This is a genomic window from Vibrio sp. R10-SG3-ISO10, assembly GCF_059834185.1.
The window spans coordinates 1-57,591 of the sequence record NZ_JCBDHG010000027.1 but is presented as its reverse complement, the minus strand read 5'-3'; the positions used below and the strand labels follow the sequence as shown (position 1 = coordinate 57,591).

Sequence of the window (57,591 nt, the reverse complement as noted above, 5' to 3'; positions counted from 1 at the left end):
TACTGAACATTACATAAAGTAATGTTTGAATTGACTGTGCTCTTATTGGTTTTCACTTTTGAAAAAGTGAAACAAAACAGCTCAAGGCTGCTTCCCAATTCGAATGGTCACTTCGTTTCATTGAAACCTAAATTGATACCGAAGTATCTATTTGGATTATCATCAACGAGTGCCCACACAGATTGATAGGTCTATATTTTTAAAGAGCTTTTTCTAACTTCCGTTGCGCTCAGCGCCACGTCGTTAGGGGTGCGTATCTTACGCTTCCCGTTTTGAGAGTCAAGCATTTTTTCAAACTTTCTTTTCTCTCTTTCCAACTCGGTGTGTGATGTTTGTCTCACTCCGTGTCGGTGAGGCGGCATTATAGGGAGGTCTGAGAGGAAGACAAGTGTTTTTTTGAAATTAATTTCTGTTTGGTTAAAAACAAATCAAAACCCTGAAAATAGAATAAAATTTCAACATTTGAGTCATGTCACACCAATACGTTGGAAAAACTACAACCATATACGTAAGATCCATGTGTCTATTTTGTTAACGGTAGACCTATTTTTTCTTAAACCTAAAAGTTGTATTCCAATATGAGTTCAAACAAATCGACCTTAATGATTGTCGCCTTAGCTGTTTTGGGCGGAATCATCTTTTCGCAGGTAGCAATCTCTCCTGCTTTAAGTTTTGTTCTGGGTGTTTTTGCTTCCGCTTTTATTCTTAAACTTTCCAACACCAATATTGAGCAAGACCCATCAAACGATCCATCAACTAAAACACTTTATGTAGGTAACTTGCCTTATAAGGCCAATGAATCTCACGTGAAAGAGCTGTTTGCCAAACACGGTGAAGTTTTTGCTGTTCGCTTAATGAAAGATAAACGAACAGGTAAAAGAAGAGGCTTTGGTTTTGTTGTGATGGCCGCTGCGGACGCGCAACCTGCAATAGAGGCACTTAATGAAAAGGATTATATGCAGCGCACATTGAAAGTTCGTATCGCTAACGATCCTAAATCTCAATCGGATAATATTGAACAGGGCTAAAACCAAGTTCATGTAATGCGATATTCAGCGCTCCCTCTTCCCAAGGGGGAGCACTTGAGAAAATCTCTCTTGTTCCGCTCCCATCTAACCCTGCACTCACTTTATCTTTCAGCAAGTCCATCACTCGACGAGCAATCGCCTCTCCTGAATCCACCAGCGCCACATTGCCAGACAGCACCTGCTGTATTTCTTGTTTAATCAGGGGGAAATGGGTACAGCCTAATACAGCGACATCAACCTTGTTGTCGATCGGAGTAAGAATTTGCTTTAATTCCACGATATCGATCGGTTTGCCACGCAGCTTTTCTTCAGCCATATCCACCAAACGAGTAGAACCTAGTAGCTCTACAGGTTTGCTTTGCGAGAAATCACGGATCAAGTCATGGGTATAAGGACGAGTTATCGTCGCCGGAGTGGCAATCAGTCCAACGGCTTTGTTAGCAAGACTCGATGCAGGCTTAATAGCAGGAACCACTCCAACAACGGGAACGGATAGCTTGGCACGCAGCGTGGGTAGAACAATGGTACTGGCAGTATTGCAGGCAATTACAACCAAATCGATTTGATGCTGCTCAACTAAAGAGGAAACCAACGTATTAACACGAGCAATAAGCGTCTCATGCTCTAGCTCACCATAAGGATAAGCGGCATTGTCAAAGATATAGAGGTAATCAAGCTGAGGTAATTTTGCCTGTATCTCTTTATAGACAGACAGACCACCGACACCAGAATCAAAGATTAAGATTTTTGCTTGTTGCTGGGACACTTGATTTGCTCATTACTTTACGACTTGGCAATGATACTCGCTGTGGCTATTTTGGCAAACATTGCGCTTGATAACGTTGATGAGTAAAACGCTCTCCTCGCTCCTGATGAGTTAGCTTTAGCTCAATCCTACCTTTATAGCTGCGAGTCTCTGTTACTAGGGTATGAAACTCTCCATCTTCTCCACAAAGGTCAACACCATTTGGTAAGCTATCTAGGAAGGATTGGCTATACCACTGGCCACAGTAGTCAGGCGTTAGTGCGTTGCCATCTGTTGTCACAACCAAGGTTTTGATCCCTCGTTGGAGAATCTCTTGAGCTAAGTCTTCGCTTCGCTGCCCTAGTAGAGGAAACACACACTCCCATCCGGCAGGCTCGATAAAGCTACGACGATAGGCTTCAATGCCATTACAGAACATATCTCCAAACGCGACACCATCAATCGCAAGGCCGCTCTCTTTTAGTGCCCTGATAATCGTCGATTGATAAACTTCGTTGGGGGGGAAAGCTTGCGGCATTTCTATCTTAATTAACGGTAACCCTAACAGCTCCGCCTGCATATCGAGCACAGGAACAGGGGTCGCTTGAAAAGGGACTTCATCTTTGACATAGGTCGTGTATAGACCCACCACTTGATACTCTTCGCTTTCAATCAACCTTTCTAAGGTCAAAGTCGAATCTTTGCCGCTCGACCAACTAATAATGACGTTCTTTTTCATAGTTTGCTTATATAAATAAAAACCGCCCGAAGGCGGTTTTTAGAGTTTTCGTTAGAATTGGTAAGTACCTGTTAGCATTACTTTGCGACCATCCCCTGGGTAGTAAGATCCCCAGCTGTTAGCATTTGCAGGGTATTTTTCATCCAGCGCATTATCAATTCGAAGGCTCGCTGACCAAACATCTTGAGTAAAATTAACTGCGATATTCCCCAGCCAGTAAGCTGGAAGTTTATCCGAGCTATTCGCTTTGTCACCATCTTTATACCGAGTGCCAGTGTATACCCCTTCCACAAATAGCTGCCAATTATAGTTAATATCATACGTAGCGAATGCTCGACCAGTATTACGTGCAACCCATGGTAACTTCTTACCCTTATATTCACCTTCGGTGAATTTCGCATCAATTAGGCTGTACTCTAAACCTAGCAGAACATTTTCTGTGACATAAACGTCACCACTTACACTCATACCATTACGTTCAGATTCTTCAGCATTCACATTGGCACCATCAAAAAGCCCACCTATAGGTTTAGGAGCACTGCCATCATAAACGATCTCATCTTCTAAACGCAGGTTGAACACATCAACCTTCACGCTGTAACCATTTTGCGAAAGGCTCCATCCTGCTTCCAATGATTTACCCGTTTGCGGTTTTAACCCCATGACACCTGGTGAGGTGTATGCCTGTTCATCAATTTTAGCAAATCTAAAGTTAGTTTCTCCGCGCAAGTACACACGCTGAAATTCATTTATTTTGTAATTTAGTCCAAGCTCATAGGCATCTTGAGACTCTGACAATTTTTCCTTGTTTGGGTACACGGAGCCATCGTACAGCAAGTCTTCTACTGCACTGTATCTACCGCCAGCTGTTAATGCCAGGTTGTCAATCAATGGGTAATTTAACTGTCCAAAAACGCTATAAGTTTTTTGCTCATTTGCCCTGTCGATAGACGACGATTTGTATGAATGATCGCGATCAGCCCCCTCTAAACCGATTAGGGCATTACCGTTCCCAGATTCTGTGGCAAATTGATTTTCAATATTTATCGAACCAAATAGTTGCGTACTTTTTTTGCTTGTAGGGCTTGTCGAAGTCGCCCCAGAACCCGACGTATTATCGTAAATAGCGTCGGTTCTTAAGACCCACCCATTATTTAAACTACGCTTATAACCTGTACGTACAGCTTTAGTAATTTCATGAGAGTAGCCTAAACTAGACCCCGCTTGAGTCGGATCTTGTTCATACTTTTCTTCACTTAAGCTTCCAGCATATTCTCTATTATTATCGTAGTAGCTAGCCTCAGCAAAAAACTCTGTTCCATTTTGTTCAAAGCTCAACCGCCCAAGAAGCGAACCTGTCTCACGCTTATTGTGCTCGCGGTAATTATCACTATTGTCTTGGTTAGCACTAATGAACATGCTCCAAGTATCATTTAACTTTTTTGACACATCGACGCTACCGGCCACAGAGTCGAAACTACCAACAGCTACTGATGCACTCCCACCTTCTTGGCTACCACCTTTAGTAATGATGTTAATCACACCACCTACCGCCTGATCACCATAAAGTACACCAGCACTACCAGAAAGAACTTCAACTCGTTCTATTTGTGAAATCAGAATTGAACTAATTTGAGGCGAAGACAGGTCTTGTTTGTTTAAGCGACGACCATCAACAAGAATCAGTGTGTTGCTTGATGCTTGTCCACCGCTGAATCCACGCATAGCAAATGCAGGCCCACTATTGGTATCAGAAATCTGAATTCCCGCTCTGGCACGTAACAAAGTATCTAGGCTCTTCGCACCGCTGGCAGCTATATCATCTGAAGTAATAACAGTAACGTTAGCTGGAATGTCTTCAATTGAATTATTGAAATCGCTCTTAGCTAAAACCACCATAGTTTCATCATAAGATGCTTCTTGGGCGTAAGAAAGGGAGGCGTGCGGAAGTAGCGATGCCACAGCAATCGCTAGAATAGATCGGTTCATTTTTATAATCCTAAATCGCGTAAGTCCTACCGAGCATGGAGCGCTTGCTTCCAGTACCACTGCTCAGCTGCTGGCAGGTCTTCGGACTTAAGAGCTCGGCATTGCCACCTACTCACTCGACTTCCCACATAGTCCTCTATGCAGTGTCATTTGAGTTTTCGTTCTCTTTTACCGCTGCGCGTCAGTTCTGGATTTACACCAGATTCCCTTTTCAGCCATCTATACATCTAGAAAGCACCAGCTAGGCGCAGATGTTATTAAGCTATGGATTATTTGTCCAGAGCATAATTGGGATTTATATCTATATGATATAGCGAGTTGCACCGCCAAAGTGCGATTTACACACTATCTTTAAGGCATTGGTAGGACAAGACTGGACATAGCGCTGAGATTGAATAAAATCTGCGCTCTTAAATTAAATACAACCTCGACAGGTACCAACCTAAGGCAATAATCATGGCGACTCTTGATGTAAACCCGCAACGCTACCAAGAACAACTGGCTGAGAAGATCGACCGTCTCAATGAGATGTTCGCGCCTTACCAAGTACCTGAGTTGGAAGTATTTGAATCTCCTGAGCAACACTACCGTATGCGTGCAGAATTTCGCGTTTGGCATGAAGGTGAAGACCTTTATTACATCATGTTCAATCAAGAGACTCGCGAGAAGTACCGTGTCGATCAGTTCCCTGCGGCAAGCCGTTTAATTAATGACTTAATGCCATTGCTTGTTGATGCAATGAAAGACAATGACTCATTGCGCCGTAAGCTTTTTCAAGTTGATTTTCTTTCGACGCTAAGCGGAGAAATCTTAGTTTCGCTGCTTTACCATCGTCAGCTTGATGAGGAATGGACTGACAATGCGAAAGCGTTAAAACAACGTTTGAATGATGAAGGCTTTAATCTCAACATCATCGGTCGCGCACGCAAGATGAAGATTGTTCTCGATCGCGACTACGTGATTGAAAAGCTCGATGTAAACGGGAAGCCATACATTTACCAGCAAGTAGAAAATAGCTTTACCCAACCAAATGGCAAGGTTGCAGAGAAGATGCTGGAGTGGGCAGTAGACTGTACTCAAGACAGTACGGGTGATCTGCTTGAGCTTTATTGTGGTAACGGAAACTTCTCGCTGGCTCTGGCACAAAACTTTGATCGCGTACTCGCAACAGAGCTGGCTAAGCCTTCTGTTGTATCAGCGCAATACAATATCGCAGCCAACAAGATTGATAACGTACAGATCCTACGTCTTTCAGCAGAAGAGTTTACTGAAGCAATTGAAGGCAAGCGCGAGTTCCGTCGCCTGCAGGATGCGGGTGTCGACCTTAAGAGCTACAACTGCAATACCATTTTCGTTGACCCACCACGTGCAGGTATGGATATCGATACCTGTAAGATGGTGCAAGGCTACGAGCGTATTATGTACATTTCGTGCAACCCAGAGACACTGAAAGAAAACTTAGATGTGCTGTGCGAGACTCACAAAGTGACGCGCTTTGCTCTATTCGATCAGTTCCCATACACCCACCATATGGAAGCAGGCGTACTCCTGGAACGCAAAGCTTAACCATTTAGAACAAATAAAAAAACGAGCCATTGGGCTCGTTTTTTGTATCAATCTACTAAGCTGAAATTACGACTCAGCTTTTGGTTTCGCTGGCGCTGTTAAGAAGCCGAGCTTTTTCGCTACCCAAAGCAGCAAACCAAGCGTAATAAAGATTGCTAGCATGTTAGAGCCCGAGTCTGGGTACTGAGCTTTAACAAATGCTGAGTGACCAAATGCACCGACGAAGAAACACGCCAGACCCACTAACGGGATATCTTCAGATACAGGGTTACTTAAGTACTCTCGGTAAAGTGCTTGCACTGACAGCACAAGCGCAATCAGTGGAAAAATTGAGAAAGGCACATCACTCATGGTTAGCCATGACAACATAGCATCACCACACATACCCGCAATTAGAGCCAGTACCAGTGTTTTCTTCTCAGAACCATGATTAACTTGGTTTGTTTCATTCGACATTAATCTATCCCACCTTTTAATCGGTTACGTTCACGTTCTTTGCGATACCAGAAAGCCCCTTTGGCTATCATTCGCAATTGCATAATTAGACGTTCGGCAAGTTCATCGCGTTCACGTCGATTTAAATCTAAAGCTTCTGCGCCAGAGCTGAATACCAATGTGACCGACGCCTCTGCTTGCGTGAAAGCTTCATCTCGGGCCATACCAGTACTGATCAGGTATTCTGTCATCTCGGCGACAAAGTGTTGCATCTCACGAGCAACGGCTGTACGAAATTCAAATGAGGTTCCCGAACGTTCACGTAATAATAGTCGGAAAACGTTGGGGCTACTTTCGATAAACTCCATAAAGGTCTCTACCGAAGTACGGATCACACTGCCCTCTTTGACGATGCGTTGGCGAGCTTGACGCATTAGCTGACGCAGCAACAAGCCCCCTTCATCAACCATGGTCAAACCTAGCTCATCCATATCTTTAAAGTGACGATAGAATGAAGTTGGAGCGATACCCGCCTCTCGTGCGACTTCACGCAAGCTCAGGTTGGAAAAGCTTCGGTCAGCACTTAACTGACTGAATGCAGCGTCAATCAAAGAGCGACGCGTTTTCTCTTTCTGCTGAGCACGGATTCCCATGGATTTCATAGTTATTTTTCTATTTTTCTAACTTCGATAGCCATTAATATACAACGATTGCCTTAAGGAGATAAGCCATAATCTTGTGCTTTGCTGACCGAGTGGCAATTAAACCGAGTTGAGTTGAGAATTCAATCTTTTCCACCCTAATAAGAGACATACGACATACCCTTTAATCTATTTGCTTGATTCTCCGTGATCTCGCCGACTGTCTAGTATGCTTTAGGTGTACGCCATAACGGAATCAGTTAAAATCTCGCTAAAGCAATGTTAAGAATCTATAACAAGGAAGAAACTATGGCCCAGAGCAACCACTTTGATGTAATCGTTATTGGTAGTGGCCCCGGAGGCGAAGGGGCAGCGATGGGATTAACCAAAGCGGGCTTAAATGTTGCCATTGTAGAAAAGGAAAGTAGTGTCGGTGGTGGCTGTACTCACTGGGGTACCATCCCTTCAAAGGCTTTACGTCATGCAGTAAGCCGAATCATTGAGTTCAATAACAACCCTCTGTTTTGTCACAACAACACTAGCCTACATTCGACGTTTTCCAACATTCTCGGTCATGCCAAATCGGTGATCGATAAGCAGACACGACTTCGTCAGGGCTTCTATGATCGTAACCAGTGCTCGTTGATTTTTGGTACGGCTCGCTTTATCGATAAATATACCATTGCCGTGATGCAAAGCGATGGCACAGAAGAGACCTACAGCGCCGACCGTTTTGTTATCGCGACAGGATCTCGCCCATACCAACCTGACAATGTCGATTTTATGCACGAGCGTATTTATGACAGTGACTCGATACTGAGTCTTAAGCACGACCCTCGTCATATCATCATTTACGGTGCAGGTGTTATCGGCTGTGAGTATGCATCGATTTTCCGTGGTTTAGGTGTCAAAACAGACCTAATCAATACCCGAGATCGCCTACTTGCCTTCTTAGATAATGAAGTTTCAGATGCTTTGTCTTACCACTTCTGGAACAGTGGCGTTGTGATTCGCAACGATGAAACGTTTGAGAAGATTGAAGGGACTGAAGATGGTGTCATTGTTCATCTTGAATCCGGTAAGAAAATGCGCGCCGACTGTATCCTTTACGCCAATGGCCGTACAGGTAACACAGACAAGCTTAACCTCACTGCAGTTGGGTTAGAGGCTGACTCTCGCGGACAATTAAAAGTCGATGGTAACTATCAAACCGAAGTTGAACATGTTTATGCTGTCGGTGACGTAATTGGCTACCCAAGCCTAGCAAGTGCCGCTTATGACCAAGGACGCTTTGTTGCTCAGGCGATCACCAAAGGCAAAGCAGACGGCAACCTTATTGAAGATATTCCAACGGGTATCTACACCATTCCAGAGATCAGTTCTGTGGGTAAAACAGAGCAAGAGCTAACTGCGGCAAAAGTGCCGTATGAAGTTGGGCGCTCTTCTTTCAAACACTTAGCTCGCGCTCAAATCGCGGGGAAAGATATTGGTAGTTTGAAGATTCTCTTCCACCGCGAAACGAAAGAGATCCTTGGTATTCATTGTTTTGGTGAGCGCGCAGCGGAAATCATCCACATAGGCCAAGCCATTATGGAGCAGAAAGGGGAAGCGAATACCATCGAATATTTCGTCAACACCACTTTCAACTACCCAACTATGGCCGAGGCTTATCGCGTAGCAGCACTTAATGGTCTTAACCGTTTGTTTTAAATAAGCCACCAGCTAAATATAGAAAAGCCGCAACTCAATTAAGTTGCGGCTTTTTAGTTTCATCAATTATTGATTCAGGTAAGTGGCATGAAACTCAAGATGCTGTTCAATAAAGCTCGAAATGAAATAGTAGCTGTGGTCATAACCTGACTGCATTCTCACTTCAACGTCAGAATCATGGGTTTGCGCTGCGGCAATCAATGCTTGTGGCTTTAGTTGCTCAACCAGAAAGTTATCCGCATCTCCTTGGTCGACTAAAATCGGCAGCTTTGCTTGCGCCTGCTTTAATAACTCACTGGCGTCATACTCTCGCCAAGCCTCAAAGTCATTACCTAGGTAGGCATTAAACGCTTTTTGCCCCCAAGGACACTGCATAGGATTAGTGATCGGACTAAAGGCAGAAATCGAACGATACTGCTGCGAATTTTTCAGCCCTATAGTCAACGCGCCGTGTCCACCCATACTATGCCCAGCAATCGACTTAATCGACGAAACTGGGAAGTTAGCTTCAATCAAAGATGGCAGCTCTTGGGTGACATAGTCATACATATGATAGTGACGAGACCAAGGCTCTTGAGTTGCATTAAGATAAAAACCGGCACCCTGTCCTAGATCGTAACCTTCATCATCTGCGACCTCTTCACCTCTAGGGCTAGTATCTGGTGCTACGATGGCAATCCCCAATTCAGCAGCCCGTCGAAACGCCCCTGCCTTTTGCATAAAGTTTTCGTCGGTGCAAGTTAGGCCAGATAACCAGTAAAGCACAGGAACGGGTTTGGATTTGGTCGCATTAGGTGGCAAAAAGATTGCGAAACGCATGTTGCAGTTTAGAACGTTAGAATCATGCGTGTACTGTTTGTGCCAACCACCAAATACTTTGGCTTGGCTTACGTTTTCAATGGTCATAACCACCCCAGATTAAAAATTCAGAAGACAACAACGCCCTTGTATCAGGGCGTTGTGTTTATCTATTTAGCTCAGTTACTTATCCATATGAAGAACAGTACGGATTGATTCACCTTTGTGCATCAACTCAAACGCTTCATTTACGTCTTGCAGACCCATGGTATGAGTAATGAATTCTTGTAGACCGAACTCACCTGCCATGTAGCGATTTACGATTTCTGGAAGCTCAGAACGACCTTTAACACCACCGAAAGCGCTACCACGCCATACACGACCAGTTACGAGTTGGAATGGACGGGTTGAGATCTCTTGGCCTGCGCCGGCAACACCAATAATCACTGATTCACCCCAACCTTTATGACAACACTCAAGTGCTTGACGCATCACATTAACGTTACCGATACACTCAAATGAGTAATCTACGCCGCCGTCTGTCATTTCAACGATAACCTCTTGGATTGGCTTATCGAATTTCTGTGGGTTAATAACATCTGTAGCACCCAGTTGTTTGGCTAGGTCAAATTTACTCTCGTTGATATCAATACCGATGATACGGCTTGCACCCGCCATACGCGCACCAATAATGGCAGATAAGCCGATACCACCTAGACCAAATACCGCAACGGTGTCGCCTTGTTCTACTTTTGCCGTGTTAAGCACTGCGCCCATGCCTGTTGTCACACCACAACCTAGAAGACAAACTTCTTCAAGCGGAGCTTCTTTATTTACTTTAGCTAGTGAGATCTCTGGAAGAACCGTGTACTCAGAGAAAGTAGAACAGCCCATGTAGTGGAAAATGGTCTCACCGTTAATAGAAAAGCGGCTTGTGCCGTCTGGCATTAGACCTTTACCTTGGGTTTCGCGAACGGCCTGACATAGGTTAGTTTTACCCGACTTACAGAACTTACATTCGCCACATTCTGCCGTATAAAGTGGGATCACGTGATCGCCAACTTCAACGCTAGTGACACCTTCGCCAACCATTTCAACGATACCGCCACCTTCATGACCCAGAATTGAAGGGAAGATACCTTCTGGGTCATCGCCAGATAGGGTGAATGCGTCAGTGTGACAAACACCAGTAGCTACGATGCGTACTAGCACTTCTCCTGCTTTAGGAAGTTGTACATCAACTTCTTCCATTTTCAGCGGTTCACCAGCAGCCCACGCCACCATTGCTTTTGATTTAATGTGAGTTTGACCAGGATTGATTTCAAGCGCCATTGGATGCTTCCTTTATATTTTATGTATATAGGGACGTCATAAGCGTAGTTGAGGAACTCACACTACGCTGCGTCGTTTTGTTGCTGAGTATTTTAGGCACTAATAGAGATTTGATAATCCCATCATTTTGAAAATCATTTTTACGCATGCGTAATAATGTTAATAAAGATAGAAAAAAGCCGAGTACGGAGACTCGGCTGGTATCTTTTACTTAGGCGAGAAAAGTGTTTCTCCGCCACTGGAGGGTTAAGATTATCGCTAGGGTTAACCCGCGCATGGCCATGAAACTCAACATTGCTAGCCACAGAGCGTGATTACCTAAATCCATCGATAAATAGAAAATCGCAAAAAAGCCACAAGTTGATAAGAACATGCTGTTGCGCATCTCTTTACCTTTTGTTGCACCAACAAAGATGCCATCAAATAGAAAGCACCACATCGACACTAGCGGCATGGCAATCAACCAAGGCAAATACTCCATCGCCAATGCATGAACGGCTGAAATATCAGTGATCAATCCGATCAGATTCGATCCCATCAGACCAAATGCTAAAGTCAGTAATCCACAGATGACCAAGCTCCAGAAAAAAGTACCAATCAGCGATTGATTGAGCTGCTCTCGGTCTTTCGCACCAATAGCTTTACCGACCATGGCTTCCATCGCATAAGCGAATCCATCCATGCCGTAAGAAATCATCATCAAAAAACTCATCAACACGGCATTCGCAGCAACGATTTCGTCGCCGAAACTCGCTCCTTGAAAGGTCATAAAGGTAAACGTGGCTTGCAAGCAGAGTGAACGTAAAAAGATATCTCGATTGAGCTTAACAAAGCGGCTTAATCCATTGGTGGTGTCTTTAATCAAGTTCAACACTGGCGGTAGGCTGTCCCGGGTCCATTTACGCCATACGCAAATCAGACCAAAACTCATTCCGGTGTAATCAGCAATCACAGAAGCCAATGCCGCGCCCTCGACTTTCCAACCTAATCCAATCACAAATAGTATGTCGAGAACGATGTTGGTCACATTAGCGATGATCACCATCCACATCGGTGCTTTGGCATTTTGCGTACCTAACAACCAACCGAGCAAGACGAAGTTAGCCAAGGCGGCAGGCGCACTCCAAGCTCGGATCGCGAAGTACTGCGCGCCATAATGCTTTACCTGCTCACTGGCATCACTAAAGCTAAATACCCATTGCGCAATAGATTGATGGAAGAGAAGAAAAACGGCAGCAAAACCAAGAGCCATTGTCATGCCTTGGGTGAAGACCAGCCCAAGTTGATGTTTGCTCTCTGCGCCATAAGATTGGGCGGCAAGCCCCGTGGTCGACATACGCAAAAAGCCTAGCAGCCAAAATGTTACGCTGATCATAGTACTGCCCAACGCAACACCGCCGAGATACCACGCATGTTCGAGGTGACCGATGACTGCTGCATCCACCAGTCCAAGTAATGGCACTGTGATGTTGGAAAGCACCATAGGAATAGCAAGCAACAAGACTTGCTTATGCACAGTGCGGTTAGAAAGGGTTTGAAGAATTTGCACGTTGTCACTCTGACTAGAATTGAGTGACAAGTGTAACGAGATTACCAGCGAAGCTGAACCAATACCGGTGTTAATCTTTGCTTTAAAAAGTTCATCTTAGTCAGCCAGCGTTGCCATAGTTTCCAGCGACCACAATCGCGATCAAGCGGAGAATAGGTTTTCGCCCAGCGTGCCCAAGGTAAATAGCCTAACATAGCATCGCCCGGTGCGCTGTACCCGTGAGCATATTGCCCCGCGCCCATTTTCTGCCCTAGCTTGGAATGGCTGAGATCGCCAGCTAATACAACGCAAGCTCGTGCTGAGTCAAAGTGGCAACCTAGCGCTTGAATGAATTTGGCCACTTGCTGCTGACTACAATCAAGCAAAGCGTGTTCACACACTATCATCACAGGCGTTTTTTCTGGAATAGGTAACTGCTCTAACCAACTGACATCATCAACGCTACCGCAAACATGGTGATAACGCTCACTACTGTGAAACAGTTTCTGACGCCAGAGCAAATTTTCTGTCACATCGAGTTCTAACCAGTTGCATCGGCCGTTATCAACACGATAAAAACGCGTATCCAACCCTGCACCAACATTGACGATCCAACCATCTGGATTACGTTTGATAAAAGCAGAAACCTGCTGATCGCACAGCTGAGTAAGCGTAACGTGAAGGAGTTGTTTTTGGTCAATATCACCAGAAAGACATTCTGGTGCTAAATGGCAGCGCTGACAGGCACGCGCTGCAATCGGGTCGTAGACTAATCCATTATCAACTAAACTTTCTCGGCTACGAAGCCATAATGGTTGCAATAAATTAGCAGGGATTTGATAGCGATGTTTAGCTGATGTGTGATCGACGGCCATTATCATCTTCCTTCCGTAGCCAGAGTAAAGATGATAATGAATATCAGTTACAAAATCAACAAGTGAGAATGAATCTCAAACAGAGTCGGTTACATCCAATCTGTGTTGCGAATAATGCCTACCGCTAGACCTTCAATCGCTAGGTGCTGACTAGTCAGATCCACTTTAATTGGCTCAAACTCTTCGTTCTCAGCATGAAGCAGTACTGTCGAACCTTTACGCTCTAGACGTTTAACCGTTACGTCATCGTCAACACGTGCAACGACAACCTGACCATCACGTACATCTTGAGTTTTATGCACTGCAAGCAAGTCGCCATCCATAATACCGATGTCTTTCATACTTTCGCCATTTACACGCAGTAAGAAGTCAGCTTGAGGCTTGAACATACCCGGGTCAACTTGGTAATGAGTCTCGACATGCTCCTGAGCAAGGATTGGCTCACCCGCCGCAACTTGGCCGATAAGAGGCAGTCCTTCATCATCATTGGCAGCATCTTCAAGTAGAATACGGATTCCACGAGAGGCACCAGGAATAATTTCAATCGCTTGCTTACGTGCAAGGGCTTTAAGGTGTTCTTCAGCAGCATTTGCTGAACGGAAGCCAAGTTCGCGTGCAATTTCAGCACGTGTTGGTGGCATACCAGTATCTTCGATTTTGCTTTTGATCAGATCAAAAACTTGTTGTTGGCGGGGCGTTAACGGCTTCATAAGTCACCTGTCTTTTTATACAGTTAACTGTGAGTATATCCAGTAATTGTTCAAATGAAAAGCCAATTGCTTGTTTTTTAGCGAGTTAGCAATTTACCCGTCGATCGCGTTAAAAAAACAGGATCTCTAGCCAGACATAACCGGTTAATAGCATGGTCACCATTACAGCAGCCGAGCCAATATCTTTCGCTCGTCCGGCAAGCTCGTGGTGCTCCGTTCCAACTCGGTCAACGACCGCTTCAATCGCACTATTAAACAATTCAGCGATCAATACCAACACTACTGTCGCGATCAGCAATATTCTCTCCCACTGACTGTCACCAATAAATAAAGCCGCCGGAATCATGAGCGCGGCTAACACGACTTCTTCTTGAAAGGCCGGCTCGTGTTTAAATGCAGCCTTGAGACCTTGGTAGGAGTACTGCGTTGCGTTTTTAATCCGTTTAAATCCATGTAGTGTTTTGTCTGGCAAGTTAATTTCTCTTTATTAATTATCTCGATAGCTTGATGACTTAAAAATTGACGTTTTCCTAATCAATAATAAGTAAAAGGTTCGACCAGTTTCTGTTATCCTTGCCCGCTATAAAAATACACGCTTGGGCGCATTCCCAGTTCTATAGTTAGAGAAATGGAAATGTGCTTATGCAAACCATCTATTTTTGAGGCTAAGAACCTTATGTCTTCTGGACGAATGTTATCGCGCACCTTACTAAAACTGCCTATGTCAGTGTTAGTTAAAGGGACCACAATTCCTTCAAATCCTATTGAAGATCATAGCATTGATATAAACAAGCCCATTATTTACGCTCTGCCATATCGCTCAGCTGTTGATCTCCTCGCGCTGCAAAAACAAGTCATTGCACTTGGTTTACCCGACCCGCTAGAGCCAGTCGAAATCAACGGCAAAGCATTTAACCGCTACGTCTTTACCTCCGCTCGCCAAACCGTAATGGACAGCGATCAAGATGTGCCAAGCACATCAGTGACGCTTTTCTCTGATCTGCTCGAACTACACAAGTTTGATTCAGAACTCGATGTGCAAATGATACCTGCAACAGTACTTTGGGGACGTAAACCAGGTAAAGAATCGCAGCAAAAACCTTACCTACAGTCTTTAAACGGTCCACAAAAAGCCAAAGCTGTTTTGCTCTCTGGTCGTGACTGTTTAGTGCGTATTAGCCCTGTGGTTTCTCTGCGTTACATGGCGGATTCACATGGCACAGACGCTTCGATTGCTCATAAGTTAGCACGCGTGGCACGTATCCACTTCTCTCGTCAGAAGCTCGCCGCTTCAGGGCCAAATTTGCCGAGTCGACAAGCGCTATTTAATCGACTGATGAAATCGAAAGCGATTGAAAAAGTCATCATGGATGAGGCCAATTCGAAAGATGTGCCAATAGAGAAAGTACGCAAAGAAGCCCATGCCATCATGGATGAGATTGCCGCAAACTTCTCTTACTCCTTGATAAAAAATGGCGAACGCCTACTCGGCTGGTTGTGGAATCGTATTTACCAAGGCTTGAACATTACCAATGCCGCTACGGTACGTAAACTGGCGCAAGATGGTCACGAGATCGTCTACGTGCCTTGTCACCGTAGCCATATGGACTACTTGCTGCTTTCTTACGTGCTTTACCGAGAAGGCATGGTTCCTCCACACATTGCGGCAGGTATTAACCTAAACTTCTTCCCTGCGGGACCTATCTTCCGCCGTGGTGGCGCGTTCTTTATTCGCCGTAGCTTTAAAGGCAATAAACTGTACTCGACTATCTTCCGTGAGTACTTAGCGGAGCTGTTTGCTAAAGGATACTCAGTAGAGTACTTCAGTGAAGGCGGACGTTCGCGCACTGGCCGATTGCTACAAGCGAAAACCGGTATGCTGGCCATGACAGTCCAAGCTATGCTGCGTGGTCTAAATCGCCCAGTAACACTGGTTCCGGTTTACATCGGCTATGAGCATGTTATGGAGGTGGGGACTTACGCCAAAGAGCTACGTGGTAAGCGCAAAGAAAAAGAAAATGCCGGCTTAGTGCTGCGCACGATTCGCAAGCTACGCAACTTCGGCCAAGGGTACGTTAACTTCGGTGAGCCTATTCCACTGAACCAATATCTGAACGAGCATGCACCTGAGTGGACTAAAGATATCGATCCTATGGGTGCAACTAAACCACAGTGGCTCAACCCAGTAGTCAATGGCTTAGCCACCAAGATGATGACACACATTAACGATGCGGCTGCGACTAACGCACTCACATTATGTGCAACCGCCCTGCTCGCTTCACGCCAACGTGCATTGTCCCGCGATAGCTTAGTCAATCAGATCGATTGTTATTTATCGATCCTTAAGAATGTGCCTTACTCTTCAACCTACACGGTGCCTGAAGATGATGCACAAGCGTTGGTCAAACATGCCGAGACATTGGATAAGTTCCTTATCGAAACAGACAGCATGGGTGAAATTGTCTCTCTGGATCGAAATCAATCGATTCTAATGACTTACTACCGCAACAATATCATCCATTTATTGGCGCTGCCGTCGTTAATCGCTCAAATGTTGGTTCGCCATCAGCAGTTGTCATTAGAGCAGATCAAGCAAAATGTGGCTCTCGTTTATCCATTCTTAAAACAAGAGCTGTTCTTAAGTATTGAGGAAGAGAAGCTCGGTGAACTGACTGAGGCATACATCGAAGAGATCGCTCACCAAGGCTTAGTGACCATCGATAGCGAGCAAAATGTGGCAATTAATCAAGCGAACAACCAAGTCTTGGTTCTGCTTGGTCGCACCATTACCGAAACACTGCAACGCTATGCAATTGCACTTAACCTGTTAGTGGCAAACCCAGAGCTGGGTAAAGCCGACTTAGAGCTTAAAAGCCAAGATATCGCGCAACGCTTAGGTCGTTTACATGGTATTAATGCCCCAGAGTTCTTTGATAAGGGCGTTTTCTCTGCACTGTTTACGACATTGAAACAACAAGCTTACCTCGACAATGACGGTAACTGCGATAGTGATAAGAGCAAAGACTTAGCCAACCTGCTTTACTCTATGCTCTACCCAGAAGTTCGCCTAACCATCAAAGAAAGTATCTGTCAGGCGACAGGGACTAAATAAAACCAACTAAGTATGAAAAAGGGCATCCAGTGGATGCCCTTTTTGTTTACCAGAAAGCAATAAACAAGCCTATGGTGACAATCATGCCGACGTAGTTGTTATTGAGAAATGCCTTGAAGCACAAGTCTCGCTCTCGATGTCGGATAAGATGCTGCTGAAACACAAATAAAGCGCCAGCAATCAGCAAGCTCCAGTAGTAGCTTGCACCAAGCTCAAACCAAATCCCGACGTACATCAACATGGCAAGAGTGGCGAGCTGCAACACACCAATCACCATTTTATCTAACCGACCAAACAAGATTGCCGTCGATTTAATGCCAATTTTCAGGTCATCATCCCTATCTACCATGGCATATTGGGTGTCGTAGGCGATAGTCCATAGGGCATTAATAGTAAAGATAAACCATGTCATCATGGTGACTTCGTTCGCCTCGGCAGCCCAAGCCATAGGAATTGACCAACTAAAAGCTAGACCAAGAAACAGCTGTGGCAGATGAGTATAGCGCTTCATAAATGGGTAAATGAACGCGAGGAAGATGCCAACAAATGAGAGCTGAATGGTTAACGCATTCATACTCAGCACAAGTAGGAACGAACTGATCGCTAAGACTAAAAACAGCCCGATAGCTTCTTTAGAGGTCACTCTTCCTGATGGTAACGGGCGTAGCTTAGTGCGCTTTACATGACCATCAACTTTACGGTCGGCAAAATCATTGATTACGCATCCAGCCGCTCGCATAAAGATAACGCCAAGAACAAAAACAAATAAAACTTTTAAACTCGGTACACCCTCAGCTGCAATAATCAACGCCCATAATGTCGGCCAAAGCAATAATAAGGTCCCAATCGGCTTATCCATGCGCATTAACTGCCAGTAAGCGACTGCTTTATCTGCCGTCATTTTAAACGCTCTCCTTTGCATAAATTGGCGCGGTCGGCAGAAAAAGCTCTGCCACTAACATAGGTTTACGATTCATCCATAGTCGCGAACGACGCGCAAGCAGCTGCTTGCCATCCAACTCAACCAAACCAACTTGCAAAGCATCGCGTTTAACATCATTGGCACTGAACACCGTCAAGCCTAACGGTATTTCACCTTGGCGAGCTAAATCATACTCTTGGCCTTGCATTGAAGAATGCGGAATTAAGGTTCGACCCAATACCCACGGCTCTCCATCTCCTTTCAGCACCACCTTTCTCAACAAGCATTCTTCTAGTGCCAGCAGTTCTATTTCCTGCGTATTTAGCTTTTCAGCTCGAATCACTTTATTATGCAGAAGGTCGACACTTAACGTTTGGCAATAAGACTCTAATAAACGTGACAACGAGCCCTGTTCTAGCAGCCATTTTTTTGCACTTTGCGTAGGAAAGCTAAAATGCTCTGGTTGTTGCCATTCAACTTGGCGAAGAGCAGATAAATAAAGCGCAGTTGGTTGATTCATACTAATATTCAATAAGTAGCCTTATCAGCGTACAATAAAGCTTCAATCTCAAAAGTTAACCACTACAATGAGTGCTTAACGCATTTTTATTACAAATAGATGCTCTATTGTAACAAGACTCAGGCGATTCGAGTATCGTGATTGGAAGAAAGAAAAGTTATAAATATGATTAAACGTTACCTAGCCCAAATATTTATCGCTTTGGGTTTACTTATCAGCCTACCTGTTTTAGCCGAAGAAGAAGGTGCTCCGAAACTTGCCTACTTTACGCTAGAACCAGATCTCACCACCAACTTCTATACCAAAGGCAAGAAACTTGGCTATATCCAAGTTCGAATCGATATTATGGTTGCTAATGAAGCGGACCTTGGCGTGATCGAACTGCACCAGCCATTAATTCGCGACGCTGTGATTGAACTGCTTGGTAAACAGTCAGAAGATACCATTACCTCCCTGGCGGGGCGTGAAGATTTACGTAAGACCTTAGTTGAGCAGCTCAACGCGACGCTGTTACCCGAAACAGGCAAAACCATTATCGCTGACTTACTGTTTACCAAATACTTGTATCAGTAATGTATACTAGCTAATCAAACGGCGCTTATCGCGCCGTTTTTTTATTGCTACTTTTTCGCTCGGCTTGCATCGAACAAACCCAGAGCCACACCAGATAACAGACCAACTAAATGGGCTGTATTGGCAATCGCCATATACGGCTGAACAAAACCAAGCACCAACCACACCAGCATAAAACCTATCATAGGTTTAGGCATACTGAGTCCAAGTTGTGGCGCTTTGTAGCCCAACATCCATAAGTAGCCAACCAGTGCATAAACCACACCAGATAAGCCGCCAAAGTTAGCGCCTTCAACCCAGTATTGCCCCGCCCCTGAGAGCGCAGCAGAAACTACAAACAACTGCAGTAATTTGCCCGAGCCGAGCCTTTGCTCAATATCACCACCAAGCTGCCACCACCAGAGTAAGTTAAAGGCGATATGCATGACAGAAAAGTGAAGAACGGCATGGCTTACCCAGCGCCAAAGTTGCCATTCTTGTCCTGCAAATGCTGGGAAGTGCAAAGCGGCAAACACCCCTTCACCAGAGCCAAGTTGCTGCATGGTAAAAATAACCAAACAGATCACCATAACAGATAATGTTATCGGCCCGGCTTTGGCCTTAATCATGGCTAACATACTTGGCGATTGATAGGTAAAGTGATTCTTGCGGCTTTCGGCCATATCCCATGACGCCGCTTGATATTTGTTGGCATTAGGATCGGATAAAAACTGCTTCAGCTCTGACTCCGCCTCTATTTGATGCTGGCTATCGGTCAACCACAATGCAAACTGCCCTTCCCCCTCCGGCATCATCTGAATATCTATCTGGCGCGAGGCCATATAGTCGATAAATGCTTGTGCCATACGTGGATTATTGAGGGAGATGAGTCGATACATAAAGCTATCCTAAGTTGGATTCTGTCGGAAGTTCGGCTCTTTGCCATGCTTCAAAGCCGCCATCAACACTATACACCTGCTCAAAGCCTTGGTTAACCAAATACTGTGCAGCACCTTGGCTGCTAATGCCGTGATAACACATCACCAACACAGGTTGTTCAAACTCCACGTCGTCCATAAAGGTGACGATCGTATCGTTGGTCAAATGGAAGGCATCTTTGGCGTGAGACACAGCAAAGGATTGAGGATCGCGAATATCCACCATTCGTGCTTCTCCTTGCTCAAGAAGACTTTGCGCACTACTCACATCAATATGCTTAAACTGATCCATGAACTTTCTCTTTTATATCGTAATTATCTAACGCCATTGTAACCTATCCAGTGGTCAACAAGTACACGAGGGTAGTAAGGTTATCCACCAGCGATCATAAATCCATCAACTGTGGATAAATCTGTGGATTGCGTTGATAAAGTATCTCGATAATTTTTGATCCACTATATGTAGTGATGATCATTATTTTATTGTGTGTAAAAGCAAAACTATCCCCACGGGATAATGGGTCGAGATGCCTTTATCTACCCCGCTTTCTGACAGATAGCAAAGAAATTTACCACAGAGTTACCCACAGGCAAGGTGAGACAAACTCGATCTATAATCATCCAAATAACTCAATAAATGATCAGCAATAAAAAAGCCGAGATCATATGATCTCGGCTTAGTAGATTCTTTTGAAAAGTCAGAGGTTAGAACTCACCAACCGCCGCTTTCAATTTCTTCATCGCGTTCTTTTCTAGCTGACGAATTCGCTCTGCAGATACGCTATAGGTTTCTGCCAGTTCTTGCAGCGTCGACTTGTTATCATCTAACCAACGTGAACGAACAATGTGCTGGCTACGCTCATCTAAGCTCTTTAGTGCTAAGCTCAAACGGTTGTTAGTGTGCGCTTCCCAGTTTGCAGCTTCAACATTATCGGCAACATCAGAAGATTTATCTTCTAGGTACACCATAGGTGCAGTGTAAGAAGCATTTGAGTCATCATCATCGGTTGGCATTTCAAATGTCGCATCTTGCGCAGCCAAACGAGATTCCATTTCACGAACTTCTGAAGGCTCTACACCTAATTCGCGTGCAACGGTTTCAACTTCACCGTTGTTAAACCAACCTAGGCGCTTCTTCGACTTACGCAAATTGAAGAACAATTTACGTTGCGCTTTAGTTGTCGCGATTTTCACAATACGCCAGTTACGCAGAACGTACTCATGAATCTCAGCTTTAATCCAGTGCACCGCGAATGAAACCAAGCGAACACCGACTTCAGGGTTAAAGCGTTTTACTGCCTTCATTAAGCCAATGTTACCTTCTTGAACAAGGTCAGCCATTGGTAGACCGTAACCTGAATAACCACGAGCCACGTGCACAACGAAGCGCAGGTGCGAAAGGATTAAGCCTTTTGCAGCCTCAATTTCACCGTCGTAATGCAGACGCTCTGCAAGTCCACGCTCCTCTTCAGGAGTTAGCATTGGATAGCTGTTCACTGAACGAATATAGCTGTCTAAGCTATCTTGTGTCACTACAGCCATTGGGTATGCTTGGTTAGTCATTCAAGTCCTCATCAATCTCTGATCTGGAGTATGTTTTAGCCCACCAATCTTGAACCTAAAATGAACAGGTTTCAAGCAGGGGAAGGTTATTATGCATAAACAATTCGTCTATACAAGAGGAAAAGTATACGGTAGCGTCTACTTTTTTCAATAGTATGACAACAACAAAATAATCCGGTTCAATTAAACGGGTTCAATTTCTTTGAGATGACGCTGCGCTGAAACCTTTGCCGCTAAACAGCCAAGGAAGGTTCCTAACATCACCAGCAGTAAAGACTCATCCCAACTTAGACCCACCAATCTGAAGTGGCTATCATACAGAAGCGCCAACTTTTCTACGCTGCTATTAAGTAGAACTGTAATTACCGCTGTTAAAACCCAGGCTGTAATCGCACCTAGCAGACCAAACCACATACCAGAGTACAAATATGGGCGAAGAATGTAGCTATTGGTCGCCCCTATCAGCTTCATAGTTTGGATCTCTTCTTTATTGGCTAACACGTTAAAGCGTAATGTGTTACCAACAATTAAGAACACTGAACCTAGCATCAATACTGATAAGGTAATCACGATGCCACTGACCAGGTTTTTGATCGCGTCGAGTCGCGTTAACCAATCTTCATCCAAGCGAACATCGGTAATCCCTTCTTCACTAGCGACGCGCTCAGCGAGACGTTTAATGGCTTGTTTATCATCTTTGCTCGGTGTAATCACCAATACGCCAGGCAGTGCGTAATCATCTAGTAAGCTCAGAGCCTGTTCAAAGCCGGAGTATTGGCTGAGGTCATCGAGACCTTGCTGCGGGGAGATGTATTCAACTTTAGCCACATCAAGCGATGTTTCTAGTTCATCTTTGAGGACCATGATCCGTGCTTCAGGTGTGCGCTCTTCTATGTAAGCACTTACTTGCGACGGACTGGTGACATTGGTTGAAGCAGCAGAAATATTCTTACCCAATAGGTACAAAGCAGAAGGCATGGCTAATGCCATCGAGATAACCGCTAAAGTAAGAATATTACCCAGTGGCCGCTGCCAAAATTCAGCGAGAGAAAGTCTAGCTTGCTTGAAATGAACCGTGAAAAAGCTGTCTTTCTTGACGCGATTTTTAGCACGAGAGGCGTTGGCGTTTTTGTTACGCTTATTAGTGCCCATAATCTTCCACCTCACTCAAAAAACCTTGGTTTAGCTCTAGATGGCGGTATTGTGGGCGAGTGTTCACTAACCCAATATCGTGCGTTGCTAATAGGATGGTGACACCAGCACGGTTAAACTCTTCAAATAGCTTCAGTACCCGGCTAGAGAGTTCTGGGTCTAAATTACCGGTAGGCTCATCCGCTAATAGTAAAGTTGGTCTATTAACCACAGCACGCGCGATACCGACACGCTGCTGTTCACCACCAGACAGTTGGCTTGGCAAGCATTTCGCCTTGTCTAACAGCCCAGTTTTATCCAGAGCCGCAGATACACGACGCTTAATTTCGTTCTCAGAGATTGACTCAATCCGCATCGGCAAAGCGACGTTATCAAACACGCTTCGGTCCATCAGCAAACGATGATCCTGAAACACAATGCCGATATTGCGACGTAGGAAGGGAATATCCTTGTTAGGAATTCGAGTGATATCGTGGTCGTTAAAGCTGATTTTGCCATCCGTAGGTCGCTCAATGGCACAGATTAACTTTAGCAGGGTACTTTTCCCGGCACCTGAATGTCCGCCAAGAAAAGCCATTTCACCACGACGAAGATGAAAATCGACCTTCTGTAAGGCTTGTCGTCCACCACGATAAGCCTTACTCACTTGCTGAAATTTTATCACCCGAAATCCCTCTTATGAACTTCTCTATAATATTTATCCCCTAAATAGTTGGAGTTGCAGCTAGTCGACAAATCCATTCAGCCCTATGAGCATAGGTGCTCTATTTGATTAGGGCGGAATTGATGCCGTCAACAACGCTGCAGCTTCAAATATGACGGGGATTAGTCTTCGCGGCTAAACAGCGCATCAATAAACTCTTGAGTTTCAAATGGGCGTAGATCATCAATCCCTTCACCAACACCAATGTAACGAATTGGAATTTGGAACTGATCGGCAAGTGCGAAGATCACGCCACCTTTCGCGGTGCCGTCTAACTTAGTGAGGGTAATACCCGTTAGCGGCGCGACATCACTAAACAGTTTTGCTTGGCTGATAGCGTTTTGACCGGTACCCGCATCCAAAGTCAGCATAATTTCATGCGGTGCAGAACCATCGACCTTCTGCATTACACGAACGATCTTACGCAGCTCTTCCATCAGGTTCGCTTTGTTCTGCAGACGGCCCGCGGTATCAGCGATGACCACATCAACGCCTTTCGCTTTCGCTGATTCAATTGCATCATAGATAACAGAAGCACTATCTGCGCCGGTATGCTGCGCGACAACAGGGACATTGTTTCGCTCACCCCAAACTTGTAGCTGTTCAACCGCAGCGGCACGGAAAGTATCACCCGCTGCAAGCATGACTTTTTTGCCTTCAGCTTGGAACTGTTTCGCTAGCTTACCAATGGTTGTCGTTTTACCAACCCCGTTAACACCGACCATAAGAATCACGTAAGGGGTTTTAGAGGTGTCGACTTCCAGTGGCTTCTCAACATTGGATAGGATCTCTGCCATCTCTTCTTTGAGCAAGCCGTAAAGAGCTTCACCATCTTTAAGATCTTGGCGAGACGCTTTCTCGGTCAGGTTGTCGATGATCTTAAGTGTGGTATCCATACCCACATCGGCGATAAGTAGCTGCTCTTCTAGCTCTTCAAATAACTCATCGTCTATTTGTTTGTCTTTAAACAAGCCAAAGAACCCGGCACCAATATTGGCTTTGGTGCGAGCTAAGCTACGCTTCAAGCGAGCAAAGAAGCTCTCTGTCGGTTTTTCTTGTTCAGCAACACGTGGCTCAACAGGCTGTTCTATAACTTCAACAACCTCTTCTGCTTCTGCTTCTGCTTCTGCTTCTGCTTCTGCTTCTGCTAGTTCAGTTTTAGGTTGCTCAACTTGCTCGTCAACAACTGGTGTCTCTTCGACAGCATCTTCAATGGTATTTTGTTGTTCTTCAGCGGGTAGCTTGGTTTGCTCTTCATCGCCGAAACCAAGCCAAGAAAGTAATCCGCGCTTCTTTTTTTCCGTCATCTGGGGCTATCCTAGATCGTCTTATTTTAACTCAGACTCTTTTCCGCCCGGATTATCCACGCGCAGAAAAGAAAAATGACAACACAGTGAAAAGTTTTTAACTACCTATGGGATGGTATACACTTTGTCATCAACAAATTTGGGCTGTATGTTAGCGCTCACAGCAGAGCGACTGGCTATAGTATCACTTTATTAGCGGTCAAAAAATCTATGGTAAGACGTCGCCAGCAAAACACATCACAAAAAAAGCCTTCAACTGGCTTTGTTCGTATTATTAGCGGTTTATGGAGGGGACGTAAACTCCCTGTGCATGATGCTGAAGGATTAAGACCGACAACCGATCGCGTAAAAGAGACGCTATTTAACTGGCTGGCACAGGACGTTCCTCGTGCAAAATGCCTAGATTTGTTTGCCGGTTCAGGTGGGCTGGGCTTTGAAGCGGCCTCTCGCCAAGCTGAAATGGTTACTATGGTCGAGCTCAATGCTAATGCGTTCAATCAGATTAAAAAGAACATCGCGGCATTGAAAGCGACTAACCTTCAGGCCCACAACACTGATGCGCTAAGCTATTTAAAGCAACCTGGAACCCCGCATCATGTCGTGTTTATTGATCCCCCCTTTCGTAAAGGGTTACTTAACGAAACAATTTCCCTACTTGAGAAAAATGGCTGGTTAGCCGAAGATGCGATGATCTATGTTGAAACAGAGAAAGAGCTGAGCCTTGACGGAATCCCTGCCCACTGGCATTTACACAGAGAAAAGAACGCAGGTCAGGTCAGTTTCAGACTGTTTGAAAGACAACAAAGCGAATAAGGAACGTTTATTAATGAAAGCACTGATTATGTTAGCTAAAGCCGCGATTGGGTTCGTTTGGTTTATTCTTATTCTTAATTTTTTCATGCCTTTTCCAGGTAAAGCAGCCATTGCACTCTACATCATGACTGCATTCCTATTTATTATGCACGGACTACAAATGGCGATTTTCATTGGTGCCTTTGGCGACAAGATTAAGATGAGTAGATGGGAAAAGTGGTCAATTCTGATCTTTGGTATTTTTGCCTTACTCGATATCCGTCGTAAGTACATGACTTAAGAACACAAAAAATGCCGCTGTTTAAAGCGGCATTTTTTTCTCTGTCTATTCTAGCCTAGGTAGCCTTTAACGCCATCTAGGAACATCTGAGTCGAGATCATAATCAGTAGTAATCCCATCAAACGTTCTACCGCTTTTAAGCCCCTCTCTCCCAAAATACGGTGGAAGAAGTTATAGAACATTAAGATAAAGAAGGTTACCCCCCACGCCAGTAAAACCGCCGCTGATAACTCAATTAGATTATCTGGGTGTTGGCTAGAAAGCAGTAATAATGCAGCAATCACAGACGGACCAGCAATCATTGGAATTGCCATAGGCACAATAAACGGCTCTTCACCTGCTGCAAGGCCTGTTATGCTGCCACCGCTTGGGAAAATCATCTTAATGGCGATGATAAACAGGATAATACCACCCGAGATGCTTAGCGTTTCTGGCTGCACATGTAAGAAGTTGAGAATGCTCTTACCGGCAAATAGGAATAACAGCAAAATACCAAGCGCAAAGAATAACTCACGAACGAGGACTTTACGTCTACGTTTAGGATCTAAGTGTTTCAGGATAGATAGGACAATAGGAAGATTGCCTAGCGGATCCATGATTAAGAACAACATGGTCGCAGCGGAAAGTATGTCCATAAAAAGCCTCCAGAAAACGGGATAAATCTAAGCGCACAAAAAGTCGGCGAAGTATAGCAATCTCGTTCAAGGATTTGGAGGCATTAAAGCAATTTATCTTGCCAATAAAAGAGTATCGGCTTTAGCGATTTACAAGACAATCTAATGGCTACATACCCGCTCGGCATTAATCATCCAAATCCCATCCTCGACGATCACTTTTTCACGCTCAATGAAGAACTCGAGTAAGGTATCAAGATTGAAGCCATTGCACTTACAAGTACGAAAACGAGCTTGCTCACCAAATGCCTCACTCACTGCTAGCTCTAGCTCTGACTTCGACATTGGGCGTTCTCTTAGCAAGTTTAGAACGTTATGGGCATGAATTTCAGTCGACATTGGCCATCCTCAATAATGAATTTGCTTTGAGGATACCTTCAATCAAGAAAGTTTCTTTGATTTTAGATAATCAGTGACGCAGTAATTAAAGAGTGCGCGAGTAGATAGCTACCAGAGATCAGATAGCGGCCTTTCATAATTGAATGTTTGTAGTCATGGATGGCTAACAAAGCGGCTGAAAGCATTAAGGTAATGGAACCAATAAATCCAACTGCGCTAGCGAGACCACCATTGATTAACCATACTTCCCCTGCAGCCCAGTTCAATTGCAGTAAAACAATGCCCATCATTACTACCGGAAAAATCAAACGATCTATTTTAGGTAGTAGCAAGAAAAAACTCACCACGCCTATACCAAGCAACATCGCGGGCAACCACCAGACTATCTCACCAGAAAGCTTGAACCAAAACGATGCGCTATAGCAAAGCTGCGCAGCAATAAAGCCAGCAAAGCAAAGCTTGAGGTGTTTCTTGTAGATGTAAAGCCCATCGGCAAGCATAGAAATGATAAGACCGAGTGATACCCACCAAGCAGCCGCTCCTACAAGCCCTTGTTGGCTCCAGAGCATCACGAGCAGCATCAGTAGCGACATTGTTTTAAACATCACCGCTTGTCTTATGTGATTGCTTTCATTAGCGGAAATACTGATATACCCAGAAAGGGCCACAGATAGCCAGCTCCACATTCGAACACCTCAATAAAAATGAGCTGCTAGTGTAGGCAGAGAGTCATCGATGTCTACCGCCAAAAGGCAAAACTTGGATCTCGATAATAATAATACCTCTCTAGAGCTAACCCTAAAAAATTCTAGCCGGGCACCAACTTGAGCCATCCAGCTCATAATGACTTAGTGTTTAGAACCTAGCTCATATCTAACTAACTAAACTGGCAAAAAAGCAAAGATTCCAATCAACACCAACAAGAAAAGAGTAATTTCCAAAATAAAACAGACACTTAATACAAGCAAAAAGGTAAACAAAATCCTGTTTTGTATTTTTAATGTTAATCCAAAGACACTAAGGCCACATTATTTATGCCTCGTTATTTAAAACAACGCCAGAATTAAGTCATAAGACTGTAAACTGACACCCAGCCAACCTAAGAAGATCCAAGCACTCAAAACTTACAAGATTAGTGCAGTAACAAGTTTGAAACACAAACAAAAGCCAACAAAAACAACAAATTAAAAACATTCCCGAGTGACTAGTGTCTAGTTTTTACACAGAAACTCAATCATTAAAAATCAAAATAGTGACGACAAATAGCCTCAAATAAAGTAAGAAAAGTTACTTTTTTAAGGCTTATCCATTAAATGACTTGATCTAACCATCAAAAACCTGCTATTCTTTAAAATATATCGTAAAACATCAAATTTAAGGAGCAGTGCTATGATTTCTTCTTCACAAAAACAAGGACTTGTAATGATCGCAGTAGTCGTTGGCCTAATGACACTGCCGATGATGTACTAAGAGAAATAGACAAAAACAAAAAGGGACGCGATTGCGTCCCTTTTTACTTTCTGGTGACTTGGCACTCATTTATCTATCAAAAGTTAGTCAACTGGTTAAAAAAATGGCACTTATGAAAAGTGCCATTTTTAAAGCTTAAGCTATAAATGCTTCGATAGAATATCCCAATGCGCATAATAAAAGAGTAATGCCGCCAAAGTTATTAGCGTCATCAAGGTAATTGCTGCTCTCCAAATAAATCGACTGCTTCTTGGTGTAAGCTCTTTTTCACATTCATCACACACAGTGAGAAAGTCTCGACGACTATCGAGCTTAAAATCCTCTTCGTGAACCACTTTGTTACGAATTGTCGCGATATATCTCAGCTTATCAATCACATCATGAGGCAAGCGCTCTTCACAACTAGTAATAAGCTGGTGCATTCCCTTACCGTCAGCATGATATTGCGTTCGGAGGAGCTTCTCGAGTCTACGTGTTCGAGTGACCACTTTTTCAATATCAGACATAGTTTCCCTCCATCGCTATTAAGTTTAGGGGGTGTTTGATCTTTCTTCTATCTACTGTCCCACTTTTTGTGCAAGTTTCAAGTAAATTTGTGTAAAAGAATCAATAGCTAAACAGAAACACGCGCTCATACAACTTATTGGCATGTGATATGCGTCGAAGATTCTTATGCTATTGATCACTTTGTTCATACAGCAAGAGCCGTGCCCAACACAATCTATAGAATGTCGATAAACTATAAAGGAGATGAGAGAAAGAGAGCCCCCACCATGTCGCTACCATTATTGTTTGCTTTTATCGTGATCTTCGCTTTGGCGAGTGGCTGGGCGTTTGTTCATTTCTATCGCAAACATATTCAAGGTGAAAACGCACCAGAACAAACCGCTGAAGTCACCGTTCTCGACAAGCAGTCAATTGCGGTCGAAGATGCCGAGCCAGGCCAAGATGACCAAGAGTATTGGATTTATGTCCAGAAAGGTCGCATTGGGCCAAAGCGCGAGTTTCAGGTAGGCATCCACTATTTCCACGCTCTAAACCCAGGCGATCAAGGCACGCTAACCTACCAAGGCGACAAGTTTCTTCATTTCGCCATGAAGCGTTAAGGCAACAACCAGCGCGTACGAGAAGATTGAGAAAGCAACCAACTTAAAGCCAATGCCCCTGCACCGCTTAACACTATCCATAGTGGAATAACCCAAGCAGGATGACCTTGATGCCAACCAAACTCTTTCATTGGCCAGAGAAAAATCGGATGCAGAATATAGATACCTAGGCTGTTTTTGCTGATAAATCCAATCACTTGATTAGACTTTTGTGAAGGTCCTTCGCCAAAATAACGACAAAGCATAAAAATCATACTCGCAGCAAGAACGACATTAAGAGTCTTATACGAAAGCCATCGACCGACTGTGTACTCCTGCGCGGCGACGCTGTCAGTAATCACCATGTAAGCGGTGGTAAACAGTGCAACGCTTCCAAGCAAAGCGAATATCGCAACGTAGCCTTTAGTCAACGGCACTCGTCGATACAACAAATACCCTAACGGTAAATAACCACTGTATAGCCACAGTTCATTACTCCAAACTCCATCAATGTCGAACAAGAACAATAAAGTGGTCGCTAACCAAATTAAGACAAAGGCGTATAAGGAACTGTCACCATATTGCCTCACTACAAACTGGAAAAATGGAATAACAAAATAGAGTGGAATGAAATAGTAGAAAAACCCTAGGTGATAGTATGTAGCATCCGTCGCGCTATCAGCGAGTACCTGTTTAGCCTCTAAAGCATCAAAGCCATTGATGCTCCAACCTGACAGATAAGCATAGAACAATGACCAAACTAAGAATGGAACAAGAACTTTACCCAAGCGCCTTTTGACATAATATTTAGCATCAAAGGGACGCTTGTCGCTCAGCATCAATGCACCCGTGATCAAGATAAAAACGGGAACAGCCCACCGGCTGACACTATTTACCCCGACCGCAGTCGCCCACTCTCCAAAAGGGATTTGACCAAGTTCATCTCGATACGGGGCAAGAACATGAATCGCAATCACCGCAACCGCAGCAACGCATCGCAGTAAGTCAAAAAACAGAACTCTTTCTCTCATGCCACTACCCTTCTGCTAATAACCTATTGAATATAGCAATAAAAAAGCTGACCAAAGTATTACCTTGGTCAGCTTTTAGTCATGAAACGGTGGGTAACTTTTATACTGTCGCGATTTGTTTCATCTTAGGTAGCTTAATCGAAATCATCGTAGTCAAAGCGAGGAAGGCAAAAGAGACCCACAAACACGCGGCTAAACCGGCCATCTGAAACACAAACCCTGAAAGGATAGTACCAATCAAACGTCCCATCGCATTTGCCATATAATAGAAGCCAACATCAAGTGAAACACCATCGCCTTTTGCATAGCTGACAATCAAATAAGAATGCAGCGAAGAGTTGATGGCAAAAATAGCACCGAAGATCATTAAGCCCCCAACAATCACTAGTTGTGGTTGCCAACCAACTTGTACAGCATAGGCGATACCCGCCGTGACGATAGCAAGCCCACCCGCCCACAACATAGCGGTATGGCCATCCGGCACTTTACCCTGTGCCTTCCCCGTGATCTTAGGGGCGATACCTTGGACAAAACCATAGGCAATCGTCCAAACAGCAAGAAAACCACCAACCCATGAGTGATCCCAACCAAATACACTGCCAAGGTAGATTGGCAGAGCAATCACAAACCACACATCACGCGCACCAAATAGGAACATTCGAGCAGCGGAAAGGATATTGATCGACTCCGATTTGGAGAATATCTGCTTAAACTTAGGTTTGCTTTTCGCCTTACCTAAGTCAGCCTCTAAGCTCAACACGCTGCCGATAAACACTAGCGTCAGCACGCCAGCCATAGTCAACACTGCATATTTGAATCCAATGGTGGAAAGCAGAAAACCACCGACAAAGAAGCCTGCACCTTTAAGGGCATTCTTAGAACCCGTTAAGATCGCTATCCATTTGTACAACGCTCCCTGTTGTTGATCTGGAACTAAGGTTTTGATTGAGCTCTTAGCACTCATCTTGTTGAGATCTTTGGCGATACCAGACAAAGCTTGAGCAGCCATGACCCAAGGTATAGTCAGCCAAACATGTGGCACCGCTAACATCGCCAACGCCACAATCTGCAACCCCAAACCGAGATTCATGGTCTTATTGAGACCTAACCTCGCGCCAAGCCAGCCACCAACCAAATTGGTCACAACGCCAAAGAATTCATAGAAAAGGAATAGTGAGGCGATCTCTAGCGAGCTATAACCTAAGTCATAGAAATACAGCACCACCAGCATACGCAGAGCACCGTCAGTAATGGTGAAGTTCCAGTAGTTGAACGTCACCAGCATATACTGACGAACACTTTTGCTGAGATTAGAGAACATAGATGAAATCCTCGACAATTTACAGCGGATAGAGCTTTGGGACACCTATGATCCAAAAGCTCTCAACCTAGCTATCTAGCCGCTACTGCGGTGATGTACTCAACTTGTACTGGTTTAGTAAAGGCACCTGGGCGCAACGCTTGAACTTCACGTACAATATCTTCCAGTTTCCACTGCTTCTCTAGCAGTAGATGAGCCGCAAAAAGCCCTGTACGGCCTGAACCGCCCATACAGTGCATCGCTACTTTACCGCCGTTATCAACGATTTTGTGTAGCTCTGGGCTAGCGGCTTGCCACTTAGCGGCAAACTCGGCACCTGGAGCGCAATCATCTTCAATCTCAATTTGGAACCACTGCATACCCAGTTGCTGCGCTTTAGCACCTAGCTCAGAGACATCTTTACTTGCAAGCTCTGCATCGTCTAATGCAGTCACAATCGCTTCTACGCCTTGCTCTTTTAACTGCGCAAGAGAAGCCTCTAGTTCAACGCCCTTAGTGCCAGGACAAGGAGTAAGTACTAACGCACCATTTTCTACATCGAGTTGCCACGTTGGATGTGTCATCGTCATCAATCTCTTAAAATTTTTTATAGAACCAATATTCAAAATAACTGGAGTTACCGCTTCAGTATGAGGAATATTATGCCAAGCCAACTTTACGGACTAACTCAGCCGTGCGGGTCGCATAACCCATCTCGTTGTCGTACCAAGCATAGATTTTCACCATACGCTTACCAACCAACATGGTAGATAATGCGTCTACAATCGTAGAGCGTTGGTCACCTTTGTAGTCAATCGACACCAGCGGACGCTCTTCAAAGCCCAGAATGCCCTTCAGTTCACCTTGTGAAGCATCTTTAAGTAACGCGTTCACCTCTTCCGCGGTGGTATCTTGCTTCACTTCAAAGATGATGTCGGTAAGAGAAGCGTTCGCCAGAGGTACACGTACAGCATGGCCGTTAATGCGATTTTCGAGTTCAGGGAAAATCTCAACAATCGCTTTCGCGCTGCCCGTCGTGGTTGGAATTAAGCTCATACCGCAAGCACGCGCACGACGCAGATCTTTATGCGGCGCATCAAGGATGGTTTGTGTGTTAGTTAAATCATGAATGGTAGTGAACGAAGCGTTCTCAATACCTAGCTTCTCATTGATGACTTTAACTACCGGAGCGATACAGTTGGTGGTACAAGAGGCAGCAGTTACAATCTGGTGTACCGCCGGGTCGAATATCTCGTCATTTACGCCAACGACAATGTTCGCGATGCCTTGTTCTTTTACGGGTGCCGACACAACAACACGCTTAACGCCTTGAGCTAGGTACTTGTTTAGGAATGAAGTTTTACGATGCACACCTGTCGCTTCAATCACTACGTCACAGCCAGACCAGTCAATCGTATCGATATCTTTCTCTTGCGTAGTATTGATAACCTGACCATTGATTAAGATTTGGTTGCCTTCGGCTTTCACTTCATGGTGCCAGCGGCCTTGTACTGAGTCGAACTCTAACAGGTGCGCGAGCGTCGCAGCATCACCCGCTACGTCATTAATCTGGACAAACTCTAGCTCTTGCCAATCAAAAGCCGCGCGAAGCGCTAAACGTCCGATGCGACCGAAACCGTTAATACCTACTTTAATTGCCATAACTCTATCTCTTTTATTTCTTAATTACTGACAGCAAACAGGTCGAGCCTGAATTGCATGAAGTCGTTCAATATCTTGTTGGTACTCTGTTTTAAGGCAGTTAGAAGCAACAAGATCATCTATCAATTTTTTCATCCATCCCGGTAAATCAGCAGCTAAACGGTAGAACACCCACTGCCCCTGACGGACATCAACCAAAATGCCATTTGAGCGTAGCTGAGCCAGATGACGAGAAATTTTCGGTTGGCTCTCTTGTAGCGCTTCGGTCAATTCACCTACACACAAACACTCTTCGCGCATAATCAACATCAAGCAGCGAACTCGGGTTTCATCAGACAACAACTTAAAGAATTGGTGAGGTAACATAAAACATACTCATATATGGATATGCGTATATATTTATTTAAAAACGAACTTAGATCAAGCCTGGCATATGCATTGTCATAAAAGCTTAATAAATAAACTAAACGATGGTGTTGAGATCTTGGCTCCAACGCTGAGCCTGAGAGATACGCGGCATAACTTCATTGAGTGATAGGTTAAGCTGCTTACATGCTGCTTCCATCCCCTGCCAGTCCGCGCTTTCGTAGCACTCTTCCAATCTGAGAAGGTCGCCAAAAGGACCTTGCCTCTCTAACAAAGCAACCTTGATTGCCGCCGCTAAAGGGAGTTGCTCGACCAAGTCTTTAAGGGACATATCCAACATAGAATCCAACAAAGACAGTAATCCAATCAGGAAAGCTTGTTCGCGGAATTGGTTGAAAGGATTGTCGTTCGCCATCAGCAAGAAAAACTGAGCTCGCTGCAGACATAAGGTATAGATTTCTTTCGGCTTGTTGGCGGAAACGAACGAGGCGACCGCTAAAGAAACGAAGATTTTAAGCTTATCTTGACCAAGGTAGACCAAGGCCTGACGGAAAGAAGAGATAGGCACTTCAATGCGATTCGACATGGTATTAACGAAACGCAGTAACTTGTACGACAGCGCAACATCGCGAGCGACAATTCGCTCAACCTTTTCAAAATCCACTTCCGGCTGACACACCTCTTTAAACAGCTCCATCGCGATGGCGTGTTGAGGGCTGACGTAGCGTTGGCGGACAATTTGTGGCTTGCTGAAAAAGTAGCCCTGAAAAAAGCTGAAACCCGCTGAGCGCGTGGCAATAAACTCTTCTTCAGTTTCGACTCGCTCTGCGAGGAACTTACGCTTTACTCCCTTGGCTAAGCGTTCCTGAACTAAAGCACAAGACTCTTCCAGCCCCGTCGCCATAATATCGATTTTGACTATTTGCACATAGGGCAGAAATCGTTCCCACTCTGGCTTATACACAAAATCATCCAACGCAATTAAGTAGCCACTAGCGTGGATCTGCTTGACTGCTGCAAATAGCTCATCATTTGGCGTGCATGTTTCCAACACCTCAACGACGATTTGCTCCTTAGGCAAGGAAAGAGGCAACAAACGCACTAAGCTAGAGTGAGGAAAATTGATAAAGCAACGTGAGGTCGCCAAGGCTGGATTGGTACCTATGGAGAGAAAATTCTCAACAATTAGACGATATGTCGCCCGATTAGATTCAACATGAGCAGGGTATGCGTTGTTTTCACCATCGCGAAAAAGCAACTCATACCCTAAGGTTTGCCGCTTGGCATTAAGTATAGGTTGGCGAGCCACATAGGTGTCTCTCATCCGTTTTTGCATGATGAGTCGTTACGCTTTTGCCGCCGCTAGAAGCGCACCACAGCCCATAAACATAGAGCCAAAGACTTTGTTGATACGCGACATAATCTTATCTGAGCGAATAAAACGTCCCATCTGAGCGGCTAAGCTGGTGTAACCCAACATAACAAACGCATCAATAGTCACGGTTGTCACTCCAAGTACGAGAAGTTGAGTTAACTGGTCTTTTGCTGGGTCCAGAAACTGAGGGAACAGCGCCACCAAAAAGACAATCGATTTAGGATTGGTCAGATTGATCAATACCGCCTTGCGCATCAAACTCATGCTCGATAGGTGCTGAGTCGCTTCCGCGGCTGCTAAGCTAGAGTGATCGCGCCACTTCTGAATCCCAAGCCATACTAAGTAAGCAGCACCCACCCACTTAATCACACTAAACGCAAACGCAGACTGAGCAACCAGAGCGCCAATACCCGCGCCAACGAGCATAATATGGATAGTCAGACCTATCTGTAGACCGGCAATCGCAGCCAACGAACGTCGCGTACCATAACTCAAGCCATTACTGATTGAGTTCACCGTACCAGACCCCGGAGCTAAGCTAAAAACAATCGCTGTGACTACATAAGCAAGCCAAACATGCATATCCATCGTATTTCCCCTCGACTAAATGCAGCTAGAGACACATAATCTAAATCTGTCGCAAAAATGAAATCGTAATCAGGCGCTTAACAACCATGAATGATTCAAGCTTCAACATTACTCCTTCTTATACTCAAGAGTCCAATTTTGAGCAAGCAATCAATAGCAATATTGCTAAATTATGGGAGTCTAGAGAGGAAGGCTATATAAAATCGTTCGACAAAACCGCTCTGTATTGGATTAAACTCAGCGCGCCAGAACACACCAAAGCGATCGTGGTGGTCAACGGACGCATAGAGTGCTGCGCAAAGTATCAAGAGCTGTTTTACGATCTGTTCCGCCAGGGTTACGATATTTATTCTTACGATCATCGAGGACAAGGTTTGTCTGACCGCCTGATTGAAGACAAGCAGATGGGCTATGTGGAAGAGTTCGATGACTACGTCAAAGATTTAGACAAACTGCTGCACCATTTCAATTTGGACCAATACCAAAAACGTTATCTGTTGGGCCACTCCATGGGCGGCAATATTGCCACGCGCTACCTTCAAAGTTATGACTACCCATTTGATGCGGTTTCCCTCAGTGCACCTATGTATGGCGTCGATCTGCCTTGGCACCTAAAACCGATTGCAACAATTTTAGGTCAGCTGTTAACGGCTATTTATCCCCAACCAACATTTGCTCCCGGCCAAGTGGCTTATTTTCCTAAACCGTTTGAGGGTAACTTTCTCAGCCAAAGTGATGTTCGCTATCATTGGTTCCGCGATCTCTATGAGCAACAACCTGAACTCAAAATTGGTGGCGCAAGTACGCGCTGGGTATGGCAAGGACTGATGGCCTGTAAGCAATGCTATCTAATGACTCGCCATGTAAAAGTCCCTTTAGTGGTCATGCAGGCGGGCGAAGATCAGATCGTGTCTAACCAAGCTCAAACCCAATTTATTAAGAAGCTTGCGCGGACCAACACTCAATGTGCCTTTAAAATAGTGCATGGCGCGAAACATGAGCTGCTGTTTGAAAAAGATGAGTACCGCAACCAAGCTCTAGATACCACACTGACCTTTTTCGAGCAGTACTAAAATAGGAAATACTAGAGGGTGATCTTTACCCTCTTTTTCCCCTTTATGTTCAAGTAAACTGAGCCCTCTACCTTATTAGGTAATTCATGTTGTACATACGAGGGTGATATGACCGAAGCACGTAAAGATACTCCTTTTCACATTGTAGCCTCCGATCTCGATGGCACTTTACTCGCACCAAACCACCAGCTGAGCGAGTTTTCAAAACAAACCCTGAAAGCGCTGCATGAAAAAGGCTTCACCTTTGTCTTTGCGACGGGTCGTCACCACATCGACGTTGCAGGTATCCGTGAGATTGCTGGTATTCCTGCTTACATGATTACCTCTAATGGCGCGCGTGTTCATGACCAAAATGATCAACTGATGTACAGCAACAATGTCCCACAAGAGTTAGTGCAGCCAGTGATCGATGTGATCAGCGAAGATCCAAGTATTTTTATCCACATGTATCAAAACGAAGATTGGTTACTCGATCGAGAGGATGAAATGCTAGCTAAATTCCACAGTGAATCTGGCTTTAGCTACAAACGCTTTAACGCAGCTTCAGCGCCAAATGATGGCATTGCTAAAATTTTCTTCACTCACCCAGAGCAAGACCATGACCATCTTGTGACGTTCGAAAACAAACTACGTGAAAAGTTTGGTGATCAACTCAACATTGCTTTCTCAACACCTTGGTGCCTTGAAGTCATGGCTGCTGAAGTGTCAAAAGGTCATGCGCTTGAAGCCGTTGCAAAATCGTTAGATTTGAACCTAGAAAACTGTATCGCCTTTGGCGACGGGATGAATGATGCCGAGATGCTAGAAATGGCCGGCAAAGGGTTGGTGATGGGTACCTCGCATCACAAGGTGAAAGAAGCGCTACCAAACAATGAAGTGATTGGTAGTAATGAAGATGATGCTGTGGCTCACTACCTGCACGATAATCTTTTTTAGATAGCGGCTATCGCTATCAATTCAATCCAGGCTGCATTGTGCAGCCTGTTTTGTTATCGCAGTTACCTTTGGCTGGGCAGCTTCTCTTTATCTAAAATAGCAGCCCACTCTTGCTCTGTGACTGGCATGATCGACAGCCGATTACCTCTTTTCACCAGCGGCATGTTTTCTAGTTCTGGCATCGCTTTCATCACGGACAATGGGATCAAACGATCTGTCTTACGCACAAATTCGATATCAACCATAAACCAGCGTGGGTTATCCGGCGTTGATTTCGGGTCGTAATAGTCACTTTCAGGATCAAATGAGAAATGGTCGGGGTATGACTCCTTGACCACTTTCGCAATCCCTGCCACTCCTACCTTCTTACAAGATGAGTGATAGATAAGCACCAAGTCACCGAGTTTGACCTGATCACGCATCATGTTACGTGCCTGATAATTACGTACTCCTTCCCAGCATGAGGTATTTTGTGTTCGGAGTGTGTCAATAGAAAAGGTGTCTGGTTCAGTTTTGAATAGCCAATATGCCATAATAGGCTCCGCCAGTTTCTTAATAGGGAAGATATAGCATGAAGGCGCTCCGAAACCCAGCGGCTGTGATCATTTTACTCGCGTTACAAGCCTGTTCGACGTCAACGACCATCAAAGACAGCGAATCTAAACCCGTTGTGCAAGCGAGCTTAGACAAGCCTGATACGATAAAGCCTCAGACTTTTGTTATGCGCGGAGAAGTCGTGCTTGGCCATGAAGTGCGCTCTATTACACCCTGTGGAAGTAATCAACAGTATTGGCTCGATATCTCTGACGATCGCTTTCATCAAGCGCTAAAGTTAGTTCGCTCTCCTTATGCTCCTCTTTATGGTGAAGTTATCGGTCACCTTGAAACAGGCCAAGCGGATGGTTTTGTTGCTGATTACAGTGCACGCTTTGTCGTCGACTCAATTAACCTACTTAGTGCAGAGAATCCAAAGCGTTGTGATCAAGCGCTGAAACCTACCCGAGCTTTTGGCAATGAGCCATTCTGGTCGATTGATTTCGCCAGCAACGCGCTGACCTTTCAGAAAATCGGAAAAGATAAACGCCAATTAGAACTCTCATCTAGCCGTATAGAATCTGATCGACGTCGTTACCAGTTTGAAGGCGGTTCACTAGAGCTTAACCAACGTAGCTGTGTTGATGGGATGAGCGATTCACTTTATGGTTGGAGTGCAACACTTGAGCTTGAAGGCAACAGCTACCAAGGGTGTGCTACCCTGTCTAATCAAGACGCCACTCAGGATTGGACTGGTCTCTATCAAGCGGCCTCAACCAAATCGAGTGACTTTAGTGTCGCATTAAAAATCTATCCGGATCACTCAGCGACAACCACCTACAGCTACACGACAGGAGAAGCAGATTCGGTTGAGAGTGGCTACTGGCAGCAGCTTAACAAAGACCAGATTCAAGTGGTGATGACTCGTCATCAACAGCAAGCATTATTGTCAGAGCGAATCTTCACTCGTGATGGCTACCAACTCAGCGCTAGCCAAGAGAAGGTCGGCAGTCTTATCTATCCGATTGCCGATGGTGGATTAACTCTGTTTAAAGCGCAGCAAGACACGCAAAGCGCCACTTCGAAGGTGACTTCAGATCCGAAAGCCATCCCTTCCAGCGCCGAGTTCAACCCTAAAGTCGACAATGCCATACGTGAGTATTTTAAATCGGACAACATAGACCCAGCAGATACTAAGTATCGTTGGTTGGAGTACGATTTAAATGGTGATGGCAATAAAGAACTCTTGGTTCAGCTGAACTGGTGTGGCTCTGGCGGCTGTACCGTACTGCTGTTTGAAAATCAGCAACAGCAATGGCAGTTTAACTCTCGCATTACTCTAGTAAGAACGCCGATTAACTTAGGTCTAGAGCAAACCGATGGATGGCAAGATTTAATCCTATTTGTTAGTGGTGGAGGCACGACACCTAACCAACATGTTTTAAAGTATCAGGGGGACAGCTATCCGCTTAACCCAAGCTCTGCGCCTATCGCTAACTACGATCAGATTAGCCCTATCCAGCTATTTTCTGACGGGCAGACACCCCACCAGCAAGGCGTAGTAATGTGAGCCAAGTGAATTCCACTGAGGGCAATCGCTGCCCTCAGTGCAAGTTGCAGTATCAATGTGTATGCCACAAGCTACCGAGCATCAACACTCGCTTCCATCTTGCACTGGTAACCCATGAAAATGAGATTAATCGCGAGACCAATACTGGCCAGTGGTTAGATAAAAGCCTGTCTGCGACGAGCGTGCATATTTGGCAACGCACTCAGCCTTGTGACAAGTTAATGTCCTTAATACAAAGTGAGAATTATCAAGCCTACTTGCTGTTTCCTGATGACGGAAGTATTCCAGTGTCGCAGGCAATAGATGAGACAGCAGTGAGCGAGAAACGACCTTTGTTTATCATCCTTGACGGTACATGGCAGGAAGCGAAAAAGATGCTGCGTAAGAGCCCTTGGCTCAATCAACTGCCTTTAGTACACATCACTCCAACGCAAGCATCACGTTATCAATTACGCCGCAACCAGGAGCAAGGTCATCTATGTACGTTAGAAGTTGGCTGCGAAGTGCTAAAACAAGCTAAGCAAGTACAGCAAGCAGAGCAACTTTTGCAGTTTTTTGACCGCTATATGCTGGCTTTCAAAGCCGACAAAAGCGGTCACATTTTAAAGACTAAAACAGGCGACTAGGCTCTGCGAGGTAAAAACCTTGCAGATAGTCGACACCAATACTTTCCGCGATATTGCACACTTCTTGGTTGTGAACAAACTCGGCGACGGTTTTTGCATTGAGTACTTGGCATAGTTTGACCAACTGACCGGTAATCTGACGCTGTTTTGGATCCTTATCGATAGTTTTTATTAAACTGCCATCGAGTTTAATCACATCCGGCTCTAGGCGAATAATTTCATCGATATTGGAGTAACCGGAACCAAAATCATCCACCAGCAAACGAACGCCAAGCTGCTTAAAGTGAGCGCAAATCTCAGCCATGCGGCCAAAATCCTTAATCCGTTCAGATTCCAAGACCTCAATGCCTAAGCGATATGGGTCATTCATCTTCGCAACCGACTGCTCAAGGAGATAAAGCGTCTTGTCACTGAGCATGTCTTGTGGAGATAAATTAACTGAGAATGACGCTTGCTTGTCGGCCATATGCGCTATGGTTGATGTCAGCATATGGCGACTTAAACGAGTGTAAAGATGCGTACCCTCAACGATGGGTAGAAAGCGCCCTGGCGCGATTATCTCACCATCATCTTCAATACGAACTAAGCACTCTTGGGATACCTGCTCACGGGTATGAGCGGCAAAGATCGGCTGACTATAGGTAAGAATCCGTTTATTCAGAATAGCGCGACTAACGACCCCCATCAAATCAAGCTTGTCTCTTTGCTCCAACTCACTAATAGAATAATCTTTGGCATTAATAAAATGAGTATTGCGGGCTTTACCAATTCGACGCGCATCGATCGACTTAAGCAACAGTTCATCACCAGATATCGAAGGGAAATCGCGCTTACTGGCGATGCCACCTGAAATAGATACCGATAAATAATCTACTTCAGGCAATCCGTAAGGCTCAAAATTAATATGTTCAACGTTATCAGCGAATTGTGATAGTTCTTGTTGGAGCACATTAGTCGCTACATCCGATGAAAACACCAAAGCCCATTCTGCTGTGCCGATATAGTAGAGCTGTTGAACAAACGGTGCCCAATCCAGATCAGAAAGGTTATCTGTAAAGTAATCACTTAAATCACGGATCAGTTCATCTGCAACTTGATAGCCATACTTTTCATTAATCTGATGAAAATTAGACAGTTTCAATGTTGCGACATGCTCATCCGTGTTAACGACTTTGAGCCTTTCTTGCAAAGCAACACGATTTTTGAGCCCAGTATGCTTGTCTAGGCGGTAGCTATTGATCAGCTTCTCGGTTTGCTCGGCAAGTTTTAGCTCCATACTCTTCTGCGTTTGATTCAGGTTATCAATCGTATAGCTAATTAAATGAAACAAAGGAGAAACCGGAAACTCGGCTTTTTCGTTAAAAGTCAGCGCCGGACGAGCAGAGTCTTCACTGTAAGCAACATAAGTCATGCTGTGATGAAGCGATTGCTGCGAATCACCTCGATAGAACTCCCCCAAACAGAAAGATCCACAACAGCTTTCGAATTCATCAAATAGCTGGATTTCACTGACGCCTTCAATAAATTCCAAACGCGATTCGCAGTTGTAGATGAAGATAGACTCTGGGTTATGTTGGGCCAAACCAATCACATCATGCCTGACTTGCTCTAAGGTCAGCGAAGGGTGGTTATAGCAGATACGCACTTCATCACCGATGGTAACCGCATTATCGACCTCAATACTGCCATCGGGGTAGAGCTCTCTAGGGCAACTGACCACGCCAGAGCTACTCTTGAGGGGGAAGCTCAACATTTGCTCTAATGTCAGAGTCCGGCCTTCAGAGAGGCGGGTCTGATAGAGTTCATAAGCAGGTTGGTAATCCAACGAACGTAATTGAGTCCCGTCTGCATCGGTTACCCGAAGTGGCCCGCCTATTGGCGTCCACTCGGAGAAGGCGCTACGCCAAACCTGTAACTTGTCCCCATGCAGCGCAGCTGACACCGTCATTTTTTGGAATGTTTGGTTGCCACATAGAACCCACTCATCTCTGTCATCAACATTGGCTGCTACGCCACCGCTGATCGGTACATCGGTGAGAGAGCCTAAAGCTTGGTAGAGATTAAAATCGAGCGAGCTGACATGCTGTGAGAAGCTAATAATAGACTTAGTATGGTGGGTTAACGCTAACCCATTAACGATCTCTTTCGCTTCAGAGAGCGGATTATTGGTTATGGGAACACAAGTAGATGTAATGATAGAGTGTTCAAAGCAGGAAACTGACACCAAACTACCGCGATGGACAATCTGACCATCAAAAATAGTATGGCGAGTACTATGACCTATGATGTGGCATCCAGGAATATGCTCGAGAATTTGGTTCGCATAATCGCATGCGACCTGTTCCGGATCCGTAGACAGAAGCTGAACAAGAAACGAAGAATATTTCTCCGTCGGTATATCCCTTAGATGCGCTTGTAATTGCTGATTGTTATTAACCAGCGCTGAATATGTGCGCATTCAAAAGCCTAAGACGTTGTTTATTTTGATTTATGTTTTGCTATACCGTAATCCAACTAAACCAATATGAAAAGTGTTGTTTTGGTCAGATGTTATTTACATCTCACTCAATAACAATAAGTCATGCAAACGATTCACTTCAACGTCTGGTAACACGCGGGCTTTATTGACGTGGTAAATATTCTTACCTTGGTCATTATACCAACAGGCTTGAAAGCCACTTTTCTTTGCACCAACCACATCAGAAATTAAGTGATCTCCGACATGCAGAATATTCTCTGTAGGCATTGCTAAGAAAGATTGAGCCTTGTCGAACAACTGGGGGTGAGGTTTTGCGTAGCCATCCGGCCCTGCTTTTAATACTAAAGAAAAATAGTCAGACAAACCGATCTTCTCGACATCTACATTACCATTGGTTATCGCAACTAATGGTAATCGCTTAGCGAGTTCTGTCAGTACTTCATGTGACTCCTGCGGGACAGTAAAGTCACTACGCAGGCGAAGCACCTCATCAATAGCCTCGTTCGCCGCTTGTTCTGCCTGCTGAGGTTGATAACCAAGAATATACAAACCCTTCTCAATCTGCTTAAAACGCCACAACGTGACGTCATTGATCAGCCAAGGGTCATCCTCCGCCAATGATCGCTTTAAGTCATACCACCAGCGCAACGTCTTAGTGGCAGAAATAGGGTGATGCTTATGCAGCCAAGCCGCCATTTTTGCCTCAACCTGGCGAATTACCGGGCGATTATCATAAAGGGTATCGTCAAGGTCGAACGTCATCGCTTGGATCGGTTGCAAATGGCGGAAAAACTGCATTACTCGCTATCCTTCTTCTTCGCTCTTGGATGGGCCTGGTCGTACACTTCGGCAAGATGCTGAAAATCTAAGTGAGTGTAGATTTGCGTGGTCGAGATATTCTCGTGTCCGAGCAACTCCTGCACCGCTCGTAGATTATTACTCGATTCCAGCATATGAGTGGCAAAAGAGTGGCGCAATTTATGTGGGCTGATATGACTGGCTACCGACTGCTTTTGCCCCCACTCTGCCATTCGTTTCTGCACATTGCGATGTGAGGTTCTTACGCCTAGCTTAGAGACAAATAACCCATTCTCATCGCTATTGGCTAAGCTAGCTCTTAGCTTCAACCACTTGGCAACCCACTCTGCCGCCATGCCGGAAAAAGGCACCTTTCGCTCTTTGTCACCTTTACCGACAACCCTAAGTTCTCCAGCGGAGAAGTTGACATCTTTAACATTAATACTGACCAATTCCGCCAAGCGTAAACCAGCCCCATACATCAGTTCCATCATGGCTCTATCGCGTACCGCTAACGGATCGTCTTCGTTCACTTCAAGTAGTTGACCCACTTCATCCACATCTAGGTTTTTAGGCAGTGGACGTTTCTTACGTGGTGCTGAGACACCTTTAGCAGGATTTGCCGTCATTTCTCCACGCAAGATCAGGAAATCAAAGAAGCTACGCAGCGAAGATAAGCGAGTCGCCAAGCTGCTGGCTTTCATACCTTCTCGCATACCTTTACTGGCTAACTGACGCACCCAACCCGCATCAACCTGTTGCCACTCTTTTAGCCCCAAATGAGCCAGATGCTGCGCCATGGTTTCAAGTTGTTGTTTGTAGTTACGTTGAGTATGTAAGCTCAGCCCCTTTTCACTACGCAAGTATTCGTAGAAACGTTCAAGGGGCCGTTGGAGACCATTAGGCAGAGGTGCTAGTGATTCGCTCATGGTCTTCGCTTTGCCAAGGTAGGCTGTCGACTAGGTGGGAAAGAACTAAGGCTAGATGGCGCAAGAATAAAGTATCCATATGCGGTTGGAAGTGTCCGCCATCGCTGCTCGAAAAGACTAGAACACCTTGCAGGGATTTCTTCTGTAGCGGTAACACCACGTAGGAGCCCATTTCCGGAGCACGTTGGTTGTCACCAAACAACAGTTCGCGATCCACTTTACGCATACGGCCTAGATAAGCGCCCTTGCCATTGAGATGGTTAGTCGCAAAGCGTTGGTAATTTTCTTTGCTTAATGAATAGTAACTTGATTCGTTATCCAACAGACGAACATAAGCAATGAGATCGAGTGATTTAGCCATTTCTTCAATCGCTTTTACCACCGAAAGCAATGAATCGCACTTAAGGATTTGTTCCTGCAGCTGCATAAACTCATGGAACGTACGATCATTACTCTTTGCCAATGACATTAAAGCGGTGATCTCTTCTTCCAACTCTTCAATACGCTGACGTTGGCGGTTCATTTGCACATGCACTAATGAAACCGCACCTTGCTCTTGATGAGGTAACGCCAGTCTATCGACTAAATCTCGACGATGATGAAAAAAGTCCGGATTGTCACGTAAGTATTCGGCAACCACTTCTGCCGTAAGCGCATCCGCTTCAATTTGAGACACGTCTGTTCCTTATTGTTTCTTATTATCTACCCAAAATAGTTGGGGCTATTAGCAGCTTAGTTGACCATCAAACACATGGGTAGCAGGCCCTGTCATATAGAGAGGTTTTCCCTCGCCCTGCCACGCTATTTTAAGCGAGCCACCCGGCAAGTTTACCGTGACTTTCTCATCCAGTAATCCCTGAACAACGCCAACGGCAACCGCACCACATGCACCACTGCCACAAGCCTGAGTTTCTCCTGCGCCGCGCTCGTACACTCGTAAGTTCACTTCATTGCGACTTACGATCTGCATAAAGCCAGCGTTAACGCGTTCAGGGAAGCGTTCATGAGATTCCAATAGTGGTCCCAGTGTATCAACATCCGCCGTCGCGACATCATCAACCACAGTCACCACATGAGGGTTCCCCATACTGACTGCGCCGCAGAAAAGCGTCTTGTCTTCTGCACGAAGGATGTAGGTCTTCTCCGTTTGCTTAGCTTTAAATGGAATCTTACTCGGTTCGAATTCAGGCACACCCATATTAACCGTGACCTGATCATCTTCCTCGATGTTAAGAACCATTTTGCCTTTCTTAGTGCTGACACTGATGCTGTACTTATTGGTCAGCCCTTTCATGCGCACAAAACGAGCAAAACAGCGCGCGCCATTTCCACACTGTTCTACTTCACTGCCATCGGCATTAAAAATCCGATAGTGAAAATCTGTTTCTGGATCATATGGCGCTTCAACCACTAATAGTTGGTCAAAACCCACCCCAGTATGACGATCCGCTAAGCGGCGGATCAGGTCAGGGGAAAAGAAAATGTTCTGGGTAATGCAATCAACAACCATGAAATCATTACCCAGACCGTGCATTTTAGAAAAATGGAAATGCATAAGACTCCAATTACTCCGGAAGTACGTTTTCAAGCGCCCACAGGCTAGATAGTTCTTCACGCTGGCGAACTAGGTGTACTTGCTTACCATCAACCATCACTTCTGCCGCTCGGCAACGAGTGTTGTAGTTCGACGACATCACAAAGCCATAGGCTCCAGCAGATCGCACTGCCAAGAGATCGTTCTCTTGCAGTACTAATGCGCGGTCTTTACCTAGGAAGTCGCCCGTCTCACAGATAGGTCCTACTAGGTCATAAGTCACGGCTTCGCCTTCACGCGGCACAACTGGCACAATATCTTGCCAAGCTTGGTACAAAGCAGGACGCATCAGGTCATTCATCGCGGCATCAATGATGGCGAAGTTTTTATGCTCGGTATGCTTAAGGAATTCAACCTTAGTCAGCAGCAGCCCGGCATTTGCGGCGATGGCTCGGCCTGGCTCAAAAATCAATTCAAGGTCTTGATGGTTGTCTAAACGACCAAGCAGTGCTTTAGCATAATCTGAAGGCTCTGGTGGCAGTTCATCACGATAGACAACGCCTAAGCCACCACCCACATCAAGGTGCTTAATAGTAATGCCTTGTGCTTTAAGATCATCAATTAGCGCAAGCAATCGATCGGTCGCATCAATGAAAGGCTCGATGTCGGTTAGCTGTGAACCAATATGGCAATCAATACCTTGAACATTGAGGTTTTCTAGACTCTGCGCAAACTTGTAAACCGCAGGCGCGCGGTCAAACGCGATACCAAATTTGTTATCACGTAAGCCTGTCGAAATATAAGGGTGAGTATTCGCATCAACGTCTGGGTTAATACGCAGTGAAATTGGCGCTTTCACACCAAGCTCGCCAGCTACTTTGTTCAGGCGCTCTAATTCTGGCTCAGACTCCACATTAAAGCACTTAATGCCTAGCTCTAGCGCGCGCTTCATTTCTGCTGCGGTTTTACCGACACCTGAGAACACCACTTTGCTTGGCTCACCTCCAGCGGCAATCACACGCTCTAACTCGCCACCTGAGACGATGTCAAAGCCAGAACCCAAACGTGCTAAAGCATTTAATACACCAATGTTAGAGTTCGCTTTGACTGCGTAGCAGACAAGATGCGGGTGCTCACCGACTGACTTATCAAAAGCATGCCAATGGCGCTCTAGAGTCGCGCGCGAGTATACATAAAGTGGTGTACCAAACTGCTGCGCCAGTTCAGTCAATGAGACGTCTTCGGCCCATAGCTGGCCATCATCCTGATAGTTGAAGTAATCCAAAGTACTTTCCCTTATATTCTGATTATCGTTTTATTGTGAAGGTTGCTCTTTTTGTGGAGCGTCTTCAGGCATGTATAGAGGTCCAGTTTGACCACAGCCAGCTAAGCCAAGGACTGAAAAGATAAATAGCGCTAAGATTGATTTTTTCATGGGTTCTATCGTGATTATTCTGTCAATGCCCCCTATAATCGCACCACACTCAAGAAAAGCAATAGGATAGATTAGATGAACGATACTGAATTTCATCAGTTAGTAGATGTTCAAATGCAAATCATCGAGGAAATGATTGATGATTCAGGTGCGGACATCGACTACGAGACTTCTGGAAACGTAATGACACTGGAGTTTGAAGACCGTAGTCAAATCATTATCAACCGCCAAGAGCCAATGAAAGAGATCTGGCTAGCCTCTAAATCCGGCGGTTTCCACTTTGCGCTCGTTGAAGAGCAGTGGACTTGCTCGAAAACAGGTCTTGAGCTGATTGCCATGGTTAAGCAAGAGTGTGAAAAGCACAGCGATGAAGACATTGAGTGGGAATAATCGCCCATTAAGAACAATAAAAAAGAGCATCTGTGGATGCTCTTTTTTTGTATCTAGGCGTTAACAATTTTGCTCGGTCTTGAGTAACTTGCTCCATCATTACGATACGGAACAATGTAAGACTCATCATCTTCAGGGTGAACAATCTGATAATACTGCGGTAGGTTGAAATTGATCAGCTTAGAAGACAACGGATTTTCATCTTGTACCGAGGTGTAGAAACTATTCACGCTCGCGATCATCTCGTCTTTCTCACCTTTGAACTGATGGTAGACTTCAACGCGATTCGCTTCATCCAGTACATAGATATTAAAGCCTTGCTCACTGTCTTCGAAGAAGAACTGGATCAGGCCCTCACTGGCAAACCCATCAACAATTTCAGGTAGCTGGTAATCTTGCTCTTTATCAAGCATTAACAGCGGTGAACCCTTCAACTTATTGGTTGAGATACTGCGATAGAAGTCGACCGAGTTTTCCAGCATTTGTACCGAAACACCGCGACGCTCAAAGAACAAACCATAAGTTTGTTGACCAATACGCAACGCTTTAAAGCGACGGCGCTTTTCTTGCTCAACAGGTTTTAAGCGTAAATCGATACACTCAGCAAGAAGCTGATACACCATATTACGCATCACACCACGCAGGTTTTTGCTGTAACAGAACACATCAACTGACTCTGGCGGAATCGCATCTTGGTGCATTTTACCTAATACCGTTTTCAAGGCATCCAGCATGGCAGTTTCGCCTTTAAAATGCAGAGTACGCACTTCATGCCAAGAGTTACGATAAACCAAGTCGACACTGCCAACTAAACACTTCTGTTCAGAACCAAAACTAAAAATATCGGTCGTTTTAGGATCAAGCTTAAGTGACTTGCCGCTTAGCTCAGACGTTGGGTCATTCTCGAAGTTGATAAACATCGCTAATTGGCTAATCTCACACGGACTAGCTAATGCCTGCATCGTAGGACGACGCTTACGTAGTGAGAAGGTATTACGCAAATCACTCACCATCTGATAAAACTTGTCGATATCAAGATGCGCATCGCGGATAACAGAATGCAATCGAGTCGATTCAGTGATTAGGCCGTTAAAGAAAGACCAAGCAACAAGCTTACTGAGATACTCGTTGTGCTCTAATGGCGCCTGACCAAGAATACGGTGTGGCGTAAGAGGTTGCTTATACAAGTACCAACCAGACTGGTTAGTACGCCCTGGTCTCACTTCAATAAAAGTTAAGTCTGACTCGTGCAAATCAGGTGAAATCTGCGGGTTGAGCAGCGTCACCTTGCCAGGCAGGACTTCAAATGCCGCATATAACTTACGCGCAAGAATACTGATGTCTTGCGGACTGATCGCCGAAGTAATGTCATTGCGACGCGCAAACTGAATCAAGTTACGGTAGCTCTGCATCAAGGCATCAAGCAACGCATGATGCACCACTTTTACTTGCTCCACCTTCCAATTACGGCGGTCATCAAGTTCAGCGATCACTGAGCTATCCCAATCCCACTTCTGCACCATGTCAGAGAGTGCTTCACGTCGCCAAGCAACAGAGCCGACACTTGGCTCACGAGATAGCTTTTCGTGCGTTTTAAGATAAAAACAACGGCGCACAAGATCTAAGCGAGTGGTATCACCAATACGCTCTAAATAGCGGGTGACTTTTTCTAGCATCAGATAATACGCATCCATACCATAAAGGTCGGGCTCATGCGCAAAGAAGCGGCGCTTAGTATCTAGACTGAGAAGTTGAGTGTTAGGGTACTCCCACGAATAAGCTTCAAGTAGGATGGCTTTTAAAACTGACTTATAGGGCGAGTCGATACTCTTATATAACTGCCATAAGTTAGAGCCAAAATATTCCTCTGCAGGGATTCGATTAAGCTGACCGAAATCGATCCATTTCGAACAATCGATATAACCTTTGCCACAGAGGTCTTTCACGTATTCGTCGTAGCACTCTTCCATTTCAGGAGGAACAATTTGCCACAGTAGACGTTGACCGGCGAGACGCACTGCGCTGCGATAAAACTCATCGAGCAGCAGTAAGTGCTGAGATGAACCACAATTGTCACCCGTCATCTCTTCTGAGTGATTTGAACGGAATCGCTCTTCATCCATTAAGAAGAAGTTAGCTTCCACACCCTGCGTTTGAGCCCAATCGGTGATCAGCAAACATTTGTTAGTAAGACTTTCACGTTCGTCACAACTCATGCTTGGCGAAACGCACACCCAGATATCTAGATCACTGGAAGTACTTTGACCAATGGAGGAAGTACTGCCCATAGTGTACAGACCCAAGATCGCTGGGTTGTCACTGGTAGTAAGCGGCTGACCAATCGTTAACTGAGTATCTTCAACAAATTGTTGCTGGATGTCATTCAATTCAAACTCGCGAACACCAAATGGTACTTGCGCGTCGAAATAACCAGGGATAACTGGATGATTGAAATGAAGCAGTGTTGGGATCAGATGGAACACACGCTGACTTGGCAAATCCATAAGAGCCAGCGCACGCTCAACACGTTGCTGGTTTAGGTTATCAAGTCTTTTAATTAGCGTCTTGGTGTAAGCCTGCAAGGGGGTTTCCTTGGTTCATATCCTAGATGGCACTTTGACTATTAATTGTTCTAAAGCACCAACAAAACGTGATCAATCTATCACTTTTCTTTGAGTTGGTAAAGAAATGTACGATCGATTCGACACAATTTTGCCCATCCGAAGTTGTCGCTCTTAGTGTGGTACGTAACTTCTATTAATAATAATAGCCTATTTTACAAACGAGACCTTAGTCACACTCTTTTAATCATTTTGTGCTAGCAAACACCTAAGCCTCATGCGGTCGAATAAGCAATAATACTTTTCTAGCTGACAATGGTAGGATTAAGCCATTATTTTGTTATCTGCAGAACACTATGACTCAACAAACTCCAATTCGAATTGCGACGCGCAAAAGCCCTCTTGCCCTTTGGCAAGCTCACTATGTTAAAGACGCTTTAATGGCTGCTCACCCTGGTTTAGAAGTTGAGCTAGTGACGATGGTAACCAAAGGCGACATCATTCTAGATACACCTTTAGCGAAGGTGGGTGGTAAAGGCTTGTTCGTTAAAGAGCTAGAAGTGGCTATGTTAGAAGGACGCGCCGACCTTGCCGTTCATTCAATGAAAGATGTCCCTGTCGATTTCCCTGAAGGTCTTGGTCTGGTGACGATCTGTGAACGTGAAGATCCTCGCGACGCTTTCGTTTCAAATACCTATAACAATATTGATGAGCTGCCTCAGGGTGCCGTAGTAGGTACTTGCAGCTTACGCCGTCAATGCCAGTTAAAAGAATCTCGCCCAGATTTAGTGATCAAAGAGCTACGCGGCAATGTAGGCACTCGCCTAGGTAAACTAGACGCAGGCGAATACGATGCCATCATTCTCGCTGCCGCTGGCTTGAAACGCCTTGAACTAGAAGAGCGCATCAAGAGCTTTATCGAACCAGAACAATCTCTACCGGCGGTAGGACAAGGCGCTGTAGGTATTGAATGTCGTCTTGATGACGAACGCCTAATTAAGTTACTAGAACCACTCAACCACAAAGAAACCGCCGATCGCGTACTGTGTGAGCGTGCGATGAACCTCACTCTAGAGGGCGGCTGTCAAGTACCAATTGGTAGTTACTCTCTAATTGATGGCGACAACATATGGTTACGTGCCCTAGTCGGCGAACCTGATGGTTCAAAGATCGTTCGTGGTGAGATTCGTGGCTCTCGTACTGATGCTGAAGCTCTTGGCATTACGCTTGCCAACCAGCTACTCGACCAAGGTGCGAAAGAGATCTTAACCAAGCTATACGCTGAGCACGAGTAACTCCTTATGGCAGTACTGGTCACTCGGCCGGGACAACAAGGCCGCTCGCTATGTAACAAGCTGTCAGAGGTTGGTATTGAAAGCCATCACCAACCTTTGATAGACATTCAGCCCGGAGAGCAACTCGAAGGGCTGGAAACATCCATTTCTCATTTCGATATTATCATCGCCGTCAGTCAGCATGCGGTGACATCTACCGATAGATACCTGCAAAAACTTGAGCAAAGTTGGCCCAATAGCACGACCTACCTTGCCGTTGGTCAAAAAACTGCACACGTTTTAAGCAAAGCAACCCGACAAACAGTACACTACCCAGAAGTCAGTGATAGTGAACATCTGCTACTACAAGACGCCTTACTCTCTATCGCCAACAAAAAGATCCTGATTCTACGAGGCAATGGAGGGCGAGAGTTGATATTCGATACTCTAGTCGCCCGTGGCGCTCAAGTTGAATATCGCGAGGTGTATAAACGAGAAAACCTAGCTTTCCGCTCAGATTTGCTCGTACCTATCTGGCAAAATGAAAAAATAACTCAATTAGTCATCACCAGTTCAGGTCAGCTTAGTTACTTTGTTTCTCAACTAACTGATGAGCATAAGGCCTGGCTGTTTACGCTCCATCTGTATGTACCCAGTGAGCGAATAGCGCAACAAGCACGAGAAGTCGGTTTTAAAGTTGTTACCAACACCTTCAGTGCCTCTAATAAAGTATTACTGGCTGCTCTCCGGCCAAGTGAAACAGGACAATAAGTAATGACCAAAAAAAATAACAACGATAACAATACCCCTGACCAAGAAAAAAAATCGGCAGAGGAAATAAGCAAAGCAACAAACGCGTCTGATACTACTGAAACAAAAGCGGAACAACCGGCCGTTGAACAAGCCTCTCAGCCTGAAGCCAAGTCTGCCGCAACTACACAACCTGAGTTTGAAGAGAAGCAAGGTAAGCGCGGCGTAAAACTTGGCACTATCGCCATTGTCATCTCTTTATTGATAGGCGGTGGTCTCACTTTCCAAATGCAGCAAAAGAATGCTCAATATCAAGCGCAGATAGATGCTCTTCAAGCTCAACTAAAGCAAACTCAAACCAGTGTTCAGTCAGAACTCGATTCAACCAAGCAACAAGCTATTGCCAAAGCGACAGAAATTACCCACCGTGCTGAAACCGTTCTTGAGCAGCAGCAAAAAAGCATCGAAAGCCTACAAGTTGCGGTAGCTGACGTGAAAGGTCGCCGACCAAATGACTGGCTGCTCGCAGAAGCCGATTACTTAGTTAAACTAGCGGGTAGAAAACTGTTCTTAGAGCACGATGCCGTTAGTGCGACCAAACTGATGGAAAGTGCAGACCAAAGAATTGCGGCGCTTAATGACCCAAGCCTAGTGCCTTTGCGTAAATCTATGGCTAACGACATCACCAAACTAAAAACGGTTCCCCTGGTCGACAGAGAAGGCTTAGTGCTGCGCATCACGTCACTGCAACAACAAGTGGATAACCTGCCATTAGCCAATGCACTATTACCAGAAGCACAACAAGTTGAAAAACAGGTTGTTTCTGAAGATGTAAACGACTGGCAAAATAACTTAATGACGTCTCTAAAAGATTTCTCAGAGAACTTCATTACGTTTAGAACTCGTGATGGCAATGTCATTCCACTACTTTCTCCACAGCAACACTTTTATTTAAAAGAGAACATTAAAGCTAAGCTAGAGACCGCAATTAAAGCTGTTTACGTCGAGCAGCAAGATATCTACAGCACAGCATTAACGACTGCGGATAAATGGTCAGCGACCTTCTTTAACCAAGATTCTAATGAAGTGAAAGAGTTCAATAAGGCGCTTGAACTGTTAAGCAAACAGACGGTGCAGGTTGAGTACCCAGTCAAACTGGAAACACAGCAGCAGCTCTCAGATGTGATTCGTGACCGCTTACGCCGAGAAGTCACCACCCTAGTGACGGAGGAAAACTAATGTTTCGAATTATTTTCCTCTTTGTCGTTCTTGGCTTAGGTTTGTTTGCCGGGACTCAATACGCAGGCCAGCAAGGTTACGTGCTAATCTCTGTAGCAAATAAAACCATTGAGATGAGCGTTACTACTCTGGTTATCTTTGTTATCGCCGCCCTCGCTGCCCTATTTGGTCTAGAGTTCTTGATTAAACGAGCACTTAGCGCGAGTTCAGCAACATGGAACTGGTTCAGCGTACGTAAAATGCGCCGCTCACGCCGCTATACAAATGAAGGCATAATCAAGTTGTTAGAGGGTGACTTCAAACTGGCAGAGAAGAAAGTCACGCGCTGGGCAAATCATCATGATATGCCGCTGCTCTGCTACCTGGTCGCTTCAGAAGCGGCACAGGGTATGGGTAACAACCAGCAACGTGACCGTTACCTAGAGTTAGCCTCCCAGCAGGAAAATTCGCAGCTAGCAGTGGAGCTTACCCGAGCTAAGCAGCAGATCCGTGATGCCAACTATAACGATGCGTTCGATACGCTCTCGAACATAAAGGGCAGCTATCCCAATAACGCTATCGTCTTGAATCTACTCAAACAAGTTTATATAGAGCTAAAGCTATGGCAGCCACTGTTAGATCTTCTGCCTAAATTAGTCAAAAACAAAATTGTCTCTAAAGAAGAGCAAGAGCCTTTGATGCAACGCGCCCAATGCGGACTGCTTAGCGATGTAGCAGAGCAGAAAGGCAGTGAAGGCCTCATTGCCCATTGGAATAGTCTACCGCGTAAGGCGAAAGTAGATGCTCACCTTGTTGAGTGTTTTGCTAAGCAGCTGATCTCGCGCCAAGCAGACAATGAAGCGTTTACTTTGATCAAAGAGACACTTAAAAAGCACCCTAACTCTGACCTCTATGCCCTATTACCAGAGCTTAAGCTTGCAGATAATCACCCAGTAGTGACCTTCCTAGAAGGCGCTCTGCGTAAAGACGCGAATAATGCGGAAGCGCACAGCGCCATCGCTCAGTTCCATTTACGTAATGAAGAATGGAGTGAGGCTCAGCAGCACTTAGAGAAGGCACTATCTGTACGCTCTAATGTTTCAGACTATGGTTACCTTTCTGACGCACTAGAGAAGCAGAACTTAACTAAAGCAGCTCATGAAGTATCTAAGAAAGCACTTACGCTTATCAAAGAACCTGCTGCTTAGTAAATCAAAAAGCAATGACCAAGCCACTCACTCGAGTGGCTTTTTTTATATCTAATCAATACGGCGCGATTCGAAAAGCATTAAGGGCTGCACGGACTTCGTCCTACGGAAAACTGGAAAACTGGAAAACTGGAAAACTGGAAATAGTTAGAAGGGCAGATACCTAGTGTCCACTCTCTTTTGTACAGCTGTCGTCCTCAAGAACGAGGGGGCGAATGACTTTGGGATCTCTAGAAGCGAGTCGAATACACTATGAGATTCCCTACTCCTTCCTTCGTCAGTCTATGGAATGACAGTTTACCTCTCAAAGGACGCTATCCACCTAAGGTTCTCAACGCGTAACATTCCAGCAGGGCGAAGCCCGATCCCGTTTTCCAGAAACAAAGTGTTCCATAGGACAAAGTCCGTTCCCAATTCCATAGGGCGTAGCCCGTCCCATCTATCCCTTAAACGCAAGAAGCCCGTTGCGTCAGCAACGGGCTTCTAAAACGACGAAAGCCTAGTCGTAAGACTAGGCTTTCTAAATAAGTGGCTGTCGGCCGGGGTTGCGGGCAACCGGGACTCGTTGGTCGCAGAGCAAAATAATACCGCAGATACAAAAAGACCCCAGCATTGCTGCTGAGGTCTGGAATAAGTGGCGGAGCGGACGGGACTCGAACCCGCGACCCCCGGCGTGACAGGCCGGTATTCTAACCAACTGAACTACCGCTCCGCACTGGTTAGACCTAAAGTCTAAATTTAAAGCCTGGCGATGTCCTACTCTCACATGGGGAAGCCCCACACTACCATCGGCGCTAATTCGTTTCACTTCTGAGTTCGGCATGGAATCAGGTGGGTCCAAATCGCTATGGTCGCCAAGCAAATTCTTTAATTCGGAAAGCTGTTATTGTGTTCTCATACACATTCAAATCTGTTCTTGCTTTGAGTCCATCAAAACCCTTTGGGTGTTGTATGGTTAAGCCTCACGGGCAATTAGTACAGGTTAGCTCAACGCCTCACAACGCTTACACACCCTGCCTATCAACGTTCTAGTCTCGAACAACCCTTTAGGACCCTCAAGGGGTCAGGGAAGACTCATCTCAGGGCTCGCTTCCCGCTTAGATGCTTTCAGCGGTTATCGATTCCGAACTTAGCTACCGGGCAATGCGTCTGGCGACACAACCCGAACACCAGAGGTTCGTCCACTCCGGTCCTCTCGTACTAGGAGCAGCCCCCTTCAATCTTCCAACGCCCACGGCAGATAGGGACCGAACTGTCTCACGACGTTCTAAACCCAGCTCGCGTACCACTTTAAATGGCGAACAGCCATACCCTTGGGACCGACTTCAGCCCCAGGATGTGATGAGCCGACATCGAGGTGCCAAACACCGCCGTCGATATGAACTCTTGGGCGGTATCAGCCTGTTATCCCCGGAGTACCTTTTATCCGTTGAGCGATGGCCCTTCCATACAGAACCACCGGATCACTATGACCTGCTTTCGCACCTGCTCGAATTGTCATTCTCGCAGTCAAGCGGGCTTATGCCATTGCACTAACCTCACGATGTCCAACCGTGATTAGCCCACCTTCGTGCTCCTCCGTTACTCTTTGGGAGGAGACCGCCCCAGTCAAACTACCCACCAGGCACTGTCCTCAACCCGGATAACGGGTCTAAGTTAGAACATCAACACTACAAGGGTGGTATTTCAAGGACGGCTCCACCGATACTGGCGTACCGGTTTCAAAGCCTCCCACCTATCCTACACATGTAGGGTCAATGTTCAGTGCCAAGCTGTAGTAAAGGTTCACGGGGTCTTTCCGTCTAGCCGCGGGTACACTGCATCTTCACAGCGATTTCAATTTCACTGAGTCTCGGGTGGAGACAGCGTGGCCATCATTACGCCATTCGTGCAGGTCGGAACTTACCCCGACAAGGAATTTCGCTACCTTAGGACCGTTATAGTTACGGCCGCCGTTTACCGGGGCTTCGATCAAGAGCTTCGACTTACGTCTAACCCCATCAATTAACCTTCCGGCACCGGGCAGGCGTCACACCGTATACGTCATCTTACGATTTTGCACAGTGCTGTGTTTTTAATAAACAGTTGCAGCCACCTGGTATCTGCGACTCTCAATAGCTCCATCCGCAAGGGACTTCACCGTCAAGAGCGTACCTTCTCCCGAAGTTACGGTACCATTTTGCCTAGTTCCTTCACCCGAGTTCTCTCAAGCGCCTTGGTATTCTCTACCCGACCACCTGTGTCGGTTTGGGGTACGATTCCTTACAATCTGAAGCTTAGAGGCTTTTCCTGGAAGCATGGCATCAATGACTTCACTACCGTAGTAGCTCGACATCGTGTCTCAGCCTTAAAGAGAGCCGGATTTACCTAACTCTCAAGCCTACGCACTTGAACCTGGACAACCGTCGCCAGGCCCACCTAGCCTTCT

56 protein-coding genes, 1 tRNA gene, 2 rRNA genes and 1 riboswitch are annotated in these 57,591 nt (G+C 45.3%); of the genes, 17 read left to right on the top strand and 42 right to left on the bottom strand.

All coding sequences use genetic code 11. The features are described from left to right. Positions 1 to 578 precede the first annotated feature (578 nt). Entirely contained in the window at positions 579 to 1,028 is a 450-nt protein-coding gene (locus tag AC6R16_RS22510; RefSeq protein ID WP_171383718.1) for an RNA recognition motif domain-containing protein, read from the top strand. On the opposite strand, the gene murI is transcribed toward AC6R16_RS22510, so the two are convergent. The 3 genes from murI to AC6R16_RS22495 are packed head-to-tail and all read right to left on the bottom strand — an operon-like array spanning position 994 to position 4,501. Then, positions 994 to 1,794 (bottom strand): glutamate racemase, encoded by an 801-nt coding sequence (murI, locus tag AC6R16_RS22505; RefSeq protein WP_500675773.1) that lies wholly within the window; start codon positions 1,792 to 1,794, stop codon positions 994 to 996. The two genes, AC6R16_RS22510 and murI, sit on opposite strands and share 35 nt — an antisense overlap. A 46-nt stretch (positions 1,795 to 1,840) precedes the next feature. Beyond that, positions 1,841 to 2,512, bottom strand: a complete 672-nt coding sequence (locus AC6R16_RS22500) for a Dph6-related ATP pyrophosphatase (protein ID WP_500675772.1) — start codon at positions 2,510 to 2,512, stop codon at positions 1,841 to 1,843. 51 nt (positions 2,513 to 2,563) lie between these two features. Further along, positions 2,564 to 4,501 carry a TonB-dependent receptor gene (locus AC6R16_RS22495; protein WP_500675771.1) on the bottom strand — a complete coding sequence of 646 codons (1,938 nt, stop codon included), beginning with the start codon at positions 4,499 to 4,501 and terminating at the stop codon, positions 2,564 to 2,566. A 55-nt stretch (positions 4,502 to 4,556) separates the two neighbouring features. Further along, a riboswitch (cobalamin riboswitch) is annotated at positions 4,557 to 4,758 on the bottom strand. Positions 4,759 to 4,957: 199 nt separating this feature from the next. Here AC6R16_RS22495 and trmA point away from each other — a divergent pair. Further along, a complete protein-coding gene (gene trmA, locus AC6R16_RS22490) occupies positions 4,958 to 6,067 on the top strand; it encodes a tRNA (uridine(54)-C5)-methyltransferase TrmA (RefSeq protein WP_004745063.1) in 1,110 nt (369 codons plus the stop codon). A 66-nt stretch (positions 6,068 to 6,133) separates the two neighbouring features. On the opposite strand, the gene AC6R16_RS22485 is transcribed toward trmA, so the two are convergent. After that, a complete protein-coding gene (locus tag AC6R16_RS22485; protein WP_500639608.1) occupies positions 6,134 to 6,523 on the bottom strand; it encodes a YijD family membrane protein in 390 nt (129 codons plus the stop codon). Beyond that, positions 6,523 to 7,164, bottom strand: coding sequence for an HTH-type transcriptional repressor FabR (gene fabR / locus AC6R16_RS22480; RefSeq protein ID WP_004745061.1), 642 nt, complete (start codon positions 7,162 to 7,164; stop codon positions 6,523 to 6,525). Before fabR ends, AC6R16_RS22485 begins: the two co-directional genes overlap by 1 nt. A gap of 258 nt (positions 7,165 to 7,422) precedes the next feature. Between fabR and sthA the strand changes: the two genes are divergently transcribed. Continuing rightward, complete coding sequence (gene sthA, locus AC6R16_RS22475; protein ID WP_071881303.1) at positions 7,423 to 8,853, top strand: Si-specific NAD(P)(+) transhydrogenase; 1,431 nt, start codon at positions 7,423 to 7,425, stop codon at positions 8,851 to 8,853. 66 nt (positions 8,854 to 8,919) lie between these two features. Here the strand turns inward: sthA and fghA are convergent, their stop codons facing one another. From fghA to AC6R16_RS22445, 6 genes are all read right to left on the bottom strand, one after another. After that, positions 8,920 to 9,759, bottom strand: coding sequence for an S-formylglutathione hydrolase (gene fghA / locus AC6R16_RS22470; protein ID WP_500675770.1), 840 nt, complete (start codon positions 9,757 to 9,759; stop codon positions 8,920 to 8,922). Positions 9,760 to 9,834: 75 nt separating this feature from the next. Beyond that, positions 9,835 to 10,983, bottom strand: coding sequence for an S-(hydroxymethyl)glutathione dehydrogenase/class III alcohol dehydrogenase (locus AC6R16_RS22465; protein WP_494506225.1), 1,149 nt, complete (start codon positions 10,981 to 10,983; stop codon positions 9,835 to 9,837). A gap of 211 nt (positions 10,984 to 11,194) precedes the next feature. After that, positions 11,195 to 12,532, bottom strand: a complete 1,338-nt coding sequence (dinF, locus tag AC6R16_RS22460; protein ID WP_500675769.1) for an MATE family efflux transporter DinF — start codon at positions 12,530 to 12,532, stop codon at positions 11,195 to 11,197. 41 nt (positions 12,533 to 12,573) lie between these two features. After that, a complete protein-coding gene (locus tag AC6R16_RS22455) occupies positions 12,574 to 13,386 on the bottom strand; it encodes a class I SAM-dependent methyltransferase (RefSeq protein ID WP_069668093.1) in 813 nt (270 codons plus the stop codon). A gap of 89 nt (positions 13,387 to 13,475) precedes the next feature. Further along, on the bottom strand, positions 13,476 to 14,096 hold the full coding sequence (gene lexA, locus AC6R16_RS22450; protein WP_004745055.1) for a transcriptional repressor LexA: 621 nt from the start codon (positions 14,094 to 14,096) through the stop codon (positions 13,476 to 13,478). A gap of 109 nt (positions 14,097 to 14,205) precedes the next feature. Further along, positions 14,206 to 14,568 carry a diacylglycerol kinase gene (locus AC6R16_RS22445; RefSeq protein ID WP_500675768.1) on the bottom strand — a complete coding sequence of 121 codons (363 nt, stop codon included), beginning with the start codon at positions 14,566 to 14,568 and terminating at the stop codon, positions 14,206 to 14,208. 204 nt (positions 14,569 to 14,772) lie between these two features. Between AC6R16_RS22445 and plsB the strand changes: the two genes are divergently transcribed. Further along, positions 14,773 to 17,208 carry a glycerol-3-phosphate 1-O-acyltransferase PlsB gene (gene plsB, locus AC6R16_RS22440; RefSeq protein WP_500675767.1) on the top strand — a complete coding sequence of 812 codons (2,436 nt, stop codon included), beginning with the start codon at positions 14,773 to 14,775 and terminating at the stop codon, positions 17,206 to 17,208. A gap of 46 nt (positions 17,209 to 17,254) precedes the next feature. On the opposite strand, the gene ubiA is transcribed toward plsB, so the two are convergent. Together ubiA and AC6R16_RS22430 are read right to left on the bottom strand one after the other, a co-directional pair. Then, entirely contained in the window at positions 17,255 to 18,109 is an 855-nt protein-coding gene (gene ubiA / locus AC6R16_RS22435) for a 4-hydroxybenzoate octaprenyltransferase (protein WP_004745052.1), read from the bottom strand. Position 18,110: 1 nt separating this feature from the next. After that, entirely contained in the window at positions 18,111 to 18,650 is a 540-nt protein-coding gene (locus tag AC6R16_RS22430; RefSeq protein ID WP_500639603.1) for a chorismate lyase, read from the bottom strand. Between the two features lie 165 nt (positions 18,651 to 18,815). Here AC6R16_RS22430 and AC6R16_RS22425 point away from each other — a divergent pair, with 165 nt between their 5' ends. Beyond that, positions 18,816 to 19,223, top strand: coding sequence for a flagellar basal body-associated protein FliL (locus AC6R16_RS22425; protein ID WP_004745050.1), 408 nt, complete (start codon positions 18,816 to 18,818; stop codon positions 19,221 to 19,223). Between the two features lie 47 nt (positions 19,224 to 19,270). On the opposite strand, the gene glpG is transcribed toward AC6R16_RS22425, so the two are convergent. The 6 genes from glpG to ftsY all read right to left on the bottom strand — a co-directional run bounded on the left by glpG (position 19,271) and on the right by ftsY (position 24,865). Beyond that, positions 19,271 to 20,101 (bottom strand): rhomboid family intramembrane serine protease GlpG, encoded by an 831-nt coding sequence (gene glpG, locus AC6R16_RS22420; RefSeq protein ID WP_500675766.1) that lies wholly within the window; start codon positions 20,099 to 20,101, stop codon positions 19,271 to 19,273. A 4-nt stretch (positions 20,102 to 20,105) separates the two neighbouring features. After that, a complete protein-coding gene (gene glpE / locus AC6R16_RS22415) occupies positions 20,106 to 20,432 on the bottom strand; it encodes a thiosulfate sulfurtransferase GlpE (RefSeq protein ID WP_500675765.1) in 327 nt (108 codons plus the stop codon). Between the two features lie 413 nt (positions 20,433 to 20,845). Next, positions 20,846 to 21,703, bottom strand: a complete 858-nt coding sequence (rpoH, locus tag AC6R16_RS22410) for an RNA polymerase sigma factor RpoH (protein ID WP_004745047.1) — start codon at positions 21,701 to 21,703, stop codon at positions 20,846 to 20,848. Positions 21,704 to 21,886: 183 nt separating this feature from the next. Next, positions 21,887 to 22,855 carry a permease-like cell division protein FtsX gene (gene ftsX / locus AC6R16_RS22405; protein WP_500675764.1) on the bottom strand — a complete coding sequence of 323 codons (969 nt, stop codon included), beginning with the start codon at positions 22,853 to 22,855 and terminating at the stop codon, positions 21,887 to 21,889. Further along, complete coding sequence (gene ftsE, locus AC6R16_RS22400) at positions 22,845 to 23,519, bottom strand: cell division ATP-binding protein FtsE (protein ID WP_004745045.1); 675 nt, start codon at positions 23,517 to 23,519, stop codon at positions 22,845 to 22,847. The genes ftsX and ftsE overlap by 11 nt, the downstream gene beginning before the upstream one ends. Positions 23,520 to 23,680: 161 nt before the next feature. Beyond that, positions 23,681 to 24,865, bottom strand: a complete 1,185-nt coding sequence (ftsY, locus tag AC6R16_RS22395; RefSeq protein WP_500675763.1) for a signal recognition particle-docking protein FtsY — start codon at positions 24,863 to 24,865, stop codon at positions 23,681 to 23,683. A gap of 210 nt (positions 24,866 to 25,075) precedes the next feature. Between ftsY and rsmD the strand changes: the two genes are divergently transcribed. Beyond that, positions 25,076 to 25,678, top strand: coding sequence for a 16S rRNA (guanine(966)-N(2))-methyltransferase RsmD (gene rsmD, locus AC6R16_RS22390; protein ID WP_500675762.1), 603 nt, complete (start codon positions 25,076 to 25,078; stop codon positions 25,676 to 25,678). Positions 25,679 to 25,691: 13 nt separating this feature from the next. Then, positions 25,692 to 25,958, top strand: coding sequence for a DUF1145 domain-containing protein (locus tag AC6R16_RS22385; protein ID WP_500639597.1), 267 nt, complete (start codon positions 25,692 to 25,694; stop codon positions 25,956 to 25,958). 50 nt (positions 25,959 to 26,008) lie between these two features. Here the strand turns inward: AC6R16_RS22385 and AC6R16_RS22380 are convergent, their stop codons facing one another. From AC6R16_RS22380 to AC6R16_RS22365, 4 genes are all read right to left on the bottom strand, one after another. Then, on the bottom strand, positions 26,009 to 26,593 hold the full coding sequence (locus tag AC6R16_RS22380) for a YhgN family NAAT transporter (protein WP_500639596.1): 585 nt from the start codon (positions 26,591 to 26,593) through the stop codon (positions 26,009 to 26,011). Between the two features lie 141 nt (positions 26,594 to 26,734). After that, positions 26,735 to 26,971, bottom strand: a complete 237-nt coding sequence (locus AC6R16_RS22375; RefSeq protein ID WP_500675761.1) for a YecH family metal-binding protein — start codon at positions 26,969 to 26,971, stop codon at positions 26,735 to 26,737. A 62-nt stretch (positions 26,972 to 27,033) separates the two neighbouring features. Next, on the bottom strand, positions 27,034 to 27,657 hold the full coding sequence (locus AC6R16_RS22370) for a lysoplasmalogenase (RefSeq protein WP_500675760.1): 624 nt from the start codon (positions 27,655 to 27,657) through the stop codon (positions 27,034 to 27,036). Positions 27,658 to 28,581: 924 nt separating this feature from the next. After that, positions 28,582 to 28,947: a hypothetical protein gene (locus AC6R16_RS22365; protein WP_004745038.1), complete on the bottom strand. Its 366-nt coding sequence runs from the start codon at positions 28,945 to 28,947 to the stop codon at positions 28,582 to 28,584. A gap of 267 nt (positions 28,948 to 29,214) precedes the next feature. Between AC6R16_RS22365 and AC6R16_RS22360 the strand changes: the two genes are divergently transcribed. After that, positions 29,215 to 29,547, top strand: a complete 333-nt coding sequence (locus AC6R16_RS22360; RefSeq protein WP_004745037.1) for a DUF2500 domain-containing protein — start codon at positions 29,215 to 29,217, stop codon at positions 29,545 to 29,547. Here the strand turns inward: AC6R16_RS22360 and AC6R16_RS22355 are convergent. The 7 genes from AC6R16_RS22355 to rhtB form a co-directional block, all read right to left on the bottom strand. Beyond that, on the bottom strand, positions 29,544 to 30,557 hold the full coding sequence (locus AC6R16_RS22355) for an acyltransferase (protein WP_500675759.1): 1,014 nt from the start codon (positions 30,555 to 30,557) through the stop codon (positions 29,544 to 29,546). The genes AC6R16_RS22360 and AC6R16_RS22355 overlap by 4 nt on opposite strands. 100 nt (positions 30,558 to 30,657) lie before the next feature. Next, entirely contained in the window at positions 30,658 to 31,878 is a 1,221-nt protein-coding gene (gene arsJ / locus AC6R16_RS22350; protein WP_500675758.1) for an organoarsenical effux MFS transporter ArsJ, read from the bottom strand. A gap of 71 nt (positions 31,879 to 31,949) precedes the next feature. Continuing rightward, positions 31,950 to 32,447: a cyclin-dependent kinase inhibitor 3 family protein gene (locus AC6R16_RS22345; RefSeq protein WP_500675757.1), complete on the bottom strand. Its 498-nt coding sequence runs from the start codon at positions 32,445 to 32,447 to the stop codon at positions 31,950 to 31,952. Positions 32,448 to 32,517: 70 nt separating this feature from the next. Beyond that, positions 32,518 to 33,519, bottom strand: coding sequence for an ArsJ-associated glyceraldehyde-3-phosphate dehydrogenase (locus AC6R16_RS22340; protein WP_500675756.1), 1,002 nt, complete (start codon positions 33,517 to 33,519; stop codon positions 32,518 to 32,520). A gap of 24 nt (positions 33,520 to 33,543) precedes the next feature. Then, complete coding sequence (locus tag AC6R16_RS22335) at positions 33,544 to 33,885, bottom strand: metalloregulator ArsR/SmtB family transcription factor (protein ID WP_004745032.1); 342 nt, start codon at positions 33,883 to 33,885, stop codon at positions 33,544 to 33,546. Between the two features lie 97 nt (positions 33,886 to 33,982). Then, positions 33,983 to 35,209, bottom strand: a complete 1,227-nt coding sequence (locus tag AC6R16_RS22330) for an EAL and HDOD domain-containing protein (protein WP_500675774.1) — start codon at positions 35,207 to 35,209, stop codon at positions 33,983 to 33,985. Between the two features lie 21 nt (positions 35,210 to 35,230). Further along, the gene (gene rhtB / locus AC6R16_RS22325; RefSeq protein ID WP_500675755.1) at positions 35,231 to 35,848 is read right to left on the bottom strand and encodes a homoserine/homoserine lactone efflux protein; all 618 of its coding nucleotides are present in this window, start codon (positions 35,846 to 35,848) and stop codon (positions 35,231 to 35,233) included. Between the two features lie 86 nt (positions 35,849 to 35,934). Here rhtB and AC6R16_RS22320 point away from each other — a divergent pair, with 86 nt between their 5' ends. Together AC6R16_RS22320 and AC6R16_RS22315 are read left to right on the top strand one after the other, a co-directional pair. Beyond that, entirely contained in the window at positions 35,935 to 36,921 is a 987-nt protein-coding gene (locus tag AC6R16_RS22320; protein WP_500675754.1) for an alpha/beta fold hydrolase, read from the top strand. 108 nt (positions 36,922 to 37,029) lie between these two features. Beyond that, positions 37,030 to 37,857 carry a Cof-type HAD-IIB family hydrolase gene (locus tag AC6R16_RS22315; RefSeq protein ID WP_500675753.1) on the top strand — a complete coding sequence of 276 codons (828 nt, stop codon included), beginning with the start codon at positions 37,030 to 37,032 and terminating at the stop codon, positions 37,855 to 37,857. Positions 37,858 to 37,919: 62 nt separating this feature from the next. Here AC6R16_RS22315 and AC6R16_RS22310 read toward each other — a convergent pair whose 3' ends face one another. Beyond that, positions 37,920 to 38,390 (bottom strand): EVE domain-containing protein, encoded by a 471-nt coding sequence (locus tag AC6R16_RS22310; protein WP_494506239.1) that lies wholly within the window; start codon positions 38,388 to 38,390, stop codon positions 37,920 to 37,922. A gap of 38 nt (positions 38,391 to 38,428) precedes the next feature. Here AC6R16_RS22310 and AC6R16_RS22305 point away from each other — a divergent pair, with 38 nt between their 5' ends. Then, positions 38,429 to 39,961: a COG3650 family protein gene (locus AC6R16_RS22305; protein WP_500675752.1), complete on the top strand. Its 1,533-nt coding sequence runs from the start codon at positions 38,429 to 38,431 to the stop codon at positions 39,959 to 39,961. Next, positions 39,958 to 40,587: a tRNA-uridine aminocarboxypropyltransferase gene (locus AC6R16_RS22300; RefSeq protein WP_500675751.1), complete on the top strand. Its 630-nt coding sequence runs from the start codon at positions 39,958 to 39,960 to the stop codon at positions 40,585 to 40,587. Before AC6R16_RS22305 ends, AC6R16_RS22300 begins: the two co-directional genes overlap by 4 nt. Here AC6R16_RS22300 and AC6R16_RS22295 read toward each other — a convergent pair. The 7 genes from AC6R16_RS22295 to lptM all read right to left on the bottom strand — a co-directional run bounded on the left by AC6R16_RS22295 (position 40,571) and on the right by lptM (position 47,762). After that, positions 40,571 to 43,045, bottom strand: a complete 2,475-nt coding sequence (locus tag AC6R16_RS22295) for a bifunctional diguanylate cyclase/phosphodiesterase (RefSeq protein WP_500675750.1) — start codon at positions 43,043 to 43,045, stop codon at positions 40,571 to 40,573. The two genes, AC6R16_RS22300 and AC6R16_RS22295, sit on opposite strands and share 17 nt — an antisense overlap. A gap of 96 nt (positions 43,046 to 43,141) precedes the next feature. Next, a complete protein-coding gene (gene yigB / locus AC6R16_RS22290; protein WP_500675749.1) occupies positions 43,142 to 43,864 on the bottom strand; it encodes a 5-amino-6-(5-phospho-D-ribitylamino)uracil phosphatase YigB in 723 nt (240 codons plus the stop codon). Beyond that, complete coding sequence (gene xerC / locus AC6R16_RS22285) at positions 43,864 to 44,793, bottom strand: tyrosine recombinase XerC (protein WP_500675748.1); 930 nt, start codon at positions 44,791 to 44,793, stop codon at positions 43,864 to 43,866. Before xerC ends, yigB begins: the two co-directional genes overlap by 1 nt. Further along, on the bottom strand, positions 44,765 to 45,469 hold the full coding sequence (locus AC6R16_RS22280; RefSeq protein ID WP_004745021.1) for a DUF484 family protein: 705 nt from the start codon (positions 45,467 to 45,469) through the stop codon (positions 44,765 to 44,767). Before AC6R16_RS22280 ends, xerC begins: the two co-directional genes overlap by 29 nt. Positions 45,470 to 45,517: 48 nt before the next feature. Beyond that, entirely contained in the window at positions 45,518 to 46,348 is an 831-nt protein-coding gene (dapF, locus tag AC6R16_RS22275; protein ID WP_171325796.1) for a diaminopimelate epimerase, read from the bottom strand. Between the two features lie 10 nt (positions 46,349 to 46,358). Continuing rightward, on the bottom strand, positions 46,359 to 47,612 hold the full coding sequence (gene lysA / locus AC6R16_RS22270; RefSeq protein WP_500675747.1) for a diaminopimelate decarboxylase: 1,254 nt from the start codon (positions 47,610 to 47,612) through the stop codon (positions 46,359 to 46,361). Positions 47,613 to 47,642: 30 nt separating this feature from the next. Beyond that, positions 47,643 to 47,762, bottom strand: a complete 120-nt coding sequence (gene lptM / locus AC6R16_RS22265; RefSeq protein ID WP_004745018.1) for an LPS translocon maturation chaperone LptM — start codon at positions 47,760 to 47,762, stop codon at positions 47,643 to 47,645. A 75-nt stretch (positions 47,763 to 47,837) separates the two neighbouring features. Between lptM and cyaY the strand changes: the two genes are divergently transcribed. Continuing rightward, entirely contained in the window at positions 47,838 to 48,152 is a 315-nt protein-coding gene (cyaY, locus tag AC6R16_RS22260; protein ID WP_494506248.1) for an iron donor protein CyaY, read from the top strand. 53 nt (positions 48,153 to 48,205) lie between these two features. Here the strand turns inward: cyaY and AC6R16_RS22255 are convergent, their stop codons facing one another. Next, positions 48,206 to 50,734 carry a class I adenylate cyclase gene (locus tag AC6R16_RS22255; protein WP_004745016.1) on the bottom strand — a complete coding sequence of 843 codons (2,529 nt, stop codon included), beginning with the start codon at positions 50,732 to 50,734 and terminating at the stop codon, positions 48,206 to 48,208. A gap of 335 nt (positions 50,735 to 51,069) precedes the next feature. Between AC6R16_RS22255 and hemC the strand changes: the two genes are divergently transcribed. The 4 genes from hemC to AC6R16_RS22235 are packed head-to-tail and all read left to right on the top strand — an operon-like array spanning position 51,070 to position 55,163. Beyond that, complete coding sequence (gene hemC / locus AC6R16_RS22250) at positions 51,070 to 52,008, top strand: hydroxymethylbilane synthase (protein WP_500639584.1); 939 nt, start codon at positions 51,070 to 51,072, stop codon at positions 52,006 to 52,008. A gap of 6 nt (positions 52,009 to 52,014) precedes the next feature. Next, a complete protein-coding gene (locus tag AC6R16_RS22245) occupies positions 52,015 to 52,758 on the top strand; it encodes a uroporphyrinogen-III synthase (RefSeq protein WP_494506251.1) in 744 nt (247 codons plus the stop codon). A 3-nt stretch (positions 52,759 to 52,761) separates the two neighbouring features. Next, positions 52,762 to 53,976 carry a uroporphyrinogen-III C-methyltransferase gene (locus tag AC6R16_RS22240; protein ID WP_500675746.1) on the top strand — a complete coding sequence of 405 codons (1,215 nt, stop codon included), beginning with the start codon at positions 52,762 to 52,764 and terminating at the stop codon, positions 53,974 to 53,976. Further along, positions 53,976 to 55,163 (top strand): heme biosynthesis HemY N-terminal domain-containing protein, encoded by a 1,188-nt coding sequence (locus AC6R16_RS22235; RefSeq protein WP_494506253.1) that lies wholly within the window; start codon positions 53,976 to 53,978, stop codon positions 55,161 to 55,163. The genes AC6R16_RS22240 and AC6R16_RS22235 overlap by 1 nt, the downstream gene beginning before the upstream one ends. A 635-nt stretch (positions 55,164 to 55,798) precedes the next feature. Here the strand turns inward: AC6R16_RS22235 and AC6R16_RS22230 are convergent. The 3 genes from AC6R16_RS22230 to AC6R16_RS22220 all read right to left on the bottom strand — a co-directional run. Then, positions 55,799 to 55,875 (bottom strand) — tRNA-Asp (locus AC6R16_RS22230). A 31-nt stretch (positions 55,876 to 55,906) separates the two neighbouring features. Further along, positions 55,907 to 56,022, bottom strand: a 5S ribosomal RNA gene (gene rrf / locus AC6R16_RS22225). Between the two features lie 92 nt (positions 56,023 to 56,114). Next, positions 56,115 to 57,591 (bottom strand): 23S ribosomal RNA (locus tag AC6R16_RS22220); the annotation flags it as partial.

Excerpts from the sequence above, each read along its gene's own strand:
- fabR (WP_004745061.1), bottom strand. The coding sequence starts at position 7,164 with ATGAAATCCATGGGAATCCGTGCTCAGCAGAAAGAGAAAACGCGTCGC.
- plsB (WP_500675767.1), top strand. The coding sequence starts at position 14,773 with ATGTCTTCTGGACGAATGTTATCGCGCACCTTACTAAAACTGCCTATG.
- hemC (WP_500639584.1), top strand. The coding sequence starts at position 51,070 with ATGACTCAACAAACTCCAATTCGAATTGCGACGCGCAAAAGCCCTCTT.
- AC6R16_RS22500 (WP_500675772.1), bottom strand. The coding sequence starts at position 2,512 with ATGAAAAAGAACGTCATTATTAGTTGGTCGAGCGGCAAAGATTCGACT.
- sthA (WP_071881303.1), top strand. The coding sequence starts at position 7,423 with ATGTTAAGAATCTATAACAAGGAAGAAACTATGGCCCAGAGCAACCAC.
- rhtB (WP_500675755.1), bottom strand. The coding sequence starts at position 35,848 with ATGGATATGCATGTTTGGCTTGCTTATGTAGTCACAGCGATTGTTTTT.
- AC6R16_RS22455 (WP_069668093.1), bottom strand. The coding sequence starts at position 13,386 with ATGGCCGTCGATCACACATCAGCTAAACATCGCTATCAAATCCCTGCT.
- rpoH (WP_004745047.1), bottom strand. The coding sequence starts at position 21,703 with ATGACTAACCAAGCATACCCAATGGCTGTAGTGACACAAGATAGCTTA.
- lexA (WP_004745055.1), bottom strand. The coding sequence starts at position 14,096 with ATGAAGCCGTTAACGCCCCGCCAACAACAAGTTTTTGATCTGATCAAA.
- AC6R16_RS22430 (WP_500639603.1), bottom strand. The coding sequence starts at position 18,650 with ATGAATCAACCAACTGCGCTTTATTTATCTGCTCTTCGCCAAGTTGAA.
- AC6R16_RS22305 (WP_500675752.1), top strand. The coding sequence starts at position 38,429 with ATGAAGGCGCTCCGAAACCCAGCGGCTGTGATCATTTTACTCGCGTTA.
- AC6R16_RS22370 (WP_500675760.1), bottom strand. The coding sequence starts at position 27,657 with ATGTGGAGCTGGCTATCTGTGGCCCTTTCTGGGTATATCAGTATTTCC.
- yigB (WP_500675749.1), bottom strand. The coding sequence starts at position 43,864 with ATGCAGTTTTTCCGCCATTTGCAACCGATCCAAGCGATGACGTTCGAC.
- trmA (WP_004745063.1), top strand. The coding sequence starts at position 4,958 with ATGGCGACTCTTGATGTAAACCCGCAACGCTACCAAGAACAACTGGCT.
- ftsY (WP_500675763.1), bottom strand. The coding sequence starts at position 24,865 with ATGACGGAAAAAAAGAAGCGCGGATTACTTTCTTGGCTTGGTTTCGGC.
- AC6R16_RS22245 (WP_494506251.1), top strand. The coding sequence starts at position 52,015 with ATGGCAGTACTGGTCACTCGGCCGGGACAACAAGGCCGCTCGCTATGT.
- xerC (WP_500675748.1), bottom strand. The coding sequence starts at position 44,793 with ATGAGCGAATCACTAGCACCTCTGCCTAATGGTCTCCAACGGCCCCTT.
- AC6R16_RS22345 (WP_500675757.1), bottom strand. The coding sequence starts at position 32,447 with ATGACGATGACACATCCAACGTGGCAACTCGATGTAGAAAATGGTGCG.
- AC6R16_RS22510 (WP_171383718.1), top strand. The coding sequence starts at position 579 with ATGAGTTCAAACAAATCGACCTTAATGATTGTCGCCTTAGCTGTTTTG.
- cyaY (WP_494506248.1), top strand. The coding sequence starts at position 47,838 with ATGAACGATACTGAATTTCATCAGTTAGTAGATGTTCAAATGCAAATC.
- AC6R16_RS22295 (WP_500675750.1), bottom strand. The coding sequence starts at position 43,045 with ATGCGCACATATTCAGCGCTGGTTAATAACAATCAGCAATTACAAGCG.
- AC6R16_RS22425 (WP_004745050.1), top strand. The coding sequence starts at position 18,816 with ATGATTAAACGTTACCTAGCCCAAATATTTATCGCTTTGGGTTTACTT.
- AC6R16_RS22360 (WP_004745037.1), top strand. The coding sequence starts at position 29,215 with ATGTCGCTACCATTATTGTTTGCTTTTATCGTGATCTTCGCTTTGGCG.
- glpG (WP_500675766.1), bottom strand. The coding sequence starts at position 20,101 with ATGTATCGACTCATCTCCCTCAATAATCCACGTATGGCACAAGCATTT.
- AC6R16_RS22240 (WP_500675746.1), top strand. The coding sequence starts at position 52,762 with ATGACCAAAAAAAATAACAACGATAACAATACCCCTGACCAAGAAAAA.
- AC6R16_RS22340 (WP_500675756.1), bottom strand. The coding sequence starts at position 33,519 with ATGGCAATTAAAGTAGGTATTAACGGTTTCGGTCGCATCGGACGTTTA.
- AC6R16_RS22335 (WP_004745032.1), bottom strand. The coding sequence starts at position 33,885 with ATGTTACCTCACCAATTCTTTAAGTTGTTGTCTGATGAAACCCGAGTT.
- AC6R16_RS22485 (WP_500639608.1), bottom strand. The coding sequence starts at position 6,523 with ATGTCGAATGAAACAAACCAAGTTAATCATGGTTCTGAGAAGAAAACA.
- arsJ (WP_500675758.1), bottom strand. The coding sequence starts at position 31,878 with ATGTTCTCTAATCTCAGCAAAAGTGTTCGTCAGTATATGCTGGTGACG.
- ftsX (WP_500675764.1), bottom strand. The coding sequence starts at position 22,855 with ATGGGCACTAATAAGCGTAACAAAAACGCCAACGCCTCTCGTGCTAAA.
- glpE (WP_500675765.1), bottom strand. The coding sequence starts at position 20,432 with ATGGATCAGTTTAAGCATATTGATGTGAGTAGTGCGCAAAGTCTTCTT.
- lptM (WP_004745018.1), bottom strand. The coding sequence starts at position 47,762 with ATGAAAAAATCAATCTTAGCGCTATTTATCTTTTCAGTCCTTGGCTTA.
- AC6R16_RS22385 (WP_500639597.1), top strand. The coding sequence starts at position 25,692 with ATGAAAGCACTGATTATGTTAGCTAAAGCCGCGATTGGGTTCGTTTGG.
- AC6R16_RS22315 (WP_500675753.1), top strand. The coding sequence starts at position 37,030 with ATGACCGAAGCACGTAAAGATACTCCTTTTCACATTGTAGCCTCCGAT.
- AC6R16_RS22330 (WP_500675774.1), bottom strand. The coding sequence starts at position 35,209 with ATGAGAGACACCTATGTGGCTCGCCAACCTATACTTAATGCCAAGCGG.
- AC6R16_RS22355 (WP_500675759.1), bottom strand. The coding sequence starts at position 30,557 with ATGAGAGAAAGAGTTCTGTTTTTTGACTTACTGCGATGCGTTGCTGCG.
- AC6R16_RS22235 (WP_494506253.1), top strand. The coding sequence starts at position 53,976 with ATGTTTCGAATTATTTTCCTCTTTGTCGTTCTTGGCTTAGGTTTGTTT.
- AC6R16_RS22320 (WP_500675754.1), top strand. The coding sequence starts at position 35,935 with ATGAATGATTCAAGCTTCAACATTACTCCTTCTTATACTCAAGAGTCC.
- dapF (WP_171325796.1), bottom strand. The coding sequence starts at position 46,348 with ATGCATTTCCATTTTTCTAAAATGCACGGTCTGGGTAATGATTTCATG.
- fghA (WP_500675770.1), bottom strand. The coding sequence starts at position 9,759 with ATGACCATTGAAAACGTAAGCCAAGCCAAAGTATTTGGTGGTTGGCAC.
- ubiA (WP_004745052.1), bottom strand. The coding sequence starts at position 18,109 with ATGACGGCAGATAAAGCAGTCGCTTACTGGCAGTTAATGCGCATGGAT.
- AC6R16_RS22365 (WP_004745038.1), bottom strand. The coding sequence starts at position 28,947 with ATGTCTGATATTGAAAAAGTGGTCACTCGAACACGTAGACTCGAGAAG.
- AC6R16_RS22495 (WP_500675771.1), bottom strand. The coding sequence starts at position 4,501 with ATGAACCGATCTATTCTAGCGATTGCTGTGGCATCGCTACTTCCGCAC.
- AC6R16_RS22310 (WP_494506239.1), bottom strand. The coding sequence starts at position 38,390 with ATGGCATATTGGCTATTCAAAACTGAACCAGACACCTTTTCTATTGAC.
- AC6R16_RS22465 (WP_494506225.1), bottom strand. The coding sequence starts at position 10,983 with ATGGCGCTTGAAATCAATCCTGGTCAAACTCACATTAAATCAAAAGCA.
- AC6R16_RS22380 (WP_500639596.1), bottom strand. The coding sequence starts at position 26,593 with ATGGACATACTTTCCGCTGCGACCATGTTGTTCTTAATCATGGATCCG.
- rsmD (WP_500675762.1), top strand. The coding sequence starts at position 25,076 with ATGGTAAGACGTCGCCAGCAAAACACATCACAAAAAAAGCCTTCAACT.
- AC6R16_RS22375 (WP_500675761.1), bottom strand. The coding sequence starts at position 26,971 with ATGTCGACTGAAATTCATGCCCATAACGTTCTAAACTTGCTAAGAGAA.